This window comes from Streptomyces sp. NPDC051243 (genome assembly GCF_044455405.1).
In the GTDB taxonomy this organism is placed as follows: domain Bacteria; phylum Actinomycetota; class Actinomycetes; order Streptomycetales; family Streptomycetaceae; genus Streptomyces.
On the sequence record NZ_JBITES010000013.1, the window covers coordinates 169,483 to 226,940 of the forward strand.

The following is a 57,458-nucleotide window of genomic DNA, read 5'->3' on the forward strand; positions in this document are numbered from 1 at the left end:
GCCCTCGGCACCGACGGCACTCACCGTGAACGGTCCCGCCCGAAGGGCGGCGGCGCGCGGGATCTCGGTGCCCTTCGTCACGACGACCGTGCAGCTTCCGTCTGCACATGCTCGCAGCTCGGCAGGTGTTGACGGCTTCATCGGCTTCATCGGCTTCATCGGCTTCATCGCGGTCGGCGACGGCGATGAGGAGGGCTTCGTGGGCGTTGGCGAGGCGGGCGACGATTCGGCCGGACGCGAGGGGGCGGCTGGTGCCGACGCCCCGGCGTCGCCGCCCGAGTCGGAGCTGCAGCCGGTCAGCGCGGCTGCGAGGGCGAGGAGGCAGACGGTCGCCGCCGGGCCGCGCGCCGCAGACCGCATGGTCCTACGGTGGCGGGCCGGTGATTCCGAGGTGGTCATGGGACCGTTCTATGCGCGGGTGCCCGGGGACGGGTCCCGCGCGCCCGTCACCTCGCACGAGCAGGTTCCCTGTGCACGGCCCGGGCATGGGGCGGCAGTGCAGGCGGAACGGGAACTCGCTTGTCGGCCCGGACGCGAGTGCCCGCGCCCAGCCCAGCCACGTCCAGCCCAGCCCGGTGCGAACTGCGGTACCGGGAAGGTGCGAGTGCCGTTGTCCGGACGCCTTGACGTAGAGTCACCGCATGTAGAGCGCGGCCGGGTACGTAATGGTCCGGATTCTCGGGGGAGACACGCATGCACAGACTGGACGCAATCGTGCCGGAACGTATCGCGCCGGGAGCGTTTCGCGCGACGCTTCTCCATGGGCACGAGTGCCGGCGGCTCCTGGCGCTGCTGGAGGTGTCCGAAGCCTGGAAACCGTCGGGAGCCGTCGGCTCCGCGGTGCTACCAGGAGATCTGATGACACCTGAGATGCTGATCTACGCGGAGGCGGTGCATCGGCTGGTCGACGCAGACATCCTGGAGACGGAGCACGGCGTCTTCGGAGACCGCACCTGGCCGGCCGTCGCGTGCCAGGAATTCCGTCGCGGCAGCCACACCTCGGCGCGGGAAGCCGAAGCGTGCTTGTCCGGTGCACCTCGGGCGCTGACGGTGCTGCTGGCCTTGGCAGTTGACGGGACCGAACCGTTTCCTCAAGGTGAGGGCGGCATCGTTCTCACCTCCGACACCGGGCGCTCCTTGCCGCTCGCCGTGCCCGCCGGGACGGCGGTGGTCGTGGACGGGTCCTGGACCCTTACTGCGTACGGATCACGGACGGATCTACTGGTGGAGTATGTGCGGGTCGGCGCCGAGGGAGCCGTCCGATGAGCATTCCGCGCGTCTGTGTCTCGTGCGAGGGTCTGAGCGTGGGCGTGGAGTCGTACGGGTGGGAGTCGTTCCACACCTACGCCTCCGTGGCCTATGAGCCGTATTTCCGGGTCGCGGAGAACACGGGGGAGAGCGGTGACGCTCTGGTCCGGCTGCATCTTGTTCCCGCGCAGGAGCTGGAGGCGCGGCGGGCGGAGGTCATCCGCGCGGGGCTGCTACGGCCGGTTCCGATCGAAATCAACCGCAGTCTGCTGGCCGACCAGCCCGGTCCCGGCGGGGTGCGCAACGCGGTGGACCGCACGGGCCGGTTCGTCTACCGGTCGGACCCGGGACGGCGTCAGGTGGATCTGTGGGCGGCCGATCCCGAGGCGCTGCTGCTCGAAGGCGTGCGCGTGGTTCGGACGGTGCTGGTCTCCCTGCTGGTCCAGGAGCGCGACTGCGTCCCCGTGCACGCTTCCTGTGTCGCGGTGGACGGCAAAGCGGTCGTCTTCGCCGGGTCGTCCGGTTCGGGCAAGACGACCCTCGCCCTGGCGGCCATGCAACGGCTGGGAGCCCTGTTCATCACGAACGACCTGGTGATGCTGCGTGCCGCGGACGCCTCCGAGGCCGCGGGCGGGCGTACGGCGGTCAAGGCCTTCGGCATCCCACTGCCCGTACGGATGGCGGCGGGCACCCTGCGAGGGCTGGGCCTGCTGCGCCATCTCGACCCTTACCAGGAGGTGTTCCCGTTCGTCGCGGCCTCCGACTGGCGAGAGAGGGAGCGGAAGATCGAAGTGGGCTCTCGACGCGTGGCCTCGTGGTTCGGCACGACCCCGCTGCCGTCCGCCGAACTCGGCTGTCTGGTGTGGCCCCAGCTGACGGCCGGTGACCGGGCCGGGCTCGCCGAGGTGTCGGCGCCGGAGGTTCCCGGCCGACTGCACGCCGAAGCCCCGATCTTCGACCCCGCATGGCCTGTCTGGACCGGCTTCGGCTACCCCGCGCCGCTGCCCTTGCCGCCCGCCGCGCTGCGGCTCGTGGAGGAGTGCGGGAAGATCGACGCCGTCGAACTGCGGGGCGGGCGGGACGTGGACGCGGCCGTCGACGTGCTCGCGGGTTTCCTGCGCGACGGGACCGTGACGGGGTCCGGCTCAGCCGGTCCAGAAATCGCGTGACGCCGCGCGCCGGACGGTCCAGGGAGGAGTGCCCTCGGTGAAGCCGCGGACGCCTCGGCCGTCGTCGCCGTCGGGAGCCCGCCAGTGACCCTCCGCCGCCCATGACCAGCCGGCGCTGAGCATCTCCAGTCCCCATTCGCGCGGGCCCGGTTCGGCCAGGGAGTTGAGCAGGGCCTTCATCTGACGCAGGGTCTGGGGGTTCTTCACGGCGATCAGTCGGTGCCATTGCGCCACCGCGTCGTCCAGGTCCCGCGCGGGGCACAGGCGGTCCCAGATGCCGCGCTCCACCGCGGTCGCCGCCGGATGAATGGCGCCGAGCAGCAGAACCTGACGGGCGAACTGCACGCCGGCCCTGGCCACCAGCCGGCTCACACCCCACGACGGCGTGAGTCCCAGGTCCACCTCGGGCATGCCCCACTGCGCGTCCTCGGCGGCCAGTACGAAATCGCAGCACAGGGACAGCTCGAAGCCGCCACCCACCGCGTAGCCCTCGACCACGGCCAGGGTGGGCAGCGGAAGCCCGGCGAAGGACGCCGCGAATTGCTGGAATTTCTGGGTGCGGAGCAGGATGGCCCGGGGATCGACGGAGCCCTCCACCACGGTACCGGTGCAGAAATTTCCGGCAGTACCGCGAAGTGCCAGGGATTTCGCTCCACTGTCCACCGCCTGCCGGGCCAGCCGTAGCAGCTGGTCCAGGTCCTCGGCATAGAGCGCATTGCGATTCTCTGGATTCTCCACAAGCAGAGTCGCATGTTCCGCTTCAAGGTCCAGCTGGACCGCCATATGTGCCCCCATGAACTAAGGCCATTCACACAACAGGAAAAGCAGACATAGCGCCCCCCGGTTCGGGGTGGAGTGACATGCGCCACAGTCTGCTGTCGATCTTCTATGGTACAAATCTTCGGCGGGTTTTCATATTCGCTGCCCTGCGTTCTGGAGGAGGAATCCGTATGCTGAAGCGCATTGGAACGATCATTCACCCGAAGCCGACGACCGACTCGGACGACATCGTCTGATCCGGCGCTCGCTGGCGAAGGCCATGATGGCGACACCGGCTGAAACAACCGTGCGCATACGGAAGTTCGACGTCCAGGACGTCGAACTGGTGGCTTCCTGGCTGCGGACCGACAGTGCGCTGGAACAGTTTTCCGCGCGTGGCGAGGCCGCCTCGGAAGAGGATCTGCTCGCCCTCGTCCGGCGTACCAGAAAAGACCCGCTGAGCGGGGCCTACATTCTGGAGTCGGCGGACGGCGCCATCATGGCTTTCTCGGCCGGGCGGATCGAATGGCCCTTTGAGCATGTCTACGAATCGGAAATCATGCTCTCCCCGGAGCTCCCGGTCCGCCAGGGCTGGGGCACCTTGTTGCACGGTGCCGCACTGGCCAACATATTCCTGCGCCGGCCCGAGGTTCACAAGGTGGTCGGCCGCTCGATGCGTACCAATGGCGGCGCCGCTCAGGTGATGAGAAAGCTGGGCCTCACCCACGAGGGCACGCTGCGTTCTCATGTGCGGCGAACCGATGGGTTCGTGGATCTCGATGTCTTCTCAATTCTGCGGTCCGAATGGGAAAGGGCGAGCCAGCTGTCGAGTCGCGTCGTGCTCCTCGATCAAGAAGGGTGATCCTTGCGCTTTCTCATAGATGCGGGAAACACCCGGATCAAGGTCGCCGCCTTACAGCCGGACGGTTCCCTCGGCGATGTCTCCGCGACTCCGGTCGCCGAGGCCGGCACCGAGGACGATCTCCGGCTCGCTGACTTTCTCGACTCTCTGCTCCGCGACGCTCCGGCGACCACGCGGCCACTGCTCGTCGTCTCCGATCCGGCCGGTCGGCTGAGAACGGCCCTGCGGACGCTGCGTCGGCGTCGCTCGTGCTCGGTGGAGCACATGACCGCGGCCGGGCTGCCCGGCAGGGTCCTTACCCGCGATCCCAATCGGCTCGGCACGGATCGGCTCGCCGCGGCGCTCGGCGCGTACCGGCGGTTCGGAGCGCAGGCCGTGGTCGTGGACATGGGCACGGCCCTGTGCGTCGACCTCGTCACGGCGGACGGGGCGTACGCCGGAGGCATCGTGTATCCGGGCGTCGACCTGTCCTACCGGGCGCTCCGGGACCGTACCGGACTGCCCGTCCCGGATTTCTCGGTGCCGGGCGGCGGCCGGGCCACCGGTATGCCGGACACCACCGAGGAAGCGCTGCGGCGCGGCGGCCGGGTGGTCGTGCCCTCGGTCGTCGGCGGACTGATCAGCCATGTGCGGGAGCTCGCAGGCGCGGACCTGCCCGCGGTCCTCACCGGCGGCGGCTGCGTGCCGTTCCTCGAGCTGTTCCCCGAGGACCTGCCCTACGACCCCCATCTGAACCTGCGCGGCATCGCCGAGTACGTACGGCTGACCACCGGAGTGTGCGCATGACCGAGCCCTCGTCGTCGAGGCCCGTGCTGATCGCGGCGGATGCGCTGACCGGCGTCCCCCGTTCGCTCGACCAGAGCGCGTTCCATGAACTGGTCCGTGCCACGGCCGAGCTGGTGCGGACGAGGGTTCGCGACCTAAGGCCGGGCACACCGCTGGCCATCGCGCTGCGCAACAGCGTCCAGGCCGTCGCCCTTCAGCTCGCCGCGGAGGAACTCGGCCTGGTGCCCTTCCCGTTGGCGCCGCGCTCTGACGACGCGGCGCTCCGTGCGGCCGCCCGGTCCTCCGGAGCCACGGTGCTCGCGCATCTGCCGCCCGGCCCGGCCGCCCGGCTGGAGATCGAGGAACTCCCGGACCCCGAGCGGCTCGCGGACCCGGACCCCGACTGGGGGCTGGCCATCAGCACCTCCGGGTCGACGGGATCCGGCACGACCGTCCTGCTCTCCAGGACCGCCCTCGTCCGCAATGCGCGCGCCTTCGCCGATCGCACCGGACTTGACGCCGAAGCGCGCTACCTCGTCACCGCCCCGCTGTGGCATGTCGGCGGCAGCGTGGTGGGCCTGCGCGCGGCTCTCGCGTCCGGGGCCGTACTGGTGCTGCCGCCGGAGGCCAAGCCCGGGATCCTCGCTCAGTGGGTGGACCGGTACCGGCCCACCCATCTCGCAGGGGTCCCCACCGTGCTGTTCGACCTCCTAGGCAAGCGCTCCGGCCCCGCCGCCGCCGAGGGCTGGCCCGGGCAGATCATCACCGGCGGCATGGCCGTGGAAAGCACCCTCGTGGGCGCGCTGCACACGCTCGGCAGCCGGGTGACCGTCCTGTACGGGATGACGGAGTTCACCAACGCCGTGATGTCCGCCCACGCGGACCCCGGGTTCCTCCCGCCGACCGGCTTCGTGGGCGAGCCGTTCCCCGGGGTGGAATGCCGGATCGACCCGGCGGCCGGGCAGAGCGGGGACGCCGAACCGTACGGACATCTGCTCGTGCGCGGCTATCCGCGGGCGGCGGCCGTCGTCCGCGACGGGCGGCCGCTGCCGCTGGAGACGGATGCCGACGGCTGGTACCGGACCGGCGACCTGGCCCGGGCCACGGCGGACGGCTACGTCATCGTCGGCCGCAGCCGGGACGTGGTGATCAGGGGCGGCGTCAACATCTCGGCCGCGACCCTGGTGGACGCCGCCCGCCGCACCCTGCGGGCCAAGGAGGCCGTCGTTCAGGCACTGCCGTCCGAGCGGCTCGGCGAGGACATCGCGCTGATCGTGCACGGCCCGTCCGACGAGGAGTGCCGGAGCCTGCGGCGGGACTTCCTCGCCCAGCTTCCGCACGGCACCCGCCCCGGCTATCTGATCGTCTCGCGCTCCCCGCTGCCGCGCACCGCCAACGACAAGTACGACCTCGCGGGCATGTACCGGCGCACGGTGGCCCTCGTCGAGCCGGGTCCCGCCGCGAGGTCCGGCCTGCCCATCGTCTCTGTGGACCACTGGAGTTGACATGCCGAGCAGCACAGCAGACCTCGCCCTGGAGTGGCGGGAGAGCGCCGCTGGGGTCTTCACCAGCGACTCGGTTCCGGCCGACCTGACGGAGCGGATGCAGCGGGTGATCGTGGACTCCCCGCTGTGGGCCCCCGCCCCCTTCGGGCTGCGGGCACAGCAGAGCGTGGACGTCACCCGGCGCGTGCAGCAGCACATCCCGCGCACCCGGATGACCGACGTGATGCTGGAGCTCGCCGAGTCCGTGACCCACCCCGTCCAGCAGGCCGGCGAGCGGCTGCTGACCGGCGGTGCCACGAGCGAGCTGTGCGTGCTGGAGTACCAGCACACCCGCAGCGGCGACAGCTTCCCCTGGCACCGGGACTCCAGCCCCGAGCGGCCCCGCTGTTTCACCATGGTGCTCTATCTGCCCTACGGCGAACTGCGCGGCGGCGCCACGCAGTTCCAGCTGGCGGAGTCCGGCGAGCCCGACTTCGAGGTCGCCGCCCGGCCGGGCCGCGTGATGCTCTTCCGGTCCGAACTGCGGCACCGGGGGGAAACCGTGGCGAGCGGCGACAAGTACGCGCTGGTGGCCAACTTCCGGCTGCGGACCTGACCGGCAAGGGCGGCGGACGCCGCCGCGCACAGGCCCGACGAGCACACGCGGCACCACGAAGTACTGAGGGAACCACCATCTTGGCTGATCGGACCACCGTCCTGGCCCCGCTGCGGGACCGGCCCTTCCGGCGCTTCTGGCTCGGGCAGACACTGTCCGAGACCGGGAACGCCGTCGTGCCGATCGCCCTGACGCTCGCCGTGCTGCGCAACACCGGCTCCGCCACCGATCTGGGCATCGTGCTCGCCGTGTTGGCCGGCTCCGAGGCGCTGTGCTACGTCCCGGCCGGCGTGTGGGCGGACCGGCTGCCGCTGCGCACCCTCATGTGCGGGGCGGAGATCTTGCGCGCGGCCGGGCAACTCGTCCTGGGCACGTTGCTGGCGGCGGGGAGCACCAGCGTGCCGGCCCTGTCGCTCGCCGCGGCGGCCACCGGCGCGGGCGCCGCGTTCTTCCGCCCGGCGGTCAACGCACTGATGACCGCGACGACCCCCTCCGCACACCGGCAGCAGGCCAACGCGCTGCTCTCGCTGTCCAGGCAGGCGCCCAAGCTCCTCGGGCCCGCCATCGCCACCGGCGTCGTCCTCACCGTGGGCCCACAGTGGATATTCTTCTTCGACGCGGCGACCTTCCTCGTTAGCGCCCTGCTGCTCAGCACTCTGACCGCCGAGCGGCCCGCGCCCCGGAGCGGCTCCTTCCGGGCGGAGCTGGCCGAGGGGTGGACGGAGGTGCGCAGCCGCCGCTGGTACTGGTCCAGCCTGATCGTCCACGGCAGCTGGAACTTCGGCCGCTGCGCCTTCTTCACCGTGGGACCGCTGGTGGTCCTCGGCTTCGGCGGGGAGGTTGCCTGGGGCGCCGTCGTCCAGGGTGCCGCCGTGGGTGCGCTGCTCGGCGCGCTGATCGCCTTCCGGCTGCGCCCCCGGCGCCCGCTGGTAGTGGCGAACCTGCTGTTCGCGCTCGGGGCGTTGCCGTTCTGCCTGCTCGCCCTGCACGCGCCCGTCGCCCTGGTCGTCGTGTCCGCCGCGCTGATGAACAGCGCACTGGGCGTCAGCGTCACCCTGTGGGACACCGTCGTACAGGAGCGGATCCCGGTGGCCGTCATGTCGCGGGTCTCGGCCTACGACTGGCTCTTCTCCTTCTGCCTGAGCCCCGTCGGCTTCGCCGTCGCCGGGCCCCTCGCCCTCGCCGTCGGCAACGAGGAGACGCTCCTCGGCGCCGCCGCCCTGCTCGCCCTGCCCGGCCTGCTGAGCCTGCTCCTGCCGGACGTGCGGGGCCTGCGCACCCTCGGCGACCGCGCGGACCAGGAGGCCTCCGAGCCCGTGCCGGACGACGGCTCGGTCGATTCCCTGTCCGGACGCCGGACCTGACTCGTGTGAAGGAGACCCCATGTGCGGCACGGTAGGGCTCTTCCTGGGCTGCTCCGCCGTAGCGCTGTGCCCGAGGCAGTTCCTCGCCCAGCGACGGGAGGAGACGCCGGACGGCACCGTCCCGGACACGTACGTCAGCCCGTTCCGCAGCTGGTACGACCGCTCGGCGGTACGCGGTCTGCCGCGCCGTGAGATCGGCGAGGTCGGCGCCGCGCAGCGGCTGTTCCCTCTCGAACTCGTGCCGCTCGCCCGGCATCCACTGGTGCTGGCCAAGGGGCCGGACGTGCTGGACCAGGTCGTCGTGCGGCAGCTGTACCGCTACTTCGACTTCACCGCCCAGCTGGAGCAACTGGTCGTCAACCGCACCGTACTGGGCATCGCGCACGGCACGGTGGGCGTCCACCTGCCTGACGAGATGCGGCTGGACGCCCACAAGATCTACTGCGACGAGGCGTACCACGCGCTGTTCTCGGCGGATCTGCTGCACCAGGTGCGCCGACTGACCGGGATCGACCCCGGGCCGCCCCGGCAGCCCTTCTTCCTCAGCCGTCTGGAGCGGTATCTGGGCGAACTGCCCGCCGAACTGCGGCCGCTCGCCGAGGTGTTGTTCGTCGTTGTGTCGGAGACGCTGATCTCGGCCCACCTCACCGACCTGCCGGACGACGACGACGTCGTCCCCGCCGTACGCGACGCTGTCCGTGACCACGCCCGGGACGAGGGACGGCACCACACCTACTTCGCCCTGTTCCTGCGTTATCTGTGGGGGCAGCTGGACCCCGGACTGCGGACGCGGGCGGCCTTGATGGTGCCCGAGTTCATCCACATCTTCACAGCGCCCGACATCGAGGCCGTCCACGAGGAACTGCTCGGCTACGGCCTGACGGAGGACCAGGCGCGGCAGGTCGTGGCCGAGATCCACCCGGAAGCGGACGTCAGGGCCTATGCCGCCGACGTCGGCCGGCAGACCGTCCGGCACTTCGCCGGGGTCGGCGCGCTGGACGAGCCTCAGGTCCTGGCCGCCTTCACCGAAGGGGGGCTGCTGCTCCCCGACCCGACTTCATGAACCCCCGCCCATCAACCCCCGGCCCATCAACCCCCGGCCCATCAACCCCCGCCCCATGGGCCCCCACCTCCTTGACCCCCGACGGAAGACTTCATGATCGACTTCTCAGACGGCCCCGGGCTGATCGCCAAGCTGCGTGCCAACGCGCTGCTGCCCGACTCCTTCCACTGCGTCTACGCGGCTGGTTCCCTGGTGCGCGGCTGGGGCAACACCACCAGTGACGTCGACCTCTACGTGATCACCGACGACGAGCCGCCGCGCACGGTCACCACCTCCCACCCGGTGGCCCTTTCCCCGGACGCCGTCCCCGTCGCCGCGACCTATGTGGACTCCGTCCGCTGGGACGTCGAGTACTGGCAGGGCGCCCAGGTGGACCAGGTGCTGGAGAAGGTGTCCTGGAGCCGCTACGAGGAGGCGGGCGCGCGGGAGAGCCTCACCGGCTACGAGGCGGACTTCTTCGTGAAGCTTCAGCACAGTGTGCCGCTGGCGGGCGCCGAACATCACGCGGAGCTCAAACGGCGACTCGACGGGTCCGCGCACCGCGTGACCATGGTGGGGCGGGCGCTGAATTACGCCGACATCTTCGCGGAGGACTGCCTCGGGCAGCTGGAATCCGGTGACGAGACCGGCGCGGTCATCACCGCGAAGCTGTCGTTCACCTACGCGGTGGAGGCGCTGCTCGCTCACCACGGAGAGTTCGGGACCACCCCGAAATGGCGCGTCCAGCAGCTCGGCCTGGCGAACCCGAAGGTGCTGCCCTTCGACAAGTTCTGGGAGATCGAAACCATGCGGAATTATGACCCGGATGCCCCCGGCGAGTGGTCGAGGGGCATTATCCGACTGGTCCGTGACATCTGTTTGGAAGTGGAAGTGTGAGCCCTTCCGAAGTGAATGAACTCAGCGTTCCCACGCGGAATCTCCATGTCCGGGTCCGGGCTCGTCAGGACACGCTTCACCTGGGGCTTCACGAGCAGGCATTCGAGCTCTCGGAAGTCGCCGGGATGATTTGGCGGGCCATGGACGGGGAAGCCGACATCCGCTCCGTGGCCAACCGGGTGGCCGCCGAGTACGAGATTCCCGAAGATGTCGCACTGGCCGACGTGTTGGAAGTGGTGGAGGGGTTGCTTGCCGACTCCCTGATCACCCTTGACCGGCCTGGTGCGTCACTGTAGAACTGCCCAAGACTGTCTCGGAAGGGGGTGACAGAAATGAAGAAGTACGTCAAGCCGTCCGTAAAGAAGGTGAACTACGGCAACGTCCTGGCGGGCACCGCCTGATGTTCTCGTCCGCCCGCCGGGGCCGTGTTCCGGGCCGGCGGGCGGACGGTTTTCTTCATTCCTTTGTTGATTTGCGGGGTAATCAAGCATGTGCGGTATAGCCGGAGTCGCACGCATCGGCGGTTCCGCCCTGGGCGCGGAGGCGGACGCCCTCCTGGAGAGCCTGGCGGACACGCTGCGGCACCGAGGGCCCGACGACCGGGAGCTGCTGCGCGAGGACGCGGTGGGACTGGCGTTCACCCGGCTGTCCCTGGTCGATCCCGTGGGCGGCGGCCAGCCGCTCTCCACCGAGGACGGCTCGGTGGTGCTCATCGCCAACGGCGAGGTGTACAACCACCGGGAACTGGCGGCCGGACTGCCCGCCGGAACCCGGCTGCGCACCCGATCCGACTGCGAGGTGCTGGTGCACCTCTACCAGCGCGACGGGCTGGACTTCCTGAACCAGGTCAACGGCATGTTCGCGCTGGTGCTGTGGGACCGCAGGCGCAACCGGCTGGTGTTCGCGCGGGACCGGTTCGGCATCAAGCCGCTCTTCCTCCACCGCAACCGGGAGCGGATCGTCTTCGCCTCCGAGATCAAGGCCCTGTTCGCGGACCCGGCCGTGCCCCGCCGCCTGGACTGGGAGGGCATTCTCGGCGACCCGGCCATGAGCGCGGCACCGGTGTTCACCCACGCGCCGGTGAACACCTGGTTCGAGGACATCGACAGCGTGCCCGCCGGCACCGTCAGGACCGTCGACCTCGCCACCGGCGACACCGCCGAGCACGTGTACTGGCGGCTGCCCGGGGCCGACGCCGAGTGCGACGCCTCGGACGCCGAACTCACCGAAACCTACCGCGAGTTGCTGGCCGCCTCGGTCCGTGACTGCGCCAGCGCCGACGCCGACCTCGGGCTGTTCCTGAGCGGCGGCATCGACTCCGCGGCGGTGGCGGCGCTGGCCGGGCACGACAACCTGCCCACCTTCACGGTGACGACCGGCGCCACCCTGCTGAACGGGGACGCCGAATGGGGCCACCGGGTCGCGCGTCACTTCGGCCTGCCTCACCGCAACGTCCTGTTCGAGGCCGATCGTGTCCCGACGCCGCAGGAGTGGAAGAACCTGCTGTGGCTCAGCGAGACCCCGCTGTGCGGCCCGGAGGTCTACTACAAGTACGAGCTGCACCGGTACGCACGCCGGGAGTTCCCCGAGATCAAGGGCATGCTCCTGGGCGCGGCCTCCGACGAGTTCAACGGCGGCTACAGCCCCGACCTGGCAGGTGGCGGCGACTGGGACGACTTCCACGCCAACATCACCGCGATAGGCCGGGGCCAGGCGCTGGGCCTGCGGCCCGAGTTCGGCCCCTGGTGGGAGATCTCCGACCGCCCCATGCTCCGGGACGGATTCCTCCCGGCGGCCGCCCCGGCCCAGGACACCTACGACGCCTTCATGGCGTGGAAGTACCGCAGCCTGCAGCAGTACAACGTGTGGCACGAGGACCGCACCGCCGCCGGCAACGGCATCGAGGCCAGGGTGCCGTTCCTGGACCACCGCCTCGTGGAACTCGTCGCCCGGATCCCGGCCGGCCGGCGGGCCGCACTGCTGTGGGACAAACGGATCCTGCGCGAGGCCATGCGAGGCATCCTGCCCGAGCCGGTGCTCAACCGGCCCAAGGTGCCCTTCTACTTCGGCGAGGGCGTACGGCACACCTACCGCACCTTCGCCCGCATGCTCGCACGGGACGACGCCGCCCTCCTCGACGAGGCGGTCTCCACCCGCCGGGCCCAGGACTTCCTCGACGCCGACGGCATCCGCGAGAACCTGCGTCGGCTCGAACGGGAACCGGACTCCGCGGGGCTCGAAATGGCCCTGCGTCTGGTCAACCTCGGCCTGCTGGAGCGTATGGTCCACGATCTGCCGCCCGCGCCCGGCGCACTGCCCCGGCGCCCCGTCCACGACGCCGTCACCGTCACCGACTGGGACCGCGACGAGGCGGACCTCCGGCAGCGGGTACTGCCCGCCCAGCGGGTCACGGCCGACGACGTGTTCGCCCTGGCCGACGGGACCGAACTGGTGTGGGCCCCCGCCCGGCCGCACGCCTGGTACGTCCTCGTCGACGGCACCTGCGCGTTCACCCTCGACGAGGAGGAAGAGCCCCTGTGGGTCGCGGTGCTGCGCGCCCTGGACGGCGTCAGCCCCGTCGACAAGATCGCCTCAGACCTCGGCCAGGACCTGGACGCGATCGCCCCGCTGCTGGCGGAGGGGCTCGACCTGGGCGTCGTACGACCCTGCCCGGCCGCGCGATGAGCGGCGCCTGGTCGAGGTTCCCCGGCCATGCCTACCCGGGCCGCCCGCCGGGGGAGGGCGCCGCGGCGGCCGCGGACCTGGCGCTGCTGCACTTCGTGGGGCCACCGGCCGCGCAGGCCGCGCGGGAGCTCGCCGAGCGGCTGGCCGAGGTGTGCCCGAAGCCGCCGCCGGCCGCGGTGTTCGAGCCCGACCACCAGTCGCTGCTCGCCCTGGTCCGGCCCGTGCTGCTGGCCGAACTCGCCGCCGACCGTAACGCCGGCCGGCTGCCGGGCGGCACGCCCGAGGAGCGCTTCGCGTCCTTCGCCGCCGGGCTGCGGGACCCTGCCCGGGCCCGCGCGGTGCTGCACGGCCACCCCGGCCTCGCGGACCGGCTCGACCGGCACTTCAGCGCCTGGGTGGACACCCGCGCCGAGTTCGCGGCCCGGCTGGCGGCCGATCTGGACGAGCTGGGCGAGCGACTGGCCCTGGACGTGGCCGGCCCGCACGAGGTGGAGCGCGCCGAGTTCGGGGCCGGCGACCCGCACCGCGGCGGCCGTACGGTGGCCCTCGTCACCTTCCGCGGCGGCGGCCGGGTGGTCTACAAACCGCGCGGCCTGGCCGTCGAGGCGCACTTCGGCGCGCTGCTCGGCTGGATCAACGAGCGTGGCCTGCGGCACCGGCTGTGGCAGCCGACGGTGCTGGACCGCGGAAGTCACGGCTGGAGCGCGTACGTCGCACCCGAACCCTGCCGGGACCGGCGGGAGTTGGACCGTTTCTGCTGGCGGCAGGGCGCCTTCCTCGCGCTCTTCCACACCCTGTGCGGCTACGACCTGCACTTCGAGAACGTGCTCGCGGCCGGCGAGCACCCTGCCTTCGTCGACCTGGAGGCGCTCTTCCACACCGAACCCCTGACCTCGGCCGAGGACGACAGCGACGTGGTCACGCGGTCGCTGCGGGAGACGGTACTCGCCGTGGGGCTGCTGCCGCAGTGGCTGGTGGAGATCGACGAGACCGGGGTGCGCGCCCAGGACCAGAGCGGGCTGACCGGAGGCCCCGGCGACGACGGACTGGAACTGCGCCCCGCCCTGGAGTGCGCGGACCCCGGCACCGACACCATGCGCCTCGAACTGCGCCGCCCGCCCGCACGCCGCACCCACAACTCGCCGCTGCCGCACGGCGACCGCGCCCTCGCCCCCGCACTGAGGGACCAGCTCACCGCCGGCTTCGCGGAGATGTACCGGCTGCTGCTGTCCCACAGGGCGGAACTGCTCGCGCCGCACGGACCGCTGGAGCGGTTCGCGCACGACGAGGTGCGGGTGGTGCTGCGCGACACCCACCAGTACAAGCGGCTGCTCCAGGAGACCTGCCGACCCGGGGCGCTCGCCGCCGGGCCGGGCGGGGAACGCGTCCTGGACGAACTCGCCGGGCCCCCCGAGGTCGTGGCGAGCGAGCGGCGCCAGATCGAGCGGGGCGACATCCCGCTGTTCTTCACCACCCCGGGCACGACCGCGCTCCTCGACGACTCCGGGACCGTACTGGAACGGTTCGCCGAGCGCAGCGGCCTGGACGCGGTACGGTCCCGGTTGCGCGGCCTGTCCCACCGGGATCTGCGACACCAACTGTGGTACGTGCAAGCCGCGTTGGCCGCCCGTGAGCCGGGCGCACGGCACGGTCGCAGGCCCGTGCGCACGGCCCCGGCCGGACGACCCAGGCAGATCACGCCCGAGCTGGCGGCCGACGCCGCGCGCCGCATCGGCGACGAACTGCTCGACACCGTGCTTCGCGACGAGCGGACCGGAGTCGTCGAATGGCCGTCCCTGGAACTGGTCGGCGGGGCGTACTGGCGGGTCGGCCCGAGCGGATTCGGCCTCTACGCAGGCGTGAGCGGCATCGCCCTGTTCCTCGCCGAACTGGGCGCCTTCTGCGGCGACCGGCGTTACCGCAGCGCCGCCGAGACGGTCCTGGAGGCGCTGGTCGACCCGGACGACATGCCCGACGCGGACGACCTGGCGGGGCTGTCCGTCGGCGGTTACGAGGAGTTGGGCGGCCTGGTGTACGCCCTGGCCCGGCTGGGAGCGCTGTGGGAGGAACAGGCCCTGTTCGACGCCGCCGAGCACCTCGTACCGGCGATCCGGCGGGGCTCTGCGGAGTCGGAGTGCCGGCACGTCGTCGGCGGTACCGCGGGCGCGGTGCTGGCGCTCGCCCGGCTGTACCGGGCGAACCCTCGCCCGGCCACGCTCGCGGCACTGGCGGACGTGGCGCGCGCACTGCCGACCGGGGCAGCCGACGCTCTCGGCGCGGGCTTCGGACACGGCGCGGCAGGGGTGGCGTACGCCCTGGGTACGGCCTTCGAACTGACCGGGGACGACGGGTACCGCACGGCTGCGGAACGGGTGTGGCGGCAGGCGTACGCCCGCGCCGACGACGGGTCCGTGGCCTGGTGCGGGGGCGCCTCCGGTACGGCGCTCGCCGCCGCGGCGACGGGACGCCGGCTGCCCGCCGCGCTTGCCGCGACCCGCGCCGCCCTGGCGTACGACCCGGACGACGACTCCCTGTGCCACGGGCGGCTGGGCCTCGCGGAAGCCCTGCTGGCCTGCGGACGACTGACCGGCGACGAGGAACTGCTCGCCGGGGCCCGCGCCACGGCCGGCGCGGTCGCGCTCGCCGTACTCACCGGCCGTGCCCGCACCGGCGTCCCCGGCGGCGTGCCCACCCCGGGCCTGATGGCGGGCAGCTCAGGCATCGGATACGGCCTGCTGCGCCTGGCGGCGCCTGAACGGGTCCCGAACCTGCTGTTGCTGGGCGGCTGACGGTCAGCGCGCGGTCCACGGGTGCCGCCAGTCCTCGTCGGCCGCCGCGGGGCCGTGGTCCGTCTGCCAGTCGATGAGGTCGGGCGGGGGGAAGCGAGGGGCGCCGGCGGGGTCGTCGGGCAGGGCGACCGTCCACAGGGGGACCAGGCGGGCGCCCCGCTTGACCTTGGCCCCGTACGCGCCGATGCCCAGGTGCAGGGCGGTCAGGCCGCGCTCGCTCATGTAGTCGATCGGCAGGTAGTAGCACAGGCCGTAGTACTCGTAGGCGTCCCGCAGCGCCGCGTAGTCGAACCCGGCTGCGCGGGCGTAGAGGGTGCCGCGCCACTCGTACATCACGGCCGCGCCGATCAGCCGCCCGTCGCGGCGGGCGGTGAACACCACGGACTGGTCGTCGAGACAGGCGGCCTGGTCGGCGAAAGCGCGGTGGATCTCCTCGACGCTGGTCGTATGGCCGTACTTGGCCTGGAGGTTCGCCAGCAGCGGGGCGACCTCGTCCAGGCACTCGCCGAGCCGCTGCCGGCCCAGCTCGTAACCGGCCGCCAGGAAGCGGGCGTACTCGCCCTGGAGCCTGATCCGGCGGCGGCTGACCAGCCCGGCGCAGTACTCCGGAAAACCCTTCCCGCCGGTGTACAGGGTCGCGTCGCCGCAGTCGAAGTCGACGGCGGCCCCGCGCCGGTGCAGGGCCGCCGCCGTGCGGTTGGTGGCGAACAAGAACAGCGAGCCCGCGCGCTCCGGCGGGCTGAGCTCCCGACGGGCGGCGAGCAGCAGGTCGAGGACGGCTTCCTCGTGCTCCGCCGACCGCGGGATGCCGCAGCTGTACCCGCGGTGCGATCCCGCCACCCCCCACTCCCCGCCGGCGCCCATCAGCTCCAGCCGGGGGCGCAGCGCATAGAACTTGTTGTGCTCCCGCTCGACCTCGTACAACGGCAGCCCGCCCACCAGCCGGTCGCCGGCGTACGCGAGGAGGTACGTCACCGACGCACCGCTCTCGCGTTCCACCGAGCGCAGCCAGCCGTGGGACATGTAGAAGCCCTCGGGTTCGGCGAGGGCGTCCCAGTCCTCGGCCGTGACCTTCTCCAGAGTGGTCACGGTCTCCAGGCGCAGACCGGCCGGGGTGTTGTTCATCGCGCTCATCCGCCTCAACTGTGCAGGGGGTCGTTCAAGAGGAACGGAAGGCCGCCGGGCCGCCCGGCGGCTAAAGGTGGGCGCGCACCGCGTCCTGAAGGGTGCGGGCCGCCCGGACCACGTCCTCCTCGGTGCGTGCGAGGGCCAGCCGGACCTGGCGCACACCGTCCTGCGGGCGGTCCCAGTGGAACGGGCCGCACGGCAGCACATGGGTGCCGCGCGCCACCAGCTCCTCGTAGAGCGCGACCGCGTCCGGCCCGCCCTCGGGGAGCGTCACCCGGGCCACGCTGATCCGGGCGTCCGGGTCGGTGAGCGCCACCGGGCCGCCGTCGAGGACCTCGGCCAGCGCGCGCCGGTTGCGGGCGATCAGCCCGTGCAACTCCGCGTAGCCGCCCGCCTCGGCGTCCTGGGCGAACTTGGTGAGCATCAGCAGCACCAGCGGCGACACCGACAGCAGGACGTCGCTGAAGTACTCCAGCAGCGGCAGGTCGGTGTTCTCGCCCCAGGCCAGGAAACCGGCCTTCAGCTCGAGGGTCGGCCACAGCTTGCCGGTGTCCTCGATGACCACCCACTGCGCGCCGGACTCCCGCAGGATCGCGTAGGTGTCGTACTGCGCCCGGGTGTCCTGAGCGCGGAAGCAGGTGTCCATGGCCAGCACCCGGTTCGTGCGGGCACAGAACGCGGCGAGCCGGCGAAGGCCGTCCTCGGACAGCACCCAGCCCGTCGGGTTGTTCGGCGTGGTGACGAACACCGCGCCGACCTCGTCCGGCAGTTCGGGCTCGCCGCGCTCCAGGTCGGCCTCGGGCACCGGCAGCAGCGTCAGGCCACGGCCCTTGAGCAGGTCCGGGATGTTGTCGAAGGTCGGGTGCACCAGGGCGACGGTGTCGGTGCGGTCCGCGAGCGCGCGGGCCGTGATGTCCATCGCCACGGACGACGAGTAGCAACTGACCAGCCGACCGGTGCCGATGGGTGCCTGCCGCTGGCCGATGGCGTGCAGGAACGCCTGCTGCGCCTCCGCCTCGACCTCCTCGAAGACCCGCTTCTCGGCCTCGTCGAAGAGGGTCGGCAGACTCTCCACGATGGCGCGCTGCGACTCGGTCAGCGGCATCCGGGGATGCCCGTCCGACACATTGAGTCCGTCGATCAGCGCGTCGGTCTCCATGGAGGTCAGATTTCGCCGGCCCGTCTCATGGCCTGGTACGGCCGTCCCGGACCCGCCGGATATGAAGGTCATCGGGTCTCCTCCCCCGTCGCGGTCGCGCGCGAGCGCAGCGCGACCTGTCCCAGCAGTTCGAACGCGACCACGGATGCGGCATGGCTGGTGATGTCCGCGTGGTCGTACGGCGGCGCAACCTCGACGATGTCCAGGCTGCGGTAGTTCAGCGGTCCCAGAGCCCTGAGGTACTGGAGGGTCTGGTACGAGGTCGGCCCGCCCACTTCCGGGGTGCCGGTGCCCGGCGCGTACGCCGGGTCGATGAAGTCGATGTCGAACGACACCATGACGGGCCGCTCGCCCACCCGGTCGCGCACCCGCCGGCCGAACTCCTGCGGCGAGGTCACGGCCAGCTCGTCCCAGCCGATGACGTCGTAGCCGAGGGCCTTGCCGGAGTCGACGTCGTCGGGGTGCACAGAGCCGCGCATGCCGACCTGGACGCTGTGGTGGGGGTCCACCACGCCTTCCTCCACACCGCGGCGGAACATCGTGCCGTGGAAGTGCTTGACGCCGTAGTAGTCGTCGAGGACGTCGCCGTGCGCGTCGAAGTGGATGACGCTCACCGGCCCCAGCGTGCGGGCCATGGCACGCATCTCCGCCATCACCAGGCTGTGGTCTCCGCCCAGCAGCAGCGGCACGATGCCCCGCTCGTACAGCGGCGCCAGGAACGCCTCGAGCCGTTCCAGGGTCAGCTCGTGGTAGCCGGGGACCACGGGCGCGTCGCCCGCGTCGACCATCGACAGGGTCCGGGTGACGTCCACGCCGGTCGCCGGGTTGTGGTCGCGCAGCAGGATGCTGGCGGCGCGGATCGCCTCCGGCCCGAAGCGGGCCCCGGACCGGTAGGAGACCGCCGAGTCGGTGGGTACGCCGACGACCGCCACATCGACGCGGCCCTCGGCAGCGAGCGGATCATCCACCCAGGGCAGCCGCATGAAGGTGCGCGGACCGGACGCGATCCGCGGTTTGGTCATGCTGTCCCGGGGCCGGTAGTGCTCGCTCACGCGGCGGCCTTCCGCAGCAGCCAGCCGACGCAGAACCCGGTGGAGTCCATCGCGGGGTCGGTGGTGTCGTAGGCCTCGATGCTCAGCCCGCAGTCGGCGAACAGCTTCTCCCACCACTGCCTGGTCTCCAGGCGCTGGCTGGTGAAGGGGTGCATCAGCAGATAGGCGTTGTAGTACGCCTGCGCCAGCGGCTGGGACATCGCCTCGCGGTCGGAGGACTTCAGGTCGATGTCGATGATGGCGAGGGTCAGCTCGGGGGACTCGGTGAAGAGTTTGGTGAGCATGCGGCGCACGCCCTCCTCGCCCTCCTGACCCAGCACCTCGTGGATGACGAAGGCGAGCACGGCCAGGTCGGGCTTTTCCTCGGTGTTCTCGATCCACCGCACCGCGTCGACCTGCTCGATCGTCACCCGGTCCGCCGTGGCCTGGCCCGCCACCCAGTCCCGCGCGGCGGCGGCGCCGTCGGCGTCGGGCTCGATGCCGACGGCCGTCATCTCCGGGTAGTCGGCGCACAGTTCGGTCAGGTAGACGCCGCTGCCGCAGCCGAGGTCCACCAGCCGGCGGTAGTCGCGCCCGTCCTCGGCGAGCAGCTTGCGCAGCAGCGGGATGGAGTCGTGCATGCTGATGCCGCAGCTGCCGCTGCCGACGTAGCCGCCGCGCCGCGGGGCCGGTCCGGTGCCCTGGGCCAGGTGGTCGCCGAGCGCGAGGAACGTCTGGCCGTAGCCGCCGACCATCATCTCGTACCAGGGACGGGCCGCCTCGTACTGGCGGGCGAGGTCGGTGAGGGTGAGCACGCCGTCACCGGAGCGATCGAGCAGGCCGGCCGCGACCCAGTAGTCGGCCATGGCGACCAGGCGTGCCCGGTCCAGCCCCTTGGCCTCGACGAGGGCGTCCACGGTGGTGCCGGCGGTGAACTCCTCCTGGAGGCCGGACTGCTGGAGGGTGAAGATCATGGTGCTCAGGACGTAGCCGCGGAACGGCTCCAGGGCGCGTACGAGGTGGGACTCGCGAATGGGCATGGCAGATCCAATCGGTGTCGATGAGTACGTCGATGAGTACGTCGATGGGTTCGCTGACGGCGCCGGTCGGGCACCGTCGCGTCAGCTGTCGAGGCCGTCGAGAACCGGGCTGTCGACCCGGCGACCGGCGGTGAACAGGTCGTAGAACTTGCCCTGGAAGGCCTCGGGAGGGCCGAGGAAGAGCCGTTCGTAGAGCGCCTGGCGGGTGCCGAAGCGGTTCATGGTCAGGTCGGCGGCGGCGCGCAGCAGCCGGCCGTGGGCGATGCCGTCGACGCCGGATCCGGCGAAGTAGGTCTGCATGAAGGCGTGGCTCGGGGCTTCGGGGTCCTCGTCGGCGGTGACGGGGTGCATCACCAGGCCGCTGCTGGCGATCGCCTGGAGCAGTTCGACCGCGCGCGGGTAGAGCCGGGCGTTCAGCATCCCGGAGGCCGCGAGGGGCACGGGGTCGCAGACATGGTGGCCGAAGTCGTCCGGCCGGGCGCCGGTCTCCGCGGAGACCACGAGCCCGCGCAGTGTCTCGACGATGCCCGCCAGTTCGCCCAACTGCTGCCGGACGACCGGCTGCCGGTCCCGTCCGCTGGCCTTCGCGCACCGTGCGGCGAGTTCGAACACCGTCTCCGCCTTCACCCAGGCGCGTACGGCGGACTGGTGCCAGGCGTACGACGTCATGCCGGTGCCGGGGCGCAGGTTGTTGGCGGCGGCCACGTCGCCGTGGATGAAGACGCGCTCCCAGGGCACGAGCACGTCGTCGAAGTGGCAGACCGCGTCCAGCTCGTCGAAGCGGCCGGCGAGCGGCCCGTCACCGGCCGGGACGCAGGCGTAGGACGGCCGGGAGTAGAGGGTCAGGCCGGGAGTGGCGACCGGAACGGCGAAGCACAGGGCCTGATCGGTCTCGGTCTCGCCGAGCGGGCGGAACGGGTAGATCACCAGGTCGTCCGCGAACGGCGACAGAGTGGCGAGCATCTTGGCGCCGCGCACCACCACGCCCTCCTCGGTGGTTCGCACCGCGCGCAGGGACTGCACCTCGCCGTCGGGGCCGGGGCCCAGATGGCGGTCGGCGGGCGGGTCGCTGATGGCGTGGGTCAGTACCAGGTTCGAGGCGCGGGCCAGCCGCCAGTACGCGCGGACGTTCTCGGCGTACGGGCCGAAGTGGTCGGCCGCGCCCGCCCAGGCGGTGAGGACGGTGGCGACGAAGTCCGGGCTGCGGCCCATCAGTCCGCCGCTCAGCCGGGCTGCGTGGGCGAAGGCGCGGCCGCGCTCGCGGACCTGGTCGGCGGAGTCGGCCAGGGAGTAGGCGAGGGGGTGTCCGTCCGCGCCGGTCAGTTCGCCGTCCGGGTGGTGCGCGTCGAGCAGATCGGCGAGGAAGTGGGCCATGCCCTCCGTCGCCGGGTCGTGGGCCAGGTCGGCGACGAGCCGGCCGGCGAGGTGCACCCGCCTGCCGTCGGCCAGGGCGACCAGGTACGACTTGCCGGTCCGGGTCCCGTTCGGCGGTGCGGTGCTGGTGGCCATGGTTTCTCCAAGCTGCGCTGGGGTGGTCGGGAAGCGGCGGCGGCGGGTCAGGCGCCGCACCACGCGGCGGTGGCCGCGGTACGCACGTCGACGGCCAGGACGTCCGGGTCGGTGTGCCACAGCAGCACCGAGACGCCGATCGCCCCGGAGGTGCCGGTGTGGGTCTGCCGGGCGGCCTGCCGGACGTGCACGAGCCGCTCGCTCTTGGTGTCCGGGGTGTGCCGGTAGCGCTCGCCCGGCATGACGGGGATCCACACCCAGGCGGCCTCGGTGCCGGTCGGGTGCGGCTCGGGGACGGGAAGTCCGGCCTGGAGGGCGAGGTTGACCTCCTCCAGGTTCAGCCCCGCGTGCAGCCGGGCCAGTTCGGAGACCAGGGCTCCTGGGGCGCGCCCGGCGACCTCCACGACGACGAGCTCGTCGTCGCCCGTGACGGCGAACTCCGTGTGCACGACGAACGCCCCCTCGCCGCCGAGCGCGGCGACCACGTCGTGGTTGAGCGCGTGGGCGCGGCGGGCGAGCTCGCTGTCGTGCGGGACGGTCCAGCCGCCGAGCCGACGGCCCGAGGGCAGGTCGAGCAGCGGGCCGAGATAGGTGCCGGTCTGCACCGGGGCGGTCGCGCCGTCCCGGACCAGGCCGTTGACGTGATGGAAGGTGCCGTCGAGGTACTCCTCGATCTGCCAGCCGCGCTCGCCGCGGTGCCCGGCAAGCCAGTCCCGCAGCTCCTCGCGGGTGCGCAGGATGCTCACGCCCCGGGAGTTGGCCTCCCGCCGGGGCTTGGCCACGACCGGCCCCCCGATGCGCGCGGAGACGAGTTCGGTGAGGGTCTCCGGATCCGGCACGCCGGCGCCCTGGGAGTCGTCGAGCACCTCGTCCAGTGCCAGGAAGCGCGGGACGCGTACGCCGGCCGCCGCGAGGCGCTCCTTCATCAGGACCTTGTCGATGTAGTGCGCGGGCTGTGCCGGGTGCCGGGCGGGCAGGCCGAACTCCGCGCGCAGTTCGGCGCAGCTGATGAGGCAGTACTCGTCGTTGGTGACGATCTGCACCGGCCGGTCCCCGGCCAGCTCGCGGATCGCCTCGGCCCAACCCTCGCGCGGCGCCCGGCGCACGGCCGGGGCCTCGCCGGGCGCGTCCTCGCGCACGACCGGGTCGGTCTCGGCGTCGGTGAGGACGACCGTCTCCCAGCGCACGGGGTCGAAGGTGACCGCCGGGTCGGTGGTGAGCGGCTGTCGTGAGTGCAGGATCACCACCAGCGGGAGCGGGGTGACCGCTGCCGCCGGGTGGGGGATGGGTGAGGTTGTCATGATCGGCCTGTCGTGTGGGCGCCGTTGCGGGTTGTGGGGTGGGAGCCGGTCATGACCGGCCCGCCGTGAGGATGCCTTGGACGGCGGCTCGGGCGTACGTGTCCGTGGTCGGCGGCACGGCGCCGGGGACGGGCGTTCCGGGGCGGGCCAGGGCGTGCCAGATCGTGGCGAAGTCCTCGGCGAACGCGCAGTCGCTGGCGCGGCTGCGCCACGCCACGTGCGGGGAGAGCCGCACTGTGGGCAGGTGCCGCAGCGGATGGTCGAGGGGCAGCGGCTCCGGATCGGTGACGTCCAGGGTGGCGGACAGCCGCCCCGCCGCGCACAGTTCGGTGAGCGCGTCCTGGTCGATGATGTCCGCGCGGGAGACATTGACCAGGTGCAGGCCCGGGCGGGCCAGGCCGAGGGCGGCCCGGTCGAAGAGCCGGCGGGTGCCGTCGGTCAGTGGCAGCGCGACCACCAGGTGGTCGGCATCGAGGGCCCGGCGCAGGTCGGCGGTCTGCGCGATCCGGGAGCCCGGCTCGGACTCCGGCCGCCGCCGCAGGACGGTCACCCTGGCGCCGAGGGCGTCGAAGACGCCCGCCAGGCGCTGGCCCACGGCCCCCCACCCGGCGACGGTGACGTCGGCGCCCCACAGTCCTGCCCCGCCTCCGGTGCTCGCCCCGGCCGGGACCGGGGGAACGTCGGGGGCCGGCGTCGGGCGGGTGTCCCGCTCCTGCCAGGGTGCCCCGCCGTGCCATTCACGGGTCAGTACGGCGTGCAAGGCGTACTCGGCGAGCGGCGCGGCGTAGCAGCGCCAGCTGCGGGTGAGCAGGGTGTCGGCCGGCCAGGCGGCGAGGTCCATGAAGTCGGCGCCGGCGGAGGTCAGATGAACCCAGGACCACTCGGCGGACCGCAGCACCGACGCGCGCCGGGCGGGGGAGAGTTCGTGCGGGGCCATCAGCAGGACCCCGCCGCGCTCCGGCGCCTGCTGCCAGGGCCGGAGTTCGACAAAGGGCCCCAAGGCCTGCCTGAGCTCGGGAAGGGAAAGTCTCAGAAGATCCTCGGTGAGCGCCGCGTAAACCACTGTATTGGTCGCAGGCGTGCGGTCGCCGTCGATGATTCCCCCCAGTCTTGAACCGTCCGGACACACGGGCTCCCCGGCCGTCATTCCTCGGCGAGTTAAGCATCCGTGCTCGGCTGAGGCAAGTAATTACCGTTCTGGCGATTGCCTGCGGAACTGTGCATTAACTGGCGCCGGACCGGCTGGCCTTTCGGGCAATTGGTACATGCAGGGTTGTGTGATCTGACTCACTGTCAGGCTGGTTGTCACTCGGTTAACATGCGTTCAGTCGGGGGACAGTTACTCCTCTTTCCTTGCTCGGGGTTTCCTTCCGGGGGTGGAATCCTCGACGGTTTCCTCAGTGATGAACCATGGCGAGTTGAAGGGGGATGCGCCTTGTCAGTCACGGTCAAGGTGCGTGCCGTGCCGTCCCTGGCGGACGTCGCGGCGGCGGAGTGGGACACCCTCGCCGTCTCCGGGGGGCTCTACACGTCGCACGCATGGCTCGGCTCGGTCGAGCGCGAGCCCGGTGCCGATGTCGAGTACCTCCTTGCCCGTCGGGGCGACCGGCTGGTCGGCGCCCTCCCGGTCTACGACGTGGACGTCGAGTACAACCCGTTCTACGCGCGCAGCCGCCATCTCGACCTGCTTGGTCTGGACGGCAGTTGGGCGCTGGCCGGTGCCCGGCGCGGCTACCGGTTCGAACTGCCCGCGGCCGCGGGAACGGACGCCGACGTGGACGCGCTGCTGGCGGCGGCGCGCAACGGGGCCGGCGCCCGGGGGGAACGCGGCCTGCTGTTCCCCTTCGTGACCACCCGCACCGCCCGGCTGCTGTGGGAGCGAGGCGCGGCCGTCGCCCTGGACGGCGCCGAGGCCGCGGTGGTGACCGAGGGCGCTTCCTTCGAGGGGTATCTGCAGAATCTCGGCAGTAAGCGGAGGATCGCCATCCGCCATGAGTTCTCCACCTTCCGCTCAGCCGAGTACGAGCTGGACGTGGAAAAACTTGAGGACTGCTACGAGGAGGCCGCGCCGCTACTGGGCCAGCTCCAGCGGAAATACGGCCATGAGGCGCGGGACGAAGGGATGCGGGAATATCTCGCCGGACAGGTCGAGATGCTCGGAAGATATTCAAGAGTTTTTACCGCGCGCCGCTCCGGTCGGCTGGTCGGTTTCTCGCTCATGTACGAATTCGGCGATGTGCTGTACGCGCGCGCGGTCGGCTTCGACTACACACAGACAGGCAAAGCCTTCGAGTACTACGCGCTGTGCTACTACCTGCCCATTGAATACATGCACCGGCAGGGCCTGAGAGCGCTCCACCTCGGCATGGAGACGTACCAGGCGAAGGTGGCCCGCGGCGCCGGCCTGAGCCCGCTGTGGTCGGTCGCGCTGCCGCTCGCCTCCGCGCCCCGCCCCGAGGTGCCCCCCGCGGACACCTCCGAATGGCTGCGCCGCTTCGGCCGACGCGCCCTGCCGGTGGACGAGTGGCAACAGCCGTGGACCTCCGACTGGGAGAGGTCCGCCGTGCGGGAGGGAGCGGGGTGAGCGAGCCGGCACTGCTCGTGGACGGCGTGGGCCGTGACTACGTCGACAAGAAGAAGGTGATCACCGCCCTGTCGGACGTCTCCTTCACCGTCGGCCGCGGCGAGATCGTGGGACTGCTGGGCGTCAACGGCGCAGGCAAGACCACCCTGTTGCGCATCGTCGCCACCCTGCTGACCGCGACCCGGGGCCGGGTCCTGGTGGAAGGCCTCGACGTGGCGGAGGACCCCAGAGCGGTCCGCGGCCGACTGGCTGTGGTCTTCGGCGGCGACCGCGGGCTCTACCCGAGGCTGTCCGCCCTCGACAACGCCGTCCTGTTCGGTTCCCTGTCGGGCCTGCCCGCCAAGTCCCTCCCCGCCACTGCCCGCGACGCGCTGGCGTCCGTGGGACTGCTCGACGTCGCCGAACGCTCCGTCGGCACCTTCAGCAAGGGCATGAAGCAGCGGCTGCACCTCGCGGTCGGCCTCATGGCCCGCCCGGCGCTGATGATGCTCGACGAACCCACCGTGGGCCTGGACCCGCTGGAGGCCGAACGACTGCGCTCGGTCGTGGCCAAGCTGCCCGACGAGGGCGTGGGCGTCCTGCTCACCAGCCACAACCTCCAGGACATCGAGCGGCTCGCCTCCCGAGTGGTGATCCTGCGCGGTGGGCGCGTCACCCATGACCTGCCGCTGACGGACCTGCTGGACCAGAGCGGCGGCGCCACCACGGTCGTGGTCCTGTCCGACCTGCCCCACCCGGCCGAGGCGGACGCCGCCGGCGGTCTCGGCATCCGGGTGCTCTCCAGCGAACGGGCGTCCGGCGAGGCGCTGTGGCGCACCGAGTTCGAGGTCGCCGAGTGGACGGCCGACTCGCTGCGGGAGCTGTCCCGGCTGTGGCCTGCCGGCGCCATCAAGGACGTACGCGTCCAGCCGGTCGGTCTTGAGCAGGTGTTCGGCCGCCTCGCCGGCCCGCGCTCGGGGACGGCCGGATGACGGCCCCCGGGAGCGGCTCCGTGCGCGCGCAGCTGTCGGTGCTCCGGCACACCATGGTCTTCCAGCTCCGACAGCAGCACATTCTCAGCGCCGTGATCCCCGGCTGCGTGGTCCCGGCGGCGCTGTGCCTGGCCACGCTGCTCGCCCGGGGTCCGGAGTCGCTGCTCACCGCCCGTCAGATCCAGCTGGGCTGCGGTGTGCTCGCGCTGTGGAGCTGCGCCATCTGGCAGACCGGCCTGATCCTGCGCGAGGAACTGGCGCACGGCACCCTGCCGGGCATCCTCACCCGGCGGGCCGGCCTCGGCGTGGTGCTGTTCGGCAAGACGATCGGCACCGCCCTGCGCTGCGCCCTGCTGATCGCCCTGACCATCGGCTGCGTCGGCCTGCTCATCGGCGAGCCACTGCGCATCGCCCACCCGGGCGCCTTCACGCTGGCCGCCTTCGCCACCTTCGGCTCGGCCCTGGTTCTGGGCTCGCTGCTCAGCTGCCTGTTCCTGCTGACGCCCGCCGCGATGCGCATCGCCGAGGCGCTGGTCTACCCGATGTCCCTGCTCGGCGGCATGATCGTGCCGCTCGAGCTGCTGCCCGGCTGGCTGCGCCACGTCCCCGACGTGATCTCGCTGCGCTGGGCGACCGAGCTGCTCACCGACGCCGCCGAGGGACGTGCACAGAGCATCGCGGCATGGGCCTGCCTGTGCGCCACCACCGGGGGCTACGCACTGCTGGCCCGCTGGGCGTTCCGCACGGTGCTCCACCGGGCGAGGGAGCGAGGCACCCTTGCGCTCTCCTGAACGCCTGCACGGGCTGACGGTCGTCGCCCGGGCGGCCCGGCGCGACTACCTCGCCGTGTACGGGGTGAAGACCCTCATCGCCTCCACACTGCCCCGTTGCGTGCTCCAGCCTCTGTTCCTCGCCTACCTCGGCTACCTCGCCGGCGGCCTGGAGGGGCGGCGGTTCGCGATCACCGGAGCCTGTGTGCACGTGCTGTCGCTCGCCACGGTCGTCAAGGCCGCCGACAGCATGACCGAGGACCAGGCCTTCGGCACCCTGGACCGGGTGCGCACGAGCAGACCCGGGCTCGCCCTGGTACAGCTCACCCGGTGCTGGATCTACCTCGTGGAGGCGGTGGCCTCGGCGCTGGTGGCGGTAGTCGGCGTGTGCGCCTACTTCGAGGAGTGGCGGCTGATGGGCGCGCTGCTCCAGGGTTCCGGGCTGTTCGTGCTGATCGCGCTGAGCGCGACCGCGTTCGGGCTGGCCGTCGCCGCCGTCGCGGCGCTGCACCCGGCGTCGGCCGTGCTGACCAACCTCGCGGTCTACGCCCTGCTCGTCCTGTGCGGCATCATCGCGCCGGTCGACCGGCTGGCCGAGCCCGTGCGGGCGGTGTCGCACCTGTTGCCCCTGACCCACGGCGCCGAGTCACTGCGCGCCCTGGCCGACGGGCGGCCCTGGGCGGCGCAGGCGGCCTTGGAGGCGCTGGTCGGCGTCGCCTGGCTGGCCGTAGGACTGTTGCTGCTGCGCCGCAACGACCGCCGGGCCCGTCGGCTCGCCATGGATGGCTGACCAGGTCGGCCGCCGCCAGGGCGAGCGTCACACCCCCAACTTCCCGCCACCCCCGGCCAGTCCGGACTTCCCCAGCTCTCCCACGCCCCAAGACACCGGAAGGGAACGCGCATGGACGGCACGACGGCCGAGGTCAAAGGTGCGATCCTGCGAGGGCCGCACCAGGACCGCCCGGCGCCGTTCGGCGTGCCCGGACTCGTCAGGAGCATCTCCACCGCCAGGCCGGACGCGGTCGCGCTGGCCGACGAGGCGGGGACGGTGACGTACGCCGAGCTGGAGACCGCCTCCGACGCGGTCGCCCGTCTCCTCACCGACGCAGGCGGGCGACCGGGCGACGTCGTGGCCGTCTGCGTACCACGCGGCCGTGCCCTGGTGTTCGCGCTGCTCGGCGCACTGAAGGCAGGCCTGCCCTACCTGCCGCTGGCCCCGGAGGACCCGCGCGAGCGGCGCCTGGACATCCTGCGCCGCTCCGGTGCGGTGCTCGCGATGGTCACCGACGCGACCGCGGACAGCCTGGTCGGCCACGACGCGGCCACCACCCGGGTGCTGCGGCTCGACGCGTTCCCCGCAGCCGGCGCCGTGGGCCCCGAGGAGTGGGCACCGCCGGCCCGCGTCGCCGACGACCACCCGGCCTATGTGCTGTTCACCTCCGGCTCCACCGGAGAGCCCAAGGGCGTCGTGGTGCCCTCGCTGGCCCTGTGCAACCGGCTGTCGTGGATGTGCGACGCCTACGGCTTCGGCCCCGCGGACCGCATCCTGCAGAAGACCCCCGCCACCTTCGACGTCTCCGGCTGGGAGCTGCTGGCGCCCCTCGTGTCCGGCGCGACCGAGGTGCTCATGCCCCCCGGCACGCACCGCGACCCCGGCGAGGTCGTGGACTGGGTGACCCGCCATGAGGTGACGGTGTGTCACTTCGTGCCGTCGATGCTGGAGGAGTTCCTGCGCTGGCCCGGCGCCGACCGGTGCGGCTCGCTGCGCGCGGTCGTGTGCAGCGGCGAGGCGCTGACCCCGGGGCAGGTACGGCGGTTCCGGGCCGTCCTCGACGCGGACCTGCACAACCTGTACGGGCCGACCGAGGCGGCGATCGACGTCACCGCCTGGGAGTGCCCGCGGGACGCCGACGACCTCGACACCGTCCTGATCGGCGGCCCCATCGACAACTGCACCCTGGTCGTCCTCGACGAGGACCTGCGGCCGGTGCCGGCCGGCGAGGCCGGTCAACTCGCCATCGGCGGCGTCCCGCTGGCCCTCGGCTATCTGAACCGGCCCGACCTGACCGAAGCGGCGTTCGTGCCGGCGCCCGAGTGGTGTCCGGTGCCCCGGCTGTACCTGACCGGCGACCTGGTACGGCGGCACGGCGACGCCCTGGAGTACCTGGGCCGCATCGACCACCAGGTGAAGATCCGCGGTCAGCGCGTGGAACTGCGCGAGACCGAGGACCTGCTACGTGACCTGGACGGGGTGCGGGACGCCGCCGTGGTCGCCGCGCCCGGCCCGGACGGTGTCCTGACCGTGTGCGCCTTCGTCGTCCCCGCGCGCGGAACCGAGCCGGACAAGGAGCTGTGGCGCGGGCTGCGGGACCGGGTGGCGGCAGCGCTGCCGGACGCGTTCGTCCCTGCCCTGTTCACCGCCACGGCGCGCATCCCGCTCACCAGCAGCGGCAAGCAGGACAACAAGGCGCTGCGGGCGCTGGCCGAGGAGCGGCTGGCCGCCTCGGCCCCGGTCGCCGAGCGGCCGGCCGACGACCTGCTCGGCTGCTGGGCGGAGGCCGTCGGCGCCGTCCCCGACGACGAGCGCCTCGGCTTCCTCGACGCGGGCGGGCACAGTCTGGCCGCGGCACGCCTCGCCGGGCGGATCCTCGGCCGGTGGGGGGTGCGGCTGCCGCTGTCGGTGTTCCTGCGGGACAACATCTCGCTGGCCGACCTGCGGGCCCGCCTGCCCGAGACGGCACCGCGGCCCGCCCCACCCGCCCCGCGGCAGTCGGGCGGCTGCGGCCCGGCCTCCCCCGAGCAGCGGCGGCTGTGGCTGTGGCAACAGGTCTTTCCCGACCTGCCCGCCTACAACGTGGTGGGCGTTCTCGACGTGCGCGGCGCACTGGACGCCCACGCCCTGCGCGCCGCCTGCACCGACCTGATCGCCCGTCACGAATCCCTGCGCACGGTGCTCGAGCGGGGGCCCGGTGGCGAGCTGCGGCGGCGTGTCCTCGCGCCGGCGGCCGGGAACGAGCCGTTCACCGAACGCACGGTCGACGCGGTGACCGAGGAGGCGGTACGGGACTTCGTCGCTCAGACCGCGGACGTGCCGTTCCCGTCCGACCGGCTGCCCCGGCTGGCGGTGGGCCTGCTGCGGGACAGCGCGGGCACCCGGTCCCGGCTGGTGATGAGCGTCGACCACCTCGTCTGCGACCAGCACTCCCTGGACCTGCTCCAGCGCGACCTCGCCGAGCTGTACGCCGCGCGGTGCGGCGCCCGCGCCGCGCGGCTGCCGGACGCCGTCCAGTTCGGCGCCGTGACGGCACCGGCAGCCGAGGAGGACCGCGCCGCCGACCTCGCCTTCTGGCGCACCTGGCTGGACGGCGTACCGCAGCGGCTGGACCTGCCGCACGCCCGGCCGCGCCCCGGGCTGCCCGACCACCGTGGTGCGGACGCGCTGGCCGACTTGGACGCGGACACCAGCCGTCTGCTCGACCGGGTCTGCCGGGCCGAGCGGGTCACCGTCGCCAGCCTCGCCCTCGGCGCCTACGCCCGTGCCCTCACGGCCTGGACGGGCCAGCGCAGTGTGCTCGTGGGCGTACCGATGTCCGGACGCGAGACGGAGGAACAGCACGAAGCCGTCGGCTTCTTCATGCGTACCGTCCCCGTCCGCATCGACGTCCCCGAGGGTGCCGGGACACGTGCGCTGCTGCGGCCGGTGGCGGGGGCGGTGCTCACCGCGGCGGAGCACATGGCGGTGACCTTCGACGAGATCGTGGCGGAGGTCGGCGCGGACCGGTCCTCGCACGGCAACCCGCTGTTCCAGGCCTGGTTCAACGACCTGACGCAGGCCACCGCGCCGGCCTCCTTCGGCGGCCACGCGACGGTCCCCGAGGAGCCGCGGACCCGCTGGTCCCTGTTCGACGTCGGCCTGTACCTGTCCCGCCGCCCCGACGGCGGCTACCGCCTGCGCCTGGTCCACGCCACGGACATCTGGGACACCGGGACGGCCCAGGACTTCCTGGAGGCATGCCGGGAAGCGCTGTTGTCGGTGCTCACAGACCCCCCGGAGCGTACGGACCACCCGGAGCGTACGGACCACCCGGCACTCACCGACCACCCGGACCGCGCGGCGACGTCCGCCCTCGCGCCTGCCCCCGACCCCACCCGCACCTGTGCCGACCTGGTCCGCGCCGTACTCGCTCAGGCCGAGCGGGAGCCGGACCGCCCCGCCCTCGTCGGCGGCCTCGGCACGGTCACGTACGGGGAACTCGCCGACCGGGTCCGTCGGGTCAGCGCGCTGGTGCGGGAGCGGGCCGAGCCGGACCGCCCCGTCGCGGTCCTGGCCCGCCGTAGCGCGGGGCTGGCCGCGGCGCTGCTCGGCGTCTGGCACGCCGGTCGGCCGGTGCTGCTCGTCGACGCCGAGGCACCCGCGCCGTGGCGTCGGGACGTGCTCGCCGAGGCCGGTGCCACCCTGGCGCTGGGCACCGGACCGGAGACCATGCCGGGAGTGCCGTACGAGAATGTCGAGCCGTCGGCGCTGAGCGGGCGTGAACCCGACGAGCGGCAGACGCAGTTCGCCCCGGACGCACCCGGACATCTGATCGTCACCTCCGGGACCTCCGGGCGGCCGGCGCTCGTGGTGCTGCCCGCCGACGCGCTCCCCGAGCCGCTGGCCTGGTACGCCGGCGAGCTGGGCCTGGGCGCCGACGACGTCTTCTGTCTCACCACGCCGCCCGCCCACGACCCGGTACTGCGGACCCTGCTGCTGCCGCTGACCCTCGGTGCCCGGGTGTGCCTGCCCGGTCCCGGCGAGATCGAACGGCCGGACGCCCACCTGCGGTTGCTGGCGCGCAGCGCGGCCACCGTGCTGCACCTGACACCCTCGCAGGCGGGCATCCTCACCGCCGTGCGGGCCGACCTGGTGCTGCCCTCGGTGCGGGCCGTGGTGTTCCACGGTGAGCCGCTGCACGACGCGCGCGCCGAGGAGACCGCACAACTCGCCCCCGCAGCCGCCCTGTTCAACCTCTACGGCACCACCGAGACCCCGCAGGCCAGCAGCCTGCACCGATGGGAGCCGACGGGAGGCGCCGTGCCCATCGGCAGCGGTACCCCGTACCGCCGCCTGGAGGTCGTCGACGCACATGGCCGTATCGCGCTCACCGGTGAGACCGGTGAACTCGTCGTCGTCGGCCGGGGACTGACCCTCGGCTACCTCAACGCCCCCGGACGGCAGGGGAGCACGGCCGTCGCCGACGGCGTCCGCCGCTACCCCACCGGGGACCTCGCCCGCCGCGACCGGCACGGCGCGGTGACCCTCGTGGGCCGCGCCGACCGGCAGGTCTCCCTCGGCGGCCACCGGATCGAACTGGACGAGGTGGAAGCCGCCGTGGCCCGGCTCCGCGGCGTCGACAGCTGCGCCGTCGCCGCCGACCCGGACAACCCCGGCAGCCTGCTCGCCTGGGTTGCCGGAACCGGGCTCGGCGGCACGGAGGACCTCGCCGCCGAACTCGCCCGGACCGTGCCACGCTGGCAGCAGCCGGCGCACTGGATCCGGCTGCCGGAACTACCGCTGAATCGCAACGGCAAGGCCGACGTCCCGACACTGCTGAAGCAGTTGCGGGACCGGCGCGGCGAGCGTTCCACGGGCGCTGACGGCCGCCCGGCGGCCGGGGACCTCGCCCGGCTGATCACCGACCGGGCCCGGGAGCTGTGCCGCCCGGACGCCGAACTCACCCCCGACACCGTCTTCTTCGACGCGGGCATGGTGTCGATGAGCCTGCTGCAGCTGTACCACCGGCTGGTCTCGGCGGACGGACTGGAGCTGACCGTGGCGGACGTCTTCCGCTTCCCCACGCCCCGAGCGCTCGCGACCCACCTGGGCGCGGACGCCACCGCCGCCCTGCCCGTCCCCGCTCCGCGCCGCGCAGGGACCCCGCTCTCGGCGGCCGGCGAGCGCGATGCCCGCCGCGCGGTCCGCACCGCCCTGCGCCGCCGGCAGCAGGACCGGCGCTGACCACATGCAACCCCCCATCCCACAGCAAGAAAGGCACCGGATAGTGAGCAGTGACGCCATCGCGGTCATCGGACTGTCCGTGCGGGTACCCGACGCGGCCGACGCCGACGAGTTCTGGCGCAACCTCCTGGCGGGGCGCAACAGCATCCACCGGCTCAGCGACGAGCAACTGCTGGCCGCGGGCGAGGACCCGGAGCTGCTCAAGGACCCGCACTACATACCCGCCAGACCGCTCCTGGACGACGTGGGCGGATTCGACAACACCTTCTTCGGCATCTCGCCGCGCGAGAGCGAGCTGCGCAACCCGCAGCACCGCCTCTTCCTCGAACTGTGCTCCACCGCCCTCCAGCACGCCGGCTACGAACCCTCCCGCTACGAGGGCGGGATCGGCGTCTACGGCGGCTGCGCCAGCGACACTTACGTCGACGACCACATCCGCGCCGACCCCGAACTCCTCGCCCAGGTCGGCGACATGGTCGCGCTCGTCTCCAACAACATCGACTATCTGGCCACCTATACCTCCTACCGGCTCGGCCTGAACGGCCCCAGCCTGAACGTCCGTACCGCCTGCTCCACCTCGCTGGTCGCCACCCACCTGGCCTGCCAGGCCCTGCGGCTCGGCGACTGCGACATCGCGCTGGCGGGCGGCGTGGAGATCGAGACCCCGTACGGGCGCGGCTACCGCCATGTGGCCGGTGGCATCGACTCCGCCGACGGGTACTGCCGGCCGCTCGACTCCGAGGCGAGCGGCACGGTCTTCGGCAGCGGCGGCGGCGTGGTGGTCCTCAAGCGGCTCGCCGACGCGATCGCCGACGGCGACCCGGTCTACGCCGTGATCAAGGGCTCCGCGATCAACAACGACGGCGCCGAGCGCCCCGGGTTCACCGCACCCAGCTCCGAGGGACAGAGCCGCGCCATCGCCGAGGCCCTGGCCGTCGCCGACGTGGACCCGGACACCGTGTCGTACGTGGAACTGCACGGCACCGGAACCCAGATGGGCGACCCGGTCGAGATCGACGGCCTGCACCAGGCCATGCTCGCGGTCGCCTCCGGCGAGCTGCGGCCCGGTGCCTGCGCGATCGGCTCGGTGAAGTCGAACCTGGGCCACCTCGGCCCGGCCTCCGGCATCGTCGGCATGATCAAGACGGTGCTGGCACTGCACCACGAGAGCATCCCGCCCACCATCAACGTCCGTACCCCCAACCCCCAGCTGCGACTGGAGCAGACCCCCTTCCGGGTGGCGGACGCGGTGCTGCCCTGGCCGCGCACGGCCGGCGCGCCGCGCCGCGCGGGCGTGAGCTCCTTCGGCTTCGGCGGCACCAACGCCCATGTCGTCCTGGAGGAAGCGCCGGACCCGGTGCCCGCGCCGGCCCGCCCGGAGCGCACCGAACTGCTGGTGTGGAGCGGCACCGACCAGGAGGCCGAGGGCCAGGTACGTGCCCGGCTGGCGGAGTTCCTGGGCGCGCTGCCCGACGAGGCCGCGGCGGACGTGGCGTTCACCTCGCAGACGGGGCGCCGGGCGCTGCCCGCGCGGGCGGCCCTGACCTTCAGCCGGCCCGCCGAGGCTGCCCGGCTCCTCGCCGACCCGGGCGCGGCACCGACCGCGCTGTCCGACGGTACGCGCCGGCGCCTGGTGTTCGCTCTGCCCGGGCAGGGCTCGCAGCATCCGCGGGCCGCGGTGGGCCTCGCCGCCCAGCTGCCCGAATTCGACTCCCGGGTGCGCGAGTGCCTCTCGCTGTTCTCCGACGCCCTCGAAATCGACATGCTGAAGGTGTGGCAGGAGGAGAGCGACCCCGAGGCCGTGGCCCGCACCGTGCACGCCCAGCCGCTGCTGTTCTGCGTCGAGTACGCCCTCGCCCGCACCCTCGGGGCGGCCGGTCTGCAGCCCGCCGCGCTGATCGGGCACAGCGTGGGCGAGGTGGTCGCCGCCACCCTGGCCGGCGTCATGCCGCTCGCCGACGCCGTGCGGTTCGTCGCCCGCCGGGCGGAGCTGATGCAGAGCATGCCGCCCGGCCGGATGCTCGCCGTGGCCGCCCCCGAGGACCTGGTGCGCGAACTCCTCGTCCCCGAGGTCGCGGTCTCCGCGGTCAACGGCCCCCGGCAAGTGGTGGTCGGCGGCCCGGCCGAAGCGGTCGAGGCGTTGCGGGAGGTCCTGGCCGGGCGCGGCGTACAGGGCAGGCTGCTGTCCACCTCGCACGCCTTCCATACGCCGATGATGGCGCCGGCGGTGGCGGAACTGACCGGCCTGCTGGCGGGTTGCACGTTGCGCGTCCCCGAGATCCCGGTGATCTCCGCCGCCACCGGACGCCCGCTCGACCCGGCGCAGGCCACCTCGCCCCGCTTCTGGGCCGAACAGCTCGTTGAGCCCGTGCTGTTCGGGCACGCCCTGGACACGCTGGCCGGACAGGAGCCGGCCAGGATCCTCGAAGTGGGTCCCGGACAGGCCCTGAGCAGCCTGATCCGTCGCCACCCGGGAATGCGCGACGCCGGTCACCGGGCCGTCGGCTGCCTGCCCAGGGCAGGCGAGCCGGCCGGCGCCGAGGCCGACTGGCCCACGCTGCTGGCGGCGCTGGCCCACGCCTGGTGCGACGGGGCCGACGTGGACTGGGAAGCCCTGCCGCGCCCGCAGGGCACCCACCGGGTGGCGCTGCCGACGTATCCGTACCGGCGCCGGGAGTTCTGGCTGCCGTACGCCGCGGGCAAGCGGCGCCCGGCGCCCGCCGCCGAGCTTCCGGCGCCGCGGCGGGACGAGACGCCGGCCGCGCCCGTCGCTCTCCCGGAGCGTCCCGTGCTCGCACTGCCCGGCTGGCGCCCGGACCGGCACGCTCCGGCCGCCGATCGCCGCACGCCCGGCAGCCGGGGGCACGCGGTCGTGCTGACCCCGGCCGACCCGATCGCCGCCCGGGAGCTGGTGACCGCTGTCCAGCTGGCCGGCTACCGGGCCGTGCCGGTCACCGAGGGCGACGCGTACGAGGCCGCCGGCTACCGCGGCACCGTGCGGCGCGGGCACCCCGAGGACCTCGCCGCCTACCTGGGCCACCTGGCCGAACTGACCGTCGACGTACGCCTGCTGGTGCACGGCCGGGCCTGTGCGACACCGGCGGACGGCGCGGCGGACGCGCCCGAGGCGCTGGACGAGGCGCTGTGGTCGGTCGTCGAACTGTTCCAGGCCGCCGCCCGGCAGCGGGACGCGGACCGGCGCCAGCTGCCCCTCACCGTGGTGACCCGGTCCGCGGTCGACGTCACCGGCGCCGAACGGCTGAGCCCCGCCCGCGCCGCCGCGTGCGCCCTCGTGCGGTCCGCGGCCCTGGAGTCGGGCGCCGGACAGGTCCGGCTGATCGACGTCGGCGATGTGCCGCCCGCGGTCCTCGCCGCTGAGCTCACCGGCAGCTCCGACCCGGCCGTGGCACTGCGCGGCAGCCGCCGCTGGCTGCCGGACCGCACGGAGTACGAGACCACCGGAGCGGTCGGCACCCTGCTGGAGGAGCGCGGCGTCTACGTCGTCACCGGCGGACTGGGCGCCATCGGCCTTGCGGTGGCTCAGGCGCTGGCCCACACCGGGCTGCACCCGCGCCTGGCCCTCATGGGGCGCCGGGCGGACCGGCCCGAGGAGCGCGAGCGGATCGCCCCGATGGTCGCCGCCATGGAGGCGGCCGGCGCCGAGGTCACGCTGCACGCGGCCGACGTCTCGGACGCGCGGGCCGTACGCGGCGTCTTCGACGAGCTGCTCTCCCGGTACGGCGCCGTGCACGGCGTGCTGCACACCGCCGGCGTCGCCGGGGGCGGGCTGCTGCGCACCCGGTCCCGAGCGGACATGGAGACGGTGCTGAGCGCCAAGGTGACCGGCACGCTGGTGCTGCGGGAGGTCGTCGCCCGAACGCCCGGCGTCCGGTTCCTGACGCTCTTCTCCAGCCGGGCCGCCCTCAACGGGCTTCTCGGCAGTGCCGACTACGCGGCGGCGAACGCCTTCATGGACGCGGTCGCCCACAGCGCACTCCCCGGTGCCCCGGTCACCGTCAGCGTCAACTGGCCGACCTGGCACGAGGTCGGGATGGCCGGCGGCGCACCGGAGCGCCCGGCGGAGCCCGAGCGGGAGGACGCCCGCTGGACGACCCTCGTCGCACCCGATGACTGGATCGTGGCCGAACACCGCCTCCAAGGCCGGGCCCTGCTGCCCGGAGCCGCCTACTTCGACCTCCTGGTGCGGGCCGTGCGGGACGCGGGCGGCGCGGACGACCTCGACCCGGTGGTCATCGAGGACCTGATGCTCTCTGAGCCCCTGTTCGTGGCGGAGCCGACGGAGGTGACCGTCGCCTTGACGCGGACGGCCGAGGGCTCCTGGAGCGCGACAGTGCGGGCCGCCGCGGGCGGGGGACGTCCGACCGTGCACGCTCGTGCACGGGTCCGCGTCGACCGCTCGCTGGCCGCCGACCGCCCGAACGCCGACCTGACGGTGCTGAGCCGGGGCTGGCCGGCGGTCGCCCCCGGGGCACCGCAGGGTTCGAGTACGGACTTCACCTTCGGGGAGCGGTTCGGCTGCGTCCGTGCGGCGTACCGGGAGGACGACGTGACGGTGGGTCGGCTCGAGCTGGCCGCGGAGCACCTCGCCGACCTCGACACGCATCCGGTCCACCCGGTCCTGCTCGACCGCTCGCTGGCGCTGAACCTGCCCGCCGGTGACTTCGTGCCGTTCACCTGCCGCAGGGCGGTGGTGTACGGGGAGGTCGCCGGGCAGCTGATGGTCCGCATGGTGCGTCGTCCGGAGCGGGCCGGCCGCTCGACCGTGGACGCCGAGCTCTACGACGACCTGGGCCGGGCCGTGGTCACGGTCAGCGGCTACACCAAGATCGCCCTGACGGGGGAGCAGCCGGCGCCGCCCCGCAGCGAGCCCCCGGTCCGCGAGGAGCCGGTGGCGATCGGCCTGACCTCGGGCATCACGCTGGACGAAGGCATCGACATGCTGATGCGCCTGCTGACCGAGCACGTTCCCGCACAGGTGGCGGTGGTCCCGGCGCAGGAGTGGACACCCGTCGAGGCATCCGTCACCGCGGCGCCGACAGCGGCGCAGCAGACTCCGCCGGCGCTTGCCCCGGTGGCGCTTGCCCCGGCCCGGGACGACGCCGGGCAGGAGCCGCCCCAGGCGCCCGAACCCGCGGACGACGCCCTGACCGAGGTGGTGCGGCTGCTCGGAGAGACCCTCGGGCTCGACGAGATCAAGCCCGACGACGACTTCTTCGGCGTGGGTGGCGACTCCCTCACCGCGGTCCAACTGGTGTCTCGGCTCCAGGACCGGTTCGGGGTGCCCATGAGCGTTGCCGATCTCTTCGACGCCCCCACCCCGGGGGCGCTCGCCGAGGTTGTCGCGGCGCGGCAGAAGGGGGCGGGAGCATGAGTACGGCGTACCACGACAGCGGGCGCACGGCGGGCGCCGGGTCGGCCTGGCGGGCCTCGATCGGCCAGGAGCGGCACTGGGCGTACCAGGCCCGGTTCCCGGAGTCGGCCTCGTTCAACGTGCCGATCGCGGTGCTGCTGCGCGGTCCGGTGGACCTCGGCGTCCTGGAAAGGGCGCTGCGCGAGGTGGCCGCGCGGCACGAGTCGCTGCGGGCCTCCTTCGGGGAGGCGGCCGGGCGGCTCACCGCCCGGCTGCACGACCCAGGGGACGTGCCGGTGTTCCGGCACGACTTGCGGAGCCTGCCGGAGGACGAGCGGATCGGGCGCCTGCGGCAGATCGGCTCGACGGAAGCGGCACGCCCCTTCGACCTGCGGGCGGAGACCACCACCCGGGCCCACCTGGTGAGTCTGGCGGCGGACGAGACCGTGGTGATCGTGAACTTCCATCACATCGCCTTCGACGGCTGGTCCTCCCCGGTCTTCTTCGACGATCTGCAGGAGCGGTACGGCGCCCTCCTTGCCGGTGCGCCCGCCCGGCCCGCCCCCGCCCACCGGTACGTCGACTTCGCGGTCTGGCAGCGCCGGCGCATCGAACGCGGCCGGCACGATGACCAGCTCGAGCACTGGCGGCAACGGCTGGCGGACCCGCCCGGGCCGCTGCCGTGGCCCGAGCTGGGACGGGATCCCCAGGCGCCCTGGTGGGGCGGCGACATGGCCTGGCTCGGGCTGCCGCAGAGCCTGATCCACAACGCCCAGCAGGTCGCGCGCGCCTGCGGCACCTCCTTCTTCGTGCTGGGGCTCGCCGTCTACCAACTGGCCCTGCAGCGGCTGACCGGATGCGACCACCTGGCCGTCGGCACGCCCTTCGCGGGGCGCACCGACCCACGGTGGCGGGACGTGGTCGGGTTCTTCGTGAACACCTTGGTGATGCCTTACGTGTTCCGGCCCGAGGTGCCGGTGGGCCGGCTGGTGGAGGACACCCACCGCCTGGTCATGGCGGCCCACGACAACCAGGACATTCCCTACGGCGTCCTGCTCGACGCGCTGGCGCCCCCCGTGGAGCCGGAGCGCACGCCGTACTTCCAGACGATGTTCATCCTGCAGAACACCCCGGCGCCCACACGGAGTCTGGCCACCGCGACGCTCGCCACCAACAAGCTGGTGACCGGTTCGGCGCGCTACGACATCACGTTCTCGCTGGGGTGGCGGCGCGGGGAACTGTGCCTCGAACTGGAGAACAGGCCGCGCCTCGTGGGACAGGGCGTGTCGATCGACCTGGCGAGGACGTTCTTCGGGCTGCTGGCGGCGGCGACCGCGGATCTCACCACGCCGATCGGCAAGCTGGAGCCGCTGCCCGTGCCCCTGTCGGTCCACCGCCGGGGAGACCTGGAGCCGGGAACGGACGGCCTGTTCCACGGCATCATCGGGGACTGGAGAGAACCGGCGTGAGCGCGGATTTCGCGGGCCGCGTCGTCCTGGTCACCGGCGGCGGCTCGGGAATCGGCCGTGCCACGGCGTCGGCATTCGCGCACCGGAGCGCGGCCGTGGTGGTGGCCGGGCGCAATGCCGACAACCTCGACCGGGCTGTGGCCGCGATCCGTGCGGACGGCGGCGAGGCCACCGCCGTGCCCTGCGATGTGCGGTCCGAGGGCGATGTGACTCGCCTCGTCGCAAGGACCGTGTCCGTCTACGGCGCGCTGGACATCGCCTTCAACAACGCCGGCGTCTCGCTGGTGGGTTCTCTCGCCGACTTGTCGATCGCGGAGTGGGACGAGGTCATCGCGACCAACCTCACCGGCACGTTCCTGCTGATGAAGCACGAGATCAACCAGATGCGGCGGACCGGCGGGGGCGTCATCGTCAACAACGCATCGAACGCAGCGCATATGACGGTCCCGCAACTCGCCGCCTACTCCGCGTCCAAGGCCGCCGTCCTGTCGCTCACCCGGGCCGTGGCGCGGGAGTTCCTCGCCGAGGGCATCCGGATCAACGCGATCTCTCCCGGCCCGGTGGACACCCCCATATGGGCGTCCCGGCCAGGCGAGAGCCAGGATGACCGACGGCGGCGGATGGCCGCGGAGAGCCCCGCCGGAATGGTGGGGTCCGCCGAGGAGATCGCCCGGATGGTGTTATGGCTCGCCTCACCCGACGCCCGCTATGTGGCGGGACACGACCTGGTGGTGGACGGCGCGATGAGCTCCTGAACGGAACGGTGCGGCCTGCCTGCCAGCCCTTGAACACCGTTTCCTTTGGTGCCTGTCGGCCGTCGGTGCCTGTCGGCCGTCAGCGTTGTCTTGTCATTGCGGTGCGAGAGCCTCCGGGCATGAGTGACGACTTGGCCGCCCGGCGGGGCGAGCGATGATCACGCGCTGGCCGTAATGCTTCTCGGCCGGGCCCACCACTGGATCGGGAGGTCAGAACGGAAGGCGCCTGTAGCACTCGAGTGTGCGAAACCGGTCCAGCGCCGTCAGCCGAGGGCGTCGAGCAACTCGCGCTCGCGCTGCGCGCTGAGGCCTGCGCGCCTTTCCCGGTCCAGCCCCTGCTCGCGTTCCCAGCGCAGCGTGTCGGCCAGCATCTCCGCCGGGGGCCGGTGACGCAGCCCCGCGGCGAGCGCCGCGGACCCGTCCCGGGCCGACCACCCTTCCCAGCCCGGCTCGACCAGCCACATCGCCAGCGATTCGGGCCCCATGTACTGGGCCACGCCGTTGGCGAGCAGCCACGCCGATTCGGCGGTGACCACCGGACCGGTGTGCCCGCCGACGGCGCGGCACAGCTCGATCCACTCGTCGAACGGGACGACCGGACCGACAGCGTTGTACGTGCCGGTGGTTCCCGTCTCCGCGGTGTCGAGCAGCCAGGAGGTGAGGTCCCGCGCGTCGACCACCTGGGTGGGCATGGCCGGTGTGTCGGGGACCAGCATCGGCCCTCGCGGATCGCGTGCGGCGCGGGCGACCCAGTAGCCGGAGCGCCCGCTGTGATCGCCCGGGCCGCCGATGAGCCCGGCTCGTGCGATCAGGAGGCGGTCGCCCACAGCGGCCGTCGACGCCTTCTCGCAGGCGACCTTCGCCTCGCCGTACAACTCGCGGTCGACCTCGCTCCGGTCGGTCGGGGGGAGCAGGGCCGCGGACTCGTCTGCCCCCAGCGTGGCGTGAGAGGCGTAGGCGTTGCCGGAGGAGACATACACCCAGTGCCCCGCCTTGCTGCCCAGCACGTCGAGCGCTCCACGAACGAAGCCAGGCTGCCATGACACCTCGACGACCGCGTCCCATACCCGGTCGAGCAAGGGCTCGTACGCCGACGGATCGCGCCGGTCAGCGGCGACCAGTGTCGCTCCGTCCGCGACCTCTCCGCTCTCACCACGCGCGAGGCAGGTCACCCGATGGCCGCGTTCGATCGCCTGCCGCGACAACTCCCGAGCCACCCATGCCGTTCCGCCCAGAACCAGGATCTCCATACCGACACACAAGCACCGGGATCACCGCCCGGCCAGGTGGATTCGCTGACAGCAGATGGTCTGCCGTCACCTCGATCTCACCCTCGGGCAATCCCATCCGTAGCCTGTAGATTCGCTGAAGCGCGGGAGCCCTTCCATCAGGCGAGCATCGTGAACCTTTCCGACTTGGGTGAACTTGCGTGTGTGGCTGCCAGGTTCTCGTCGCCTCAGGGAACACGGGACGTCCATCTCGGTGACGACTCGGCGGTACACGGCATCACGCGCGGCGTGATTCCTGGATGGGGGGTGCGATGGAGGGCGGCACGCAGGGGAGACTGGGCGGCGGCAGTTGGGGGCTGGGATCCTGTCGGTGGACGTCATCTACCGAGACCGCGAGAGGGATCGCCACTACCTGACCGTAGCTCCCGAGTATCTACCCGAAGGGGCGCTCGGCGGTCGTTGAGGTTGTTCACGATTCCCGGAATCTCCAGAGGGCGACGCCGGCGGGCGAGTTTGAGCGGCCGGTCAATCCGACCGGTGCTCGCGCCGGAGGTGCAACCGACGCACGGCTCCCTTCCAGGGAGGGGGCCAATTCAAGTCGTGGCCGGCGCTCTACAGTCGAAGGCTCCCACCCAAGCCCCCCCCCGGGCGGAAGCCTGCCGCACGCCCCGTGATCACCACCTGCGATGGACGGAACCGAACGAAAGGTGATGCGGGGCGTGACGGAATGTACTGCCTGCCACAAGCGTGTCCAGGGCTCTGACCGCATGCGTTCGCCGGGTTGGTGATCGGGCTCCGGACATCGACTTCTGTCCGATGGCGGGCTGTGGCACGATGCCGCGATGATCACCTCAGCCATACCGCCCGTCGTTCCCGCAGGCCAGATGGCCAAGCAGGAGCAACCGGTGCTCGCCCTTCCCAGCGGTCTGGAGCTGCGCCCCTGGCGCGCCAGCGACGCCGACACCTTGGTAACTGCTGGCCAGGATCCGGCAATTCGCCAGTGGAACCTACTGGTCGTGGCGTCGCTTGAGGAAGCAGGCAAGCGTATCGAGCGCATGCACGAGCGCTGGCAGAACGAGCAGAGCGCGATTTGGGCCATCGCCCACCCCGATGGCGGCCAGGCCATGGGCTTGATCGGCTTGGGTGACATCGATCTCGCTGGTGGCAGCGCCGAGATCCTGTACTGGGTCCTGCCCTCAGGCCGCGGCCGCGGCGTCATGGTCGAGGCCACGCAGCGTCTCAGCCAATGGGCTTTTGACGACCTTGGACTGCACCGGCTCCGGCTGTGCCACTCGATGGCCAACCCGGCATCGTGCCGGGTAGCGACCAAGGCCGGCTTCTCCGTCGAAGGCACGATGCGCAGCGCGCTGCTGCATGAAGACGGGTGGCACGACCAGCATTTGCACGCCCTGGTCCAGGGCGACATCTGACTGTTCCGGGTCATCAGGCCACCGCCTGAAGTGGGCGTCCGCCCCAGCGGATGCCTCCCTCGCTTCAGATAGCGGCGCGTTCCTTGCATTGGACGGCGAGTATGTCCGGGTGGCGGGCATTGGCGTTGCGCCAGCGCAGGTAGGCGTGCAGGGCACAGGTCTGCGCGGGGTGGCAGGGGTGGTGGGAGTTGGCCAGGGAGAACTGCAGCAGCGGGCTGAACAGGGCCTCGATCGGGTCGGCCCATGAAGGCCTGCTTCTGATTTCGTGTGCCCGACGGGGCACTTCGTCCGCCCGGTCGAAGGGGGCTCGTAGCCGAACTCCCGGGTGATGCGTCCGAACGGTACCTGAGCGGGCTCGGGTTCGTCGGGGCCGCCGAACCTATTGGCCAGACTGAACCTCGTACGAGCGGCAGACGGCCGTGGCCAACGCCGAAGCGGTGGGACACTACGCCGGAAGAGGACCATGGTGCGAGAGGGGGCACGCATGGCAAACCACGGCCGGACGCCTGAACCCGGCGACACCGGACAGAGGACGCCTGAACCCGGGCACACCGGACAGGGGACGCCTGAACCCGGGGACACCGGGCAGGGGGAGAGGAGACGGCGACGTGAATTATGGCTGTCGCTGCCGGGACTGATCGTCACGACGGTGGTGGTGGGGATCGTCTCGTGGGGCGTCACGCGCCTCACTGACGGGGCAGAGAAACTGACGCAGGACGACGCGCCGCTCGCCATGGTCTCCGTTGAGACGAATCCAGCGAGGGTCGGCGCGTTCGATGACACGAGCGTGCACGGCGTACTCCCCAAGGGCGCGACGCCGACCACGGGACCAGGAGACGGGTGCACCGGCTTCCATGACTGGCTGCTGAAGAACGGCGGGACCGACGCGGGCGAGAGCAGACTCCAAGTGACGGTCCAGGGCAATGCACAGCGCCAGGCGCAGATCACCAATCTTCGGGTGGTCGTCGTTTCCCGGGAGAAGCCGGCATCTCACGTCGGCGTCGGTTGCCCCTCGGCCGGCTCGGCCAATCTCCGCTTCATCACCATCGACCTGGACAGCCCACGACCCCGGGCCGAGTACGACTCCGAGGACGGCGCGCCGTTCGGCTTCACGGTCGAGCCCGGCGAAATCGAGACATTCTTGATCACGGCGACGGCCAAAGAGGCAGTTTACAACTGGTACCTGGAACTCGACCTCGTATCGGGGGACGAGCGGGTGCATATGCGGGTCGATGACGACGGCAAGAACTTCCAGACATCCCCCAAAGCTCGGACACCGGCCTGGGACTGGGACGGGAAGAGCAAGTGGGTACATGCCGAGTCGGGCCGACAGCGCGCGGTCGGTGACCCCCTCGTCCCACCAGGTCAGGCCGGGGAGGACACGCCGTGAGGAGTGTGGGAATGCGACTGCGTGTTCTTGTGCTGGTCATCGCCTGCGTCGCCGCAGCCGGTATCGGAGTGGGAGTGTCCCGCTGGCAATCGGACGGTCGACCGGCCGCCGACACGGCCGGCGACGCGCGGGCGTCGAGGCCTCCGGAACGTGTCGGCTACACCCTCACCGAGGTGACGCTTCCCGACGGGGTGGGAGGCATCAGCACGACAGCCGCACTCGACGAGGACCGAGTCCTTGCAGGCACCGGAGCGGGAAACGTCTATTCCATCGACTTCTCCAAAGGCCCCACGGCAGCGCGCGAACTGTTAACCACCCTTCCCGGCGAAGTGCGGAGCATCGAGGTTTCGGCGGACGGCAGGAGCATCGCCGTGCTGAGCCGCGGAGACGAGGTAGGCAAAGACACACTTCGGGTGATGAATCCCTCGGGCGGTGCTGCCACCGATTTTGTCGTGGACGGTATCCAGGGGAGGGGCGCCCTGTCGCCAGACGGTCGTCTTTTCGTCCACGGCTCCTTCGACCTCACCGTGCTGAACCTGGTGACCGGGAAGACCGAGGTCCTGCGCAGACCGCCTCCCACGAAAGACCAGTCCCTGACAGGCTACGAGGACTGGGCCGTCACCGAGGACGGGCTGGTACGCGCCGCCTCCGAACAAGGTGTTGACACCTGGGACGCGAGCGACGGCAAGCGCATCGGCGGGACGATCAGCTGCGGGTGCGACATCTACAGAGTGTCGCTCAACGAGCCCGGCAACCTCGCTGGCATAGCCACCGCAGGAGGCCACGCGGTCGTCCTCGACCTCACATCCGGCCGGGTAGTCGCCGAGAAGACGATCACCGACGGCGGAGTCATTAACAGTTCCGCGGTCCTCGGTGACGGACAGCGCGCCGTGGCCGCTGCTGCGGGAGTGGTGGTCTGGGGCGTGAAGGGCCGCCGCACCCTCTGGAACCACACCTTCCCGGACTACTTGGCGAGCGAGGTCCACGCCATCCCGAACAGCGAGTCCTTCCTCATCAACACCGTGGAAGACCCGGCGAAAGCCCCCTCGGATCAAACCGCTTTCGATACCAAGTGGTGGCTCGCGAAACCCGCCTCCTGAGGACGATGCGGCAGCCGCGGTGAACAAGCCGGTGACACCTCTTCCGACCTTGGACCTGTGACGGCCGGTTCCTACTCGGACCCCGGCCGCGGTGCCGGTCCCGCGTTGCGGAGGCTGTGCTCGATGAGGCCGAGTCGGTCGGTGGAGCCGGTGTGGCGCAGGGCCGCGCCGACGGACAGGCCGAACAAGTCGCAGATGCGGCGGGGGTCGCCGCCGGTAGCCACGGCCTCATGGAGGACGCGGTCCTCGCGGAGCCGGGGGGCATGCCGAGGCTCGACGCCGCAGCCTGTCGTATGGGAGATGAACAGGCGGGGGTTGGCGGTGCGGGCCAACGCCGGTTCTGGTGGTCCAGGCAGGACAGTCAGGTTCGGCAGAAATAGCCGCCCGTCGCGCCGGTGGCGGACTTGAGCGTGCGCCGTTGCCCAGAGGTGAGCGCGTGGAAGATGGCCAAGGCGGCCAGGTCCGCGCGCGGCGCCTCTTGGTCGTGCAGGATTCTGCGGAGGTCATCGACCTCGACCCTCACTCCGCTGTCGGACACCTCGCGTACAGAGAGCAGGAGCCGAACGCGCAGGGCTGAGAGCGTCGTGCGGGTGTGATCGTCTGCGGACGATGTGGGTGAAGGCCGGGCGCCCAGGGCCGCGACCGGCGCTGCGTCCCGGCCTTCGGGCTATGCCCGGCCGATGTCGAGTACGCGGACGCCCGCACGTTGGTGGCTGGATACGAGGACGGCGCGATCTACGCAGTCAAGCCGCCGAGCAACTGGCCTACCCATACACTCCGAAGCTCCGGCCGCCTCGTCATCGTCGGTGCCCACGCCTAACCGGTGGCGATCGCTGCCTCCCCCCTTGCACCCGAGCTGGTATGCGGACAGCTACTGCCTGCCGGAGCCCGCGTTCGGCAAGCCTCCTGCGCCGTCCGCGACGACAAAGCTCTCGGTCCGGGGCCGCCCTCGCGGTCCTCGCTACTTGCCGCCGGGCGCGCAGAACTCCCCGTCGATCAGCTTGTTCTGCGCGTGCTCGGTGGACATGTCGGCCGCGCCGTCGCCCGTCGTCGCGAGAACCACGACGTGGCGGCCGTCGGCGCTGATGCCGTTGCGGGTGGTGTAGCCGGGGAAGTCGCCGGGGTGGCTGTAGTACGAGCCGCCGCAGGACAGCGGGATCCGCATCAGGCCGAGGCCGTAGCTCGCGCCGGGCCAGACGAAGTCCAGTTCCAGGGTCCGAACGGTCGTCTTCATCGCCGCCATCTGGGCCGCGCGCAGCAGGCGCCCGCCGAGGAGCGCCTGGTAGAAGCGGGTCAGGTCGGCCGCCGTACTGGTCATGGCGCCTGCCGCGCCCGCGAAGGACGGGTTGACGTCGGTGACGTCGATGGTCGCGCCGGAGCCGTCGAAGTCGGAGTAGCCGTGCAGACGGGATCCGGGGATGCCCGTCGTGGTGGTCGGGGCGAGGGTGTGGCGGAGGTGGAGCGGCCTGAGGATGCGGCGGGTGACTTCCTGCTGCCAGTTGTTGCCGGTGGCCTTCTTGATGATCATTCCGGCGAGGATGTAGCCGGTGTTCGTGTACGACCACTTGGTGCCCGGCGCGAAGTTCGGCCGGTGGCTCGTGGCGATGGCGACCAGCTGCTCGTCTGTCCAGGTCCGGTACCGGTCGGCCTTGAAGCCGTCCACGCTGTCGAGGACCGGGAGGTCCGCCGTGTAGTTGTACAGCCCGCTGGTGTGCTGGAGCAGTTGCCGTACGCTGATCTTGCTGCCGTCGTTTCCGTTGCCGGAGACGACGCCGGGCAGCCAGTCCTCGACGGTGTCGTCCAGCGACAGCCGCCCCTCACAGACGAGTTGCAGCACCACCGTGGCGACGAACGTCTTGCTGGCGCTGGCGATCCGGAACCGGTCGCCGACGCGGACGGCCTCGCCGGTGGCGGTATCGGTGACGCCGGCGGTGGCGGTGCGCTGCCGGCCGTGCGGGCCGGTCGAGCGGGCGAGGGCGCCGACCGTTCCGGTCTGCATGACGGCGGTCACCCTGGCGCGCAGTGCGTCCTCGGGGCGCTGCGGGGACCTGGTGGTGGCGGACGTGGCGGGGATCGTCAGGACGGACGCGGCGAGTGCGGCGACCAGGGCAGTGGCGGTGGTGCGCATCATGGCGGGTGCTCCTCGCGGAATAGGTGTCCGCGCCGCTGACTGCGGCGCGGACACCAACCAAGGAACGCGGTCACGGCCGCACGATCACGCCAACTGGCCTGTCCGGGTGGCGGTTGATGCAGTGGCGGGTACAACCTGCTGGACCTCAAACACCGCCGCTGTCTTCTGGCGTCGCTGGACCGGTTTCCCGGCAGCCCGGAAGACGAGGCGTTTCCTTGTCACGTGCCGAGCGCGGTGCAGAAGAACTTCGGTGACCTCGTCACGCTGGCAGCTCAGGGGAATCGCAGGTGCTTCTGCACTCTACGGGCGCCGCGCCGGGGTGTGCGGCCAAGGCAATCAGGACCGCGGAGGCGCGCATCGCAGGCTCGCCACGCTGCGCGACGCCGGTGATGACGCGGGAGACGGCCTCGCCGGGCTACAAGGAGGGGCTCGCCGGGGCACCAGGCCGCCGCTCCGGTGAGCTGCATCGACCCATCGCGTTTCGGTACGGGCTGTGGGAAGCCACGCGGCTGACACGGAGAATCGGAGGGTTCTTCACACGGCCGGTCCGCCGGGCCTCGGCAGCGTTCAGAATCGTTACCGCCAACTCGATGTCAGTGGCGGTCTCCGGGGCGGACGGTGACAGTGCCCTCGGCTGGCGCACGCGGCCTACGCTCTCGTGCCATGTCTTGGATCACCTTGCTCTCTACGGTACTAGGCGCCCTTGTGGGTCTGGGGTCAGTGTTGCTGTCGGACCGGATACGCTGGAGAAGGGAACGGGACGACCGCCGGCTGGACACACAACGAGAGATCTACGTCGCCTATCTGACTTCCCTGCACCAAGCCACTCAGGCCATGCGTATGGTTTCGCTTGGCGATCATCAGGCAGGTGTCTCCCGCGACCTGGCAGCACGAGCTGCCTTCCGCGATGCCGCACTGGTTCAGACCCGTGAGCACATCGTGCTCACAGCGCCGGAGCCGGTCGTCCAGGCCGCAGATGCCGCCTTCCGCAGCCTGCGCACATTGCGCGACCGTATTGCCCAAGGTCAAAACATGCATTCGCCAGGCTATGAAGCCGACCTAGCGAAGTACGACGACGGCCTCCAGGCACTGCGCAATGCCATCCGCAAGGACCTGCGAGCCGATGCATTGAGATCCGCAATCCCCATTTGATCCGCCCAGTTACCAGGTTCTTCGGATGCAGGCGGTTCGGCACTATGAAGTCCCGCGTGGACTCTCCTGTCTGCTGTCACCGTGCTGCTCGTGGCCGTCGCTCGCGGCTGGCCCGTTAGAACAGCCATCAGGTCGACTGCCCAACCACTCTGCCCGCCCACCGAATGTGATGCTGGGCGGGCAGAATGGTCGCGGTCGTCGCGCAGCGCGTCGCCGCACTCCGGACGGCCGGCAGCTGCGGTACAGCAGCGACTCGCCTCACTCACCGTGACGTTATTTCCACTATTTGTGCTTCCATCTATATCGGACTGCGCTGGGGCCTCACCCAGTGGATGGAAGGTGGAGCCGCATGGGACCGTTCTATGTCGCCTGGTGGAATGTGGAGAACCTCTTCGACGAAGAGCACTCGCCACGACGTAGCGAGAAAATGGCCCGGGTACTGGGTGACGACCTGCGGGGCTGGACCCCGGAGCTGCGGGACAGGAAGATCAGTCAGCTGGCAACTGTGATTGCGCAGATGAACGGCGAACGGGGGCCGGATCTGCTGGGAGTGTGCGAGGTCGAGAACGAATTCGTCATGCAGCAGCTCGCCGGCGCGGTCAACGACCGGGTAACGGGCCGCACCTACCAAGTCGTGCACGCTGACACCTCCGACCAGCGCGGCGTCGACGTGGCCTTTATCTACGATTCGGCTTTGTTCACCGCGCCGGCCGACCAGCGGTTCCAACACGTGGTGATGCGCCGTACGGGCACTCGGGAGATCTTCCAGGTCAACTTCAAGACGGTCAGTGGGCATACCTGGGTCGTTTTCGGCAACCACTGGCCCTCTCGACGGGGTGGTGAGCTGGAGTCGGCGGCCTACCGGGCCACGGCTGGCGAAACCCTTGCCTACTTCCACGAGCGCGCGCTTGAGGTCCACGGTGCGCACACGCCCGTGTTGGTCATGGGCGACTTCAACGACGAGCCCTTCAACGTCTCCCTCACCCAGCACGCCCTGAGCACGCGGCAACGGACGAAAGTCCTGAACGCCACCACCGCACCGCGGCTGTGGAATTTGATGTGGCCAATCGTGGGAAACGACGATCGCACCGAGTCCGCCGGCAGCGAGCAGACAGTCCGACCCGCCGGCACCTTCTACTTCGAGAACACAGCCAACGTCCTGGACCAGTTCCTGGTCAACAAGAACATGCTGAGTCCCCGCGCACGCCTTCGGGCCGAGCCCGGCTCTGTTCACATCGTCACCCACCCGCAGGGCATGGTCGGCACCGGCCGCTATCCCGCCCCCGTGCTGTTCGGCGGCATGGGCAAAGACGTCAACAAAGACGGCTACTCCGACCACTACCCCATCGCGATGCACGTCCACGAAGCCGAGTAGGACACCCACCTTCGGCTCTGGGCACCCGGCTCGCTGCTGGAGCGTTGCCCATGTGTCCTGGCTGCGCTGGGGGACTGGGGACCTCCGGTATCGCCGCGCCGCCGAATTCGAGTGGCCGCTGGGCCGCTTTTCACCGTCGCGTATCTGTTAGAAGGCGCCAGCCGGGTGGGTTACAGACCGTTCCGCCATCCCGTCAGTTCGCTCGCCCTCGGCCGTGCCGGGTGGGCGCAGACCGCCAACTTCCTCTTCGCCGGCTTGCTGTCGCTGATCTTCGCCGTGGGCCTGTGGCGTGTGGGGCCGTCCCGCTGGGGTGCCCTGCTGATCGGCGCGTGGGCGATCGGCCTGCTGGGCGCGGGTGCCTTCCGGACAGATCCGGTGAGCGGCTACCCTCCCGGCACCCCTGATCGGATCCAGCGTCACACCCGCCCAGGGGCTCTGCATGACTTGTTCTCTCTCATCGGATTCCTCGCCCTCACTGCGGCCTGCTTCGTCTTCGCCCTGTCCAACTCGCCCGGGTGGACCATCTACTCGGTCGCCAGCGGGGTGCTCTTCGTCACGACGATGGCGCTGGCCAGCGCTGCGTTCGACCAGCATCAACGCTGGGTCGACTTCGGGGGACTGGTCCAGCGCATCTCGTTGACTATGGGCTGGACCTGGCAGACGCTGCTCGCCGTACGCATCCTGTACGCCTGACGGTGGCCCGTAACGTCTGCTCGCCAGTGGGACGATCTTGCGGTGGCGGATGTGATCTCCGGCGTCGGAGCCGTCCTGACAGGCCCTTTCACCTGACTGAGCCCGCGCTGCTTCGCCCAGTTGGTGACCGCACTGCGGCGCGAGGGCGCGGATGCGGTCCGCAAGGGCCGGCCGTGGAGACCTCCGCTGGAGGACCGGGTACTGCTCATGGCGGCTTACTGGCGCACGAACGTGACATGCGGCAGATCGCCCCGCTGTTCGGTGTCTCCAAGCCCACAGCTGACCGCGTCATCGACCACCTGGGCCCCATGCTCACAAGCCGGCCGCGCAAGCGATTCCGCAAGGACACCGTGCTTTCGAGGGCGTGCACCCGGAGCGGGTCCGCCAGCCCTCGCGTTCGAGGACGAGCCAGTCTTCCGGCCAGGCGGGCAGGAGCTCGAGGCGCAGATCGTCGTCGAGCGTGACACAGCGCGGGCCTAAGGTTGGCCGCACCGCTGCAGGCAGTATGGTCCGGCCGTAGTTGCTCGTGGCTATGTCGATGGCTTCGGGCTCTGGTCCAACTTGTGTGGCCGGTGACGGTGAGCTACTGGGCCTCCGCCTACCTGTTTGATCTACCGCCCTTGTCGTGGGCCGCTAGCGTGTCCGGATGCCGTCTGTGAACCTGCGTCATTCAGTCCGCGCGATCATCCTCGACGAGGACGACTGCATCCTTCTCTGCCGGTTCGCCATTCCCAAGCCAGCAGGAACCGTAGTGTGGGCAGCTCCCGGCGGAGGGATCGAGCCGGGCGAGACGCCATTTGCCGCCCTCCGCCGTGAACTGCGTGAAGAGGTTGGTCTTGTCGTCAGGACCGATCCGCCGCATGTCTGGCACCAGGAAGTCGTGGCGCCTGATCATGCCGAAGGCTACGACGGTGTCATCAACGACTACTTCCTCGTTCGCACTGCCAATTTCAGCCCGCGCGGGACTCTGAACGACGACCAGCTTGCCGCGGAGAACATCAGCGGTCTGAAGTGGTGGCACCCGAACGAAGTCGATTCTTATGCCGGTCCCGACCTGTTCTCCCCACGCGACCTTGCAACGCCTCTGACGGCATTGATCACCTCTGGTGTTCCAGCCGGACCAGTGCAGCTCGGCTTATGAACAGACAGCCCGTCACGGTGCGAGCAAGACTCGCTTTCGCAGGAGGGTGAAGCCTGCGCGACCGAACATCTGACGCTTGAGCATCTTGATGCGGTTGACATGGCCCACGACGACGCCGGAGTTCCAGGGCGTGGAGAGGCCGGCGATGACGGCGTCGAGGTCGCGTTCGAGATGCTGGGCGAACCTGCTGAGACTGGGCAGGTCGGTGGCGGCCGTGGCCGATTCGATCACGCCGGTAGCTGGTCGCCCTGCAGGCGAGTGAGCATGTGGGCGAAGGCCCGCACGAGTCTGGCGAGGGTCTCCAGTTCGGGGCAGTTGGCCAGTGTGGCCTTGAGTTGGAGCTGATCGCTCTCGGTCAGGGCGTCCGGGTGCGGGAGGATCCAGCGGGTGACGGCACGGGCCGATGGCGGCCGGGGCCCGCCCGGCTGGGGCTTGCCGCGAAGAGTCCTGCTCACGTAGTCGCGGACGCTGCTGTAGCCGTCCGGGTAGCCCTGTTCACTGATCTCCTCCCACAGTTTCCAAGCATTGGTGCAGCCCTCCTGCCAGCGCTGGTCGAGGTAGGGCTTGAAGGCATCGAGCTTGGTTGCACGGCTCTGCCACTGGCCGGTGAACAACTCCTCCGGAGTGGTGGCGCGGGAGAAGCGCAGGATGGTGTTGAGGCCCATGCCGAGTTGCCGGGCCACGGACCGCTTGCTGTGCCCGGCAGCCAGGAGTGCGTGGATGGTAAGCCCGGCGTCACCCCCACTCACTGGTTCAAGGGCAGCGGCATGGTCCACGGCATCCGGCTGCGCGACGGCCGCGCCGAGTGGTACCGCAACCGCTGGGTCCACACCCCCGCCCTGGACGGCGCCCCCTACATGACCGAGCACGGCCCCGACCTGACCGCCAGCACCGCCTGCACCCACGTCATCGAACACGGCGGCCGCCTCCTAGCCCTGTGCGAGTCCGCCCTGCCCTTCGAGCTGACCCCCGAGCTGGAGACCGTCGGCGCCTTCGACTTCGACGGCAAGCTCACCTCCGCCATGACCGCGCACCCCAAGCAGGACCCGGTCACCGGCGAGCTGCACTTCTTCGCCTCCTTGCCTTCCCGCCGTACCTGATCCACCACGTCGCCTCCCCCGACGGCCAGGTCCTCGACAGCCAGGAGGTGCCCGGTGCGAGCGCGGCGTTCAAGCACGACTTCGCCATCACCGAGCGGTCCGTCGTGTTCCTGGAGGGCTCGGTCACCTTCGACATGGCCGAGCACTCCGGCATCCCCTATGCCTGGAGCGACGCACAGCCCTCCCCTATCGGCGTCCTGCCGCGCGGTACGGGCGGAGCGGCGAAGGTCCGCTGGTTCGACATCGCACCGGGGTACGCGATGCACTTGGCCAACGCCTACGAAGACGCCCTCGGGCGGATCGTCGTCGAGGGCCCGGCCGTGGGCCGCGACGGCTGGCAGCGCTCCTGGAACTGGTGGACCGGCGCCCCCGGCCGGGGGTCGAGCCCACCTCGCAGTCACGTGCGCGACGCTGGACGGTCGACCTCGCAGCCGGAAACGTCCGCGAAGCGACCATCGACGACCTCACCGTGGAGTTCCCGACCATCAACGAGGCATACACCGAACGTGAACACCGCTACCAGTACGCCCTGTCCTTTCCCGACGACCAGGGCATCGGCAACCACACCCTCGTCAAGTACGACCGACGCACCCAAGGCCGCCAGTTGCTTGCCGTCGGCAACGGCCAACTCCCCAGCGAGGCCGTCTTCGCACCGGCCGAGGCCGCCGCCGACGAGGACGCCGGCTACCTCCTGACCGTTGTCAGCGACCTCGACTCCGACAGCTCGCGCCTCCTCGTCCTCGACGCCTCGGACCTGTCCCTGCCGCCGGTCGCCACGGTCCTCCTCCCGCGCCGCGTCCCGGCCATGATCCACGGCTCCTGGATCGCGGACGCCGCCGACTGAGCCCTGACGACCCTGCCACCGCCCCTGAACGCGGAGCGCGTTCCGGGGCGGTGGCATGCAGGGCAGGGGCACCAGCGAACATCACGACGCGTGTTCCTCCGCTCCCCCCTCGGAGCCGTCCGCGGCGAGGCGGTCGAGCCATTCGCTGAGGAGGTGTTGTTCCGCGCTGCTGAGCGTCGTCTGGCCGGGCAGGAGGGCCTGCAAGGTTCGGACGGCGTCGGCGAGGCCCGCGTCCTGCACCACGGGTCTTTCGTGGGTGACGGCGGCGACCATGGATTCGCGCAGGGTGGTGAGCAGGGCCGGGTCGCGTTGGTCCTCAGGCAGCGACAGCCAGGTGAGCACGGCGCCGCGCGCGGTCGCGTGGATGAGAGCAGCTGCGAGCTTCTCGTCGACGCGGAGCCAGCCGCCGGCGGCGAGGCGGCGGATGCGCCCCAGCAGGATCTCCATGCCGGCCTGGAAGGCAGCCGATGCCGTGCCGCGTCGGGGGTCGCTGTACATCAGCGCGTACAGCTCGGGGTTGGCGAGCCCGAACTCGACGGCGAGGTCCCAGCCCGCACGCAGATCTTCTACCGGGTCCTGAGGGCGGGTGTTCCTGTGCTTTGCCGCGAGGAAGGTGGCGTGGCCGTGCTCCAACACCGCCTCGAGGAGCCCGTCCTTGTCCCCGAACAAGCGATAGATCGCAGGGGGCTGAGTCCCGGCGGCCGCCGCGACCGCCCGGGTGGTCACCGCGTCGCGGCCCTCGCGCGCGAGCAGGTCCGCCGCTGCCTCAACCACCCGCTGCCGGGTGACCTCACGGACGTCGGCTGCGGTCTCCGACGCGGCGACGGGAATGGCCTCGTTCTTCGCTCCCTCAGACATGAATCAATGATAACGCTCACTTGCTTCCAATGATGCTATCGATGTTATCGTGATGTGCGTATCACTGGAAACAGCGAGAGAAGAGGAGCGCACTATGCCTGAGAAGCTGCGCATCGTAGGCCTCGAGGAGCACGTGGTCCTGCCGGTCCTGCTCGATGCCTGGACGCGGGCAGGCGTGCCGCAGGTCCCGCAACTCGGCTACGGCGACGAGCCGATAGCGCAGCGGCTGCGCGACGTCGGCGACCGCCGCCTGGCCGACATGGACGATCAAGGCGTCGACATCGCCGTACTGTCGCTGGCCACACCCGGCGTGCAGAACCTGACCGCGGCGGACGCCGTGAGCGTGGCGCGCGAGGCGAACGACGCGCTCGCCGAAGTCGTCGACGCCCACCCGGACCGATTCCAGGCGCTCGCGGCCGTCCCGACGCCGGCACCCGAAGCCGCCGCCGCGGAGTTGGAGCGCGCGGTCACCCGACTCGGCTTCCGCGGCGCGATGCTGTACGGGCGCACCGGTGACAAGCCGGCCGACGCGCCGGAGTTCGACGACCTCTACGCCACCGCCGAACGGCTCCGGGTACCCCTGCACTTCCACCCGCAGACCCCTGTGAACGCGGTCCAAGAGGCGTACTACTCGGATCTGCCCAACGGAGTCGGCCGCGCGCTCGCGACCGCCGGCCTGGGCTGGTACTACGACCTGGGCGTGCAGTACCTGAGGATGATCTTCTCCGGGGTGTTCGACCGCCACCCTGGACTGCAGGTGATCGCGGGGCACTGGGGCGAGGTCGTCCTGTTCTACCTTGACCACATCGGTGTCCTGCAGGACATGGCGAAGCTGGAGCGACCTCTGGCCGACTACTTCCGCCAGAACTTCTGGGTGGCGGGCAGCGGCACAGTCAGCGAGCGCTACCTGCGGTGGACGGCTGAGGTCGTCGGAACCGAGCGGATGCTGTACTCCACCGACTACCCCTACACCTTCGGAACGCGGCCCGGCGGCTTCCCCTTCCTCGACACCAGCCGCTCAGTCGCCCGGTCGTTCCTGGAGCAAGCACCGTTCACCGAGGAGGAAAAGGCCGCCATCGGGTCCGGCAACTGGGAGCGGCTGACCGGGCACACCGCCACCACGCAGGGAAGCAGCCGATCCGCAGACGACCCCACCGACAGCACTTCGGGCGATCAGCGATAACACCGGGGTGTCCGGCCCGAAGCAGGCCGGCGGGCGCAAGGCCCGCTCCAGCACGGGCTCGCTGCGGGGTGGGCAGTGCCCGGGACGCTGCAGGGCTCTTGGGGGTGCTTTGGCTGTGGTGGTGATCGTCCATGCCCGCGGGCGCGCGGATCACACCGGGTGGGGGTTCCGCTCACGGAAACCGGGATGCAGGATCCCTCACCGGTCTGCCGGTCACCTTTGCGGCCGGTCCTGTCTCCCCAGGACCGGCACCCCACGAACAACCGGACGACGTTGTGAACCCCTGTCCACGCGGGCCGCGTTCAGTGGCCCGCCCGTTCATGGACCGAGAGCCGGTGAGCTGTCCCCGGCCCGGCGGTGACCTGTCCCCGGCCCGGCGGTGACCTCTGTCAGAGAGAATCCCGGAGGAACAGTGGCGACAACCCCTGATCGTGTGCCGCCCGCCCGACGCAGACCTCTGGGCGTGGCGATCGCCTCAGCCGTCCTGGCGGTGTCCATGTGCCTGGGCATCGTCCGACCCGCCGAGGCGGTGGCGTCCACTGCCGCCCAGCGGCAAGCCGTCGCCCACCGGTGGGCGACGGTGCACTTCCAGGACGTCGACACCAGCGGTGAGACCTCGGAGGGCGGCACGTCCGACTATCTCGCCGCCTACGACTTCGACGGCGACCTCAACGGCCGCAACAACTGGGAGAACATCACCGAGTCCCCGCCGGCGGCGAACGTCTACTACTCGGTGGTCGAGACCGAGGACTACTGGTATCTGCTCTACACGTTCTTCCACCCGCGTGACTGGGCGGACGCGGCGCTCGACAACCCCCAGGAGGACCTCACCGAGCACGAGAACGACGCCGAGGGCGTGCTCGTGGTCGTAGAGCGCGGCGGCGACGAACACGGCGCGCTCAAGTCCGCCATCACCGTGTCCCACAGCCACTTCTACTCCTACGTGCCCGAAGGCGGCACATGGTCCAGCGAGCACCTCGACGGCACGCTCCCCCTGATGAGCAGCCCGCACACGGACGGCCACCAGCGCCCGTGGGCGGCCCAGAGGCCGGCACCCACGCCGCGT

The 57,458-nt window shown here is 71.3% G+C and carries 47 protein-coding genes and 4 pseudogenes (2 of these 51 only partly in view); 34 read left to right on the forward strand and 17 right to left on the reverse strand.

Translation table 11 applies throughout. The annotated features are described in order from the left end of the window. Window positions 1-81, reverse strand: the start of a protein-coding gene (locus ACIBAG_RS31370) for a hypothetical protein (RefSeq protein WP_399109663.1). Its footprint begins 156 nt before the window's first position; the window shows 81 of its 237 coding nt (coding positions 1-81); it begins with the start codon at window positions 79-81; its stop codon lies beyond the left edge, outside the window. A gap of 612 nt (window positions 82-693) precedes the next feature. On the opposite strand from ACIBAG_RS31370, the gene ACIBAG_RS31375 reads away from it, so the two are divergent. Next, a complete protein-coding gene (locus ACIBAG_RS31375) occupies window positions 694-1,266 on the forward strand; it encodes a hypothetical protein (protein ID WP_399109664.1) in 573 nt (190 codons plus the stop codon). Next, window positions 1,263-2,417, forward strand: a complete 1,155-nt coding sequence (locus ACIBAG_RS31380) for a hypothetical protein (protein ID WP_399109666.1) — start codon at window positions 1,263-1,265, stop codon at window positions 2,415-2,417. The genes ACIBAG_RS31375 and ACIBAG_RS31380 overlap by 4 nt, the downstream gene beginning before the upstream one ends. Here ACIBAG_RS31380 and ACIBAG_RS31385 read toward each other — a convergent pair. Continuing rightward, window positions 2,394-3,200: an enoyl-CoA hydratase/isomerase family protein gene (locus tag ACIBAG_RS31385; protein WP_399109667.1), complete on the reverse strand. Its 807-nt coding sequence runs from the start codon at window positions 3,198-3,200 to the stop codon at window positions 2,394-2,396. The genes ACIBAG_RS31380 and ACIBAG_RS31385 overlap by 24 nt on opposite strands. 256 nt (window positions 3,201-3,456) lie before the next feature. Here ACIBAG_RS31385 and ACIBAG_RS31390 point away from each other — a divergent pair, with 256 nt between their 5' ends. The 10 genes from ACIBAG_RS31390 to ACIBAG_RS31435 all read left to right on the forward strand — a co-directional run bounded on the left by ACIBAG_RS31390 (window position 3,457) and on the right by ACIBAG_RS31435 (window position 15,680). Continuing rightward, window positions 3,457-4,038 carry a GNAT family N-acetyltransferase gene (locus ACIBAG_RS31390; protein ID WP_399109669.1) on the forward strand — a complete coding sequence of 194 codons (582 nt, stop codon included), beginning with the start codon at window positions 3,457-3,459 and terminating at the stop codon, window positions 4,036-4,038. A 3-nt stretch (window positions 4,039-4,041) separates the two neighbouring features. Further along, a complete protein-coding gene (locus ACIBAG_RS31395) occupies window positions 4,042-4,824 on the forward strand; it encodes a type III pantothenate kinase (RefSeq protein ID WP_399109671.1) in 783 nt (260 codons plus the stop codon). Then, window positions 4,821-6,308 carry a class I adenylate-forming enzyme family protein gene (locus ACIBAG_RS31400; RefSeq protein WP_399109673.1) on the forward strand — a complete coding sequence of 496 codons (1,488 nt, stop codon included), beginning with the start codon at window positions 4,821-4,823 and terminating at the stop codon, window positions 6,306-6,308. Before ACIBAG_RS31395 ends, ACIBAG_RS31400 begins: the two co-directional genes overlap by 4 nt. A 1-nt stretch (window position 6,309) precedes the next feature. Then, on the forward strand, window positions 6,310-6,903 hold the full coding sequence (locus tag ACIBAG_RS31405) for a 2OG-Fe(II) oxygenase (RefSeq protein WP_399109675.1): 594 nt from the start codon (window positions 6,310-6,312) through the stop codon (window positions 6,901-6,903). An 80-nt stretch (window positions 6,904-6,983) separates the two neighbouring features. After that, on the forward strand, window positions 6,984-8,267 hold the full coding sequence (locus ACIBAG_RS31410) for an MFS transporter (protein WP_399109677.1): 1,284 nt from the start codon (window positions 6,984-6,986) through the stop codon (window positions 8,265-8,267). A 19-nt stretch (window positions 8,268-8,286) separates the two neighbouring features. Further along, window positions 8,287-9,330 carry a diiron oxygenase gene (locus ACIBAG_RS31415; RefSeq protein ID WP_399109679.1) on the forward strand — a complete coding sequence of 348 codons (1,044 nt, stop codon included), beginning with the start codon at window positions 8,287-8,289 and terminating at the stop codon, window positions 9,328-9,330. 93 nt (window positions 9,331-9,423) lie between these two features. Further along, window positions 9,424-10,206, forward strand: coding sequence for a hypothetical protein (locus ACIBAG_RS31420; RefSeq protein ID WP_399109681.1), 783 nt, complete (start codon window positions 9,424-9,426; stop codon window positions 10,204-10,206). Then, window positions 10,203-10,502 carry a PqqD family protein gene (locus ACIBAG_RS31425; protein ID WP_399109683.1) on the forward strand — a complete coding sequence of 100 codons (300 nt, stop codon included), beginning with the start codon at window positions 10,203-10,205 and terminating at the stop codon, window positions 10,500-10,502. The genes ACIBAG_RS31420 and ACIBAG_RS31425 overlap by 4 nt, the downstream gene beginning before the upstream one ends. Before the next feature lie 193 nt (window positions 10,503-10,695). Next, window positions 10,696-12,891 carry an asparagine synthetase B family protein gene (locus ACIBAG_RS31430; protein WP_399109684.1) on the forward strand — a complete coding sequence of 732 codons (2,196 nt, stop codon included), beginning with the start codon at window positions 10,696-10,698 and terminating at the stop codon, window positions 12,889-12,891. Next, a complete protein-coding gene (locus ACIBAG_RS31435; protein WP_399109686.1) occupies window positions 12,888-15,680 on the forward strand; it encodes a type 2 lanthipeptide synthetase LanM family protein in 2,793 nt (930 codons plus the stop codon). Before ACIBAG_RS31430 ends, ACIBAG_RS31435 begins: the two co-directional genes overlap by 4 nt. 3 nt (window positions 15,681-15,683) lie before the next feature. Here ACIBAG_RS31435 and ACIBAG_RS31440 read toward each other — a convergent pair whose 3' ends face one another. The 7 genes from ACIBAG_RS31440 to ACIBAG_RS31470 form a co-directional block, all read right to left on the reverse strand. Next, window positions 15,684-16,814, reverse strand: a complete 1,131-nt coding sequence (locus tag ACIBAG_RS31440; protein WP_399109687.1) for a GNAT family N-acetyltransferase — start codon at window positions 16,812-16,814, stop codon at window positions 15,684-15,686. A gap of 61 nt (window positions 16,815-16,875) precedes the next feature. Further along, window positions 16,876-18,039 carry an aminotransferase class I/II-fold pyridoxal phosphate-dependent enzyme gene (locus ACIBAG_RS31445; RefSeq protein WP_399109689.1) on the reverse strand — a complete coding sequence of 388 codons (1,164 nt, stop codon included), beginning with the start codon at window positions 18,037-18,039 and terminating at the stop codon, window positions 16,876-16,878. Beyond that, complete coding sequence (gene speB, locus ACIBAG_RS31450; RefSeq protein WP_399109690.1) at window positions 18,036-19,019, reverse strand: agmatinase; 984 nt, start codon at window positions 19,017-19,019, stop codon at window positions 18,036-18,038. The genes ACIBAG_RS31445 and speB overlap by 4 nt, the downstream gene beginning before the upstream one ends. Then, the gene (locus ACIBAG_RS31455) at window positions 19,016-20,038 is read right to left on the reverse strand and encodes a methyltransferase domain-containing protein (protein WP_399109691.1); all 1,023 of its coding nucleotides are present in this window, start codon (window positions 20,036-20,038) and stop codon (window positions 19,016-19,018) included. The genes speB and ACIBAG_RS31455 overlap by 4 nt, the downstream gene beginning before the upstream one ends. A gap of 81 nt (window positions 20,039-20,119) precedes the next feature. Continuing rightward, on the reverse strand, window positions 20,120-21,547 hold the full coding sequence (locus ACIBAG_RS31460; RefSeq protein ID WP_399109693.1) for a 4-hydroxyphenylacetate 3-hydroxylase N-terminal domain-containing protein: 1,428 nt from the start codon (window positions 21,545-21,547) through the stop codon (window positions 20,120-20,122). 47 nt (window positions 21,548-21,594) lie between these two features. Next, window positions 21,595-22,848: an acetyl-CoA carboxylase biotin carboxylase subunit family protein gene (locus ACIBAG_RS31465; RefSeq protein WP_399109695.1), complete on the reverse strand. Its 1,254-nt coding sequence runs from the start codon at window positions 22,846-22,848 to the stop codon at window positions 21,595-21,597. Between the two features lie 49 nt (window positions 22,849-22,897). Continuing rightward, a complete protein-coding gene (locus ACIBAG_RS31470) occupies window positions 22,898-23,848 on the reverse strand; it encodes an NAD(P)-dependent oxidoreductase (RefSeq protein ID WP_399109696.1) in 951 nt (316 codons plus the stop codon). A gap of 435 nt (window positions 23,849-24,283) precedes the next feature. Here ACIBAG_RS31470 and ACIBAG_RS31475 point away from each other — a divergent pair, with 435 nt between their 5' ends. The 9 genes and pseudogenes from ACIBAG_RS31475 (at window position 24,284) to ACIBAG_RS31515 (ending at window position 40,766) form a co-directional block, all read left to right on the forward strand. Continuing rightward, window positions 24,284-25,432: a GNAT family N-acetyltransferase gene (locus ACIBAG_RS31475; RefSeq protein WP_399109698.1), complete on the forward strand. Its 1,149-nt coding sequence runs from the start codon at window positions 24,284-24,286 to the stop codon at window positions 25,430-25,432. After that, complete coding sequence (locus tag ACIBAG_RS31480) at window positions 25,429-26,403, forward strand: ABC transporter ATP-binding protein (RefSeq protein WP_399109700.1); 975 nt, start codon at window positions 25,429-25,431, stop codon at window positions 26,401-26,403. The genes ACIBAG_RS31475 and ACIBAG_RS31480 overlap by 4 nt, the downstream gene beginning before the upstream one ends. A gap of 20 nt (window positions 26,404-26,423) precedes the next feature. After that, the gene (locus tag ACIBAG_RS31485; RefSeq protein ID WP_399109702.1) at window positions 26,424-27,194 is read left to right on the forward strand and encodes an ABC transporter permease; all 771 of its coding nucleotides are present in this window, start codon (window positions 26,424-26,426) and stop codon (window positions 27,192-27,194) included. Then, window positions 27,181-27,963 (forward strand): ABC transporter permease, encoded by a 783-nt coding sequence (locus ACIBAG_RS31490; RefSeq protein WP_399109703.1) that lies wholly within the window; start codon window positions 27,181-27,183, stop codon window positions 27,961-27,963. Before ACIBAG_RS31485 ends, ACIBAG_RS31490 begins: the two co-directional genes overlap by 14 nt. A 111-nt stretch (window positions 27,964-28,074) precedes the next feature. Beyond that, window positions 28,075-29,616: pseudogene (locus tag ACIBAG_RS31495) on the forward strand (amino acid adenylation domain-containing protein); the annotation flags it as partial. 93 nt (window positions 29,617-29,709) lie between these two features. Next, entirely contained in the window at window positions 29,710-33,171 is a 3,462-nt protein-coding gene (locus ACIBAG_RS31500; RefSeq protein WP_399109853.1) for a condensation domain-containing protein, read from the forward strand. A gap of 43 nt (window positions 33,172-33,214) precedes the next feature. After that, window positions 33,215-38,563, forward strand: coding sequence for an SDR family oxidoreductase (locus ACIBAG_RS31505; RefSeq protein WP_399109705.1), 5,349 nt, complete (start codon window positions 33,215-33,217; stop codon window positions 38,561-38,563). Continuing rightward, the gene (locus ACIBAG_RS31510; RefSeq protein ID WP_399109707.1) at window positions 38,560-40,011 is read left to right on the forward strand and encodes a condensation domain-containing protein; all 1,452 of its coding nucleotides are present in this window, start codon (window positions 38,560-38,562) and stop codon (window positions 40,009-40,011) included. Before ACIBAG_RS31505 ends, ACIBAG_RS31510 begins: the two co-directional genes overlap by 4 nt. Then, window positions 40,008-40,766 (forward strand): SDR family NAD(P)-dependent oxidoreductase, encoded by a 759-nt coding sequence (locus ACIBAG_RS31515; RefSeq protein ID WP_399109708.1) that lies wholly within the window; start codon window positions 40,008-40,010, stop codon window positions 40,764-40,766. The genes ACIBAG_RS31510 and ACIBAG_RS31515 overlap by 4 nt, the downstream gene beginning before the upstream one ends. Before the next feature lie 263 nt (window positions 40,767-41,029). Here the strand turns inward: ACIBAG_RS31515 and ACIBAG_RS31520 are convergent, their stop codons facing one another. Beyond that, window positions 41,030-42,016 carry an NAD-dependent epimerase/dehydratase family protein gene (locus tag ACIBAG_RS31520; protein ID WP_399109710.1) on the reverse strand — a complete coding sequence of 329 codons (987 nt, stop codon included), beginning with the start codon at window positions 42,014-42,016 and terminating at the stop codon, window positions 41,030-41,032. A gap of 821 nt (window positions 42,017-42,837) precedes the next feature. Between ACIBAG_RS31520 and ACIBAG_RS31525 the strand changes: the two genes are divergently transcribed. After that, entirely contained in the window at window positions 42,838-43,425 is a 588-nt protein-coding gene (locus tag ACIBAG_RS31525; RefSeq protein WP_399109712.1) for a GNAT family N-acetyltransferase, read from the forward strand. A 64-nt stretch (window positions 43,426-43,489) separates the two neighbouring features. Here the strand turns inward: ACIBAG_RS31525 and ACIBAG_RS31530 are convergent. After that, a pseudogene (locus ACIBAG_RS31530) lies at window positions 43,490-43,672 on the reverse strand (IS630 family transposase); the annotation flags it as partial. Between the two features lie 237 nt (window positions 43,673-43,909). Here ACIBAG_RS31530 and ACIBAG_RS31535 point away from each other — a divergent pair. Together ACIBAG_RS31535 and ACIBAG_RS31540 are read left to right on the forward strand one after the other, a co-directional pair. Then, window positions 43,910-44,815 (forward strand): hypothetical protein, encoded by a 906-nt coding sequence (locus ACIBAG_RS31535; RefSeq protein ID WP_399109713.1) that lies wholly within the window; start codon window positions 43,910-43,912, stop codon window positions 44,813-44,815. 11 nt (window positions 44,816-44,826) lie between these two features. Next, complete coding sequence (locus ACIBAG_RS31540) at window positions 44,827-45,915, forward strand: TolB family protein (RefSeq protein ID WP_399109715.1); 1,089 nt, start codon at window positions 44,827-44,829, stop codon at window positions 45,913-45,915. Between the two features lie 71 nt (window positions 45,916-45,986). Here ACIBAG_RS31540 and ACIBAG_RS31545 read toward each other — a convergent pair whose 3' ends face one another. The 3 genes from ACIBAG_RS31545 to ACIBAG_RS31555 form a co-directional block, all read right to left on the reverse strand. Further along, the gene (locus tag ACIBAG_RS31545; protein WP_399109716.1) at window positions 45,987-46,139 is read right to left on the reverse strand and encodes a hypothetical protein; all 153 of its coding nucleotides are present in this window, start codon (window positions 46,137-46,139) and stop codon (window positions 45,987-45,989) included. A gap of 137 nt (window positions 46,140-46,276) precedes the next feature. After that, entirely contained in the window at window positions 46,277-46,438 is a 162-nt protein-coding gene (locus ACIBAG_RS31550) for a hypothetical protein (protein WP_399109718.1), read from the reverse strand. 438 nt (window positions 46,439-46,876) lie between these two features. Next, on the reverse strand, window positions 46,877-48,046 hold the full coding sequence (locus tag ACIBAG_RS31555; RefSeq protein WP_399109720.1) for a serine hydrolase domain-containing protein: 1,170 nt from the start codon (window positions 48,044-48,046) through the stop codon (window positions 46,877-46,879). Between the two features lie 663 nt (window positions 48,047-48,709). Between ACIBAG_RS31555 and ACIBAG_RS31560 the strand changes: the two genes are divergently transcribed. From ACIBAG_RS31560 to ACIBAG_RS31580, 5 genes and pseudogenes are all read left to right on the forward strand, one after another. Beyond that, window positions 48,710-49,198, forward strand: coding sequence for a hypothetical protein (locus ACIBAG_RS31560; protein WP_399109721.1), 489 nt, complete (start codon window positions 48,710-48,712; stop codon window positions 49,196-49,198). Between the two features lie 349 nt (window positions 49,199-49,547). Then, a complete protein-coding gene (locus ACIBAG_RS31565; protein WP_399109722.1) occupies window positions 49,548-50,573 on the forward strand; it encodes an endonuclease/exonuclease/phosphatase family protein in 1,026 nt (341 codons plus the stop codon). 111 nt (window positions 50,574-50,684) lie between these two features. Continuing rightward, entirely contained in the window at window positions 50,685-51,266 is a 582-nt protein-coding gene (locus ACIBAG_RS31570) for a DUF998 domain-containing protein (RefSeq protein WP_399109723.1), read from the forward strand. A 96-nt stretch (window positions 51,267-51,362) separates the two neighbouring features. Beyond that, window positions 51,363-51,622: pseudogene (locus tag ACIBAG_RS31575) on the forward strand (transposase family protein); the annotation flags it as partial. Window positions 51,623-51,912: 290 nt separating this feature from the next. Next, window positions 51,913-52,407, forward strand: coding sequence for an NUDIX hydrolase (locus ACIBAG_RS31580; RefSeq protein ID WP_399109724.1), 495 nt, complete (start codon window positions 51,913-51,915; stop codon window positions 52,405-52,407). Between the two features lie 12 nt (window positions 52,408-52,419). Here ACIBAG_RS31580 and ACIBAG_RS31585 read toward each other — a convergent pair whose 3' ends face one another. Together ACIBAG_RS31585 and ACIBAG_RS31590 are read right to left on the reverse strand one after the other, a co-directional pair. Next, window positions 52,420-52,638 (reverse strand): hypothetical protein, encoded by a 219-nt coding sequence (locus ACIBAG_RS31585; RefSeq protein WP_399109726.1) that lies wholly within the window; start codon window positions 52,636-52,638, stop codon window positions 52,420-52,422. Next, window positions 52,635-53,090 (reverse strand): hypothetical protein, encoded by a 456-nt coding sequence (locus tag ACIBAG_RS31590; RefSeq protein ID WP_399109728.1) that lies wholly within the window; start codon window positions 53,088-53,090, stop codon window positions 52,635-52,637. Before ACIBAG_RS31590 ends, ACIBAG_RS31585 begins: the two co-directional genes overlap by 4 nt. Window positions 53,091-53,123: 33 nt before the next feature. Between ACIBAG_RS31590 and ACIBAG_RS31595 the strand changes: the two genes are divergently transcribed. From ACIBAG_RS31595 to ACIBAG_RS31605, 3 genes and pseudogenes are all read left to right on the forward strand, one after another. Next, window positions 53,124-53,507 (forward strand): carotenoid oxygenase family protein, encoded by a 384-nt coding sequence (locus ACIBAG_RS31595; protein WP_399109729.1) that lies wholly within the window; start codon window positions 53,124-53,126, stop codon window positions 53,505-53,507. Window positions 53,508-53,554: 47 nt separating this feature from the next. After that, window positions 53,555-53,779, forward strand: a pseudogene (locus ACIBAG_RS31600) (carotenoid oxygenase family protein); the annotation flags it as partial. Window positions 53,780-53,862: 83 nt separating this feature from the next. Continuing rightward, window positions 53,863-54,351: a carotenoid oxygenase family protein gene (locus tag ACIBAG_RS31605; RefSeq protein WP_399109730.1), complete on the forward strand. Its 489-nt coding sequence runs from the start codon at window positions 53,863-53,865 to the stop codon at window positions 54,349-54,351. 81 nt (window positions 54,352-54,432) lie between these two features. On the opposite strand, the gene ACIBAG_RS31610 is transcribed toward ACIBAG_RS31605, so the two are convergent. Continuing rightward, window positions 54,433-55,209: a TetR/AcrR family transcriptional regulator gene (locus ACIBAG_RS31610; RefSeq protein ID WP_399109732.1), complete on the reverse strand. Its 777-nt coding sequence runs from the start codon at window positions 55,207-55,209 to the stop codon at window positions 54,433-54,435. Between the two features lie 94 nt (window positions 55,210-55,303). Here ACIBAG_RS31610 and ACIBAG_RS31615 point away from each other — a divergent pair, with 94 nt between their 5' ends. Together ACIBAG_RS31615 and ACIBAG_RS31620 are read left to right on the forward strand one after the other, a co-directional pair. Beyond that, on the forward strand, window positions 55,304-56,392 hold the full coding sequence (locus ACIBAG_RS31615; protein ID WP_399109734.1) for an amidohydrolase family protein: 1,089 nt from the start codon (window positions 55,304-55,306) through the stop codon (window positions 56,390-56,392). Window positions 56,393-56,855: 463 nt separating this feature from the next. Further along, window positions 56,856-57,458 carry the 5' portion of a hypothetical protein gene (locus ACIBAG_RS31620; protein ID WP_399109736.1) on the forward strand. Its footprint extends 159 nt past the window's final position, so only the first 603 of its 762 coding nucleotides appear in the window; it begins with the start codon at window positions 56,856-56,858; its stop codon lies beyond the right edge, outside the window.

What these genes read in the sequence shown, in the direction of transcription:
- ACIBAG_RS31375 (WP_399109664.1), top strand. Translation starts at nt 694, where the DNA reads ATGCACAGACTGGACGCAATCGTGCCGGAACGTATCGCGCCGGGAGCG.
- ACIBAG_RS31380 (WP_399109666.1), top strand. Translation starts at nt 1,263, where the DNA reads ATGAGCATTCCGCGCGTCTGTGTCTCGTGCGAGGGTCTGAGCGTGGGC.
- ACIBAG_RS31385 (WP_399109667.1), bottom strand. Translation starts at nt 3,200, where the DNA reads ATGGCGGTCCAGCTGGACCTTGAAGCGGAACATGCGACTCTGCTTGTG.
- ACIBAG_RS31390 (WP_399109669.1), top strand. Translation starts at nt 3,457, where the DNA reads ATGATGGCGACACCGGCTGAAACAACCGTGCGCATACGGAAGTTCGAC.
- ACIBAG_RS31400 (WP_399109673.1), top strand. Translation starts at nt 4,821, where the DNA reads ATGACCGAGCCCTCGTCGTCGAGGCCCGTGCTGATCGCGGCGGATGCG.
- ACIBAG_RS31405 (WP_399109675.1), top strand. Translation starts at nt 6,310, where the DNA reads ATGCCGAGCAGCACAGCAGACCTCGCCCTGGAGTGGCGGGAGAGCGCC.
- ACIBAG_RS31415 (WP_399109679.1), top strand. Translation starts at nt 8,287, where the DNA reads ATGTGCGGCACGGTAGGGCTCTTCCTGGGCTGCTCCGCCGTAGCGCTG.
- ACIBAG_RS31420 (WP_399109681.1), top strand. Translation starts at nt 9,424, where the DNA reads ATGATCGACTTCTCAGACGGCCCCGGGCTGATCGCCAAGCTGCGTGCC.
- ACIBAG_RS31430 (WP_399109684.1), top strand. Translation starts at nt 10,696, where the DNA reads ATGTGCGGTATAGCCGGAGTCGCACGCATCGGCGGTTCCGCCCTGGGC.
- ACIBAG_RS31435 (WP_399109686.1), top strand. Translation starts at nt 12,888, where the DNA reads ATGAGCGGCGCCTGGTCGAGGTTCCCCGGCCATGCCTACCCGGGCCGC.
- ACIBAG_RS31440 (WP_399109687.1), bottom strand. Translation starts at nt 16,814, where the DNA reads ATGAGCGCGATGAACAACACCCCGGCCGGTCTGCGCCTGGAGACCGTG.
- ACIBAG_RS31445 (WP_399109689.1), bottom strand. Translation starts at nt 18,039, where the DNA reads ATGACCTTCATATCCGGCGGGTCCGGGACGGCCGTACCAGGCCATGAG.
- ACIBAG_RS31455 (WP_399109691.1), bottom strand. Translation starts at nt 20,038, where the DNA reads ATGCCCATTCGCGAGTCCCACCTCGTACGCGCCCTGGAGCCGTTCCGC.
- ACIBAG_RS31460 (WP_399109693.1), bottom strand. Translation starts at nt 21,547, where the DNA reads ATGGCCACCAGCACCGCACCGCCGAACGGGACCCGGACCGGCAAGTCG.
- ACIBAG_RS31465 (WP_399109695.1), bottom strand. Translation starts at nt 22,848, where the DNA reads ATGACAACCTCACCCATCCCCCACCCGGCGGCAGCGGTCACCCCGCTC.
- ACIBAG_RS31510 (WP_399109707.1), top strand. Translation starts at nt 38,560, where the DNA reads ATGAGTACGGCGTACCACGACAGCGGGCGCACGGCGGGCGCCGGGTCG.
- ACIBAG_RS31520 (WP_399109710.1), bottom strand. Translation starts at nt 42,016, where the DNA reads ATGGAGATCCTGGTTCTGGGCGGAACGGCATGGGTGGCTCGGGAGTTG.
- ACIBAG_RS31525 (WP_399109712.1), top strand. Translation starts at nt 42,838, where the DNA reads ATGATCACCTCAGCCATACCGCCCGTCGTTCCCGCAGGCCAGATGGCC.
- ACIBAG_RS31535 (WP_399109713.1), top strand. Translation starts at nt 43,910, where the DNA reads ATGGCAAACCACGGCCGGACGCCTGAACCCGGCGACACCGGACAGAGG.
- ACIBAG_RS31540 (WP_399109715.1), top strand. Translation starts at nt 44,827, where the DNA reads ATGCGACTGCGTGTTCTTGTGCTGGTCATCGCCTGCGTCGCCGCAGCC.
- ACIBAG_RS31555 (WP_399109720.1), bottom strand. Translation starts at nt 48,046, where the DNA reads ATGATGCGCACCACCGCCACTGCCCTGGTCGCCGCACTCGCCGCGTCC.
- ACIBAG_RS31560 (WP_399109721.1), top strand. Translation starts at nt 48,710, where the DNA reads ATGTCTTGGATCACCTTGCTCTCTACGGTACTAGGCGCCCTTGTGGGT.
- ACIBAG_RS31565 (WP_399109722.1), top strand. Translation starts at nt 49,548, where the DNA reads ATGGGACCGTTCTATGTCGCCTGGTGGAATGTGGAGAACCTCTTCGAC.
- ACIBAG_RS31580 (WP_399109724.1), top strand. Translation starts at nt 51,913, where the DNA reads ATGCCGTCTGTGAACCTGCGTCATTCAGTCCGCGCGATCATCCTCGAC.
- ACIBAG_RS31610 (WP_399109732.1), bottom strand. Translation starts at nt 55,209, where the DNA reads ATGTCTGAGGGAGCGAAGAACGAGGCCATTCCCGTCGCCGCGTCGGAG.
- ACIBAG_RS31615 (WP_399109734.1), top strand. Translation starts at nt 55,304, where the DNA reads ATGCCTGAGAAGCTGCGCATCGTAGGCCTCGAGGAGCACGTGGTCCTG.